The organism is Corynebacterium segmentosum (assembly GCF_900637825.1).
GTDB lineage: Bacteria > Actinomycetota > Actinomycetes > Mycobacteriales > Mycobacteriaceae > Corynebacterium > Corynebacterium accolens.
This window is the reverse complement of the sequence record NZ_LR134408.1, coordinates 114913-171343: the sequence shown is the minus strand read 5'-3', so window position 1 is coordinate 171343 and position 56431 is coordinate 114913. Positions and strand designations below refer to the sequence as shown.

The 56431-nt window shown below is 57.6% G+C and carries 53 protein-coding genes, 4 tRNA genes and 5 pseudogenes (2 of these 62 running past the window's edge); 21 read left to right on the top strand and 41 right to left on the bottom strand.

All coding sequences use genetic code 11. From position 1 onward, the window contains the following. Positions 1 to 360, top strand: the 3' portion of a protein-coding gene (locus tag EL217_RS00880) for a molybdopterin-dependent oxidoreductase (protein WP_126318039.1). The gene continues 1182 nt to the left of window position 1, outside the view; the window shows 360 of its 1542 coding nt (coding positions 1183–1542); its start codon lies beyond the left edge, outside the window; it ends in the stop codon at positions 358 to 360. A gap of 25 nt (positions 361 to 385) precedes the next feature. Continuing rightward, positions 386 to 634, top strand: a complete 249-nt coding sequence (locus EL217_RS00875; RefSeq protein ID WP_126318037.1) for a hypothetical protein — start codon at positions 386 to 388, stop codon at positions 632 to 634. Here EL217_RS00875 and EL217_RS00870 read toward each other — a convergent pair. From EL217_RS00870 to gluQRS, 3 genes are read right to left on the bottom strand one after another with little or no spacing between them, the layout of a single operon-like run. Further along, on the bottom strand, positions 631 to 966 hold the full coding sequence (locus EL217_RS00870) for a hypothetical protein (RefSeq protein ID WP_005276440.1): 336 nt from the start codon (positions 964 to 966) through the stop codon (positions 631 to 633). The two genes, EL217_RS00875 and EL217_RS00870, sit on opposite strands and share 4 nt — an antisense overlap. Positions 967 to 969: 3 nt before the next feature. After that, positions 970 to 2562 (bottom strand): cation:proton antiporter, encoded by a 1593-nt coding sequence (locus tag EL217_RS00865; protein WP_126318035.1) that lies wholly within the window; start codon positions 2560 to 2562, stop codon positions 970 to 972. Between the two features lie 13 nt (positions 2563 to 2575). Then, positions 2576 to 3469: a tRNA glutamyl-Q(34) synthetase GluQRS gene (gene gluQRS / locus EL217_RS00860; RefSeq protein WP_126318033.1), complete on the bottom strand. Its 894-nt coding sequence runs from the start codon at positions 3467 to 3469 to the stop codon at positions 2576 to 2578. A gap of 33 nt (positions 3470 to 3502) precedes the next feature. Here gluQRS and EL217_RS00855 point away from each other — a divergent pair, with 33 nt between their 5' ends. Further along, positions 3503 to 4186, top strand: a complete 684-nt coding sequence (locus EL217_RS00855) for a queuosine precursor transporter (protein ID WP_172596694.1) — start codon at positions 3503 to 3505, stop codon at positions 4184 to 4186. Here the strand turns inward: EL217_RS00855 and tgt are convergent. The 7 genes from tgt to EL217_RS00820 all read right to left on the bottom strand — a co-directional run bounded on the left by tgt (position 4162) and on the right by EL217_RS00820 (position 10596). Next, positions 4162 to 5418: a tRNA guanosine(34) transglycosylase Tgt gene (gene tgt, locus EL217_RS00850; RefSeq protein ID WP_126318029.1), complete on the bottom strand. Its 1257-nt coding sequence runs from the start codon at positions 5416 to 5418 to the stop codon at positions 4162 to 4164. The genes EL217_RS00855 and tgt overlap by 25 nt on opposite strands. Further along, complete coding sequence (locus EL217_RS00845) at positions 5415 to 8054, bottom strand: MMPL family transporter (RefSeq protein ID WP_126318027.1); 2640 nt, start codon at positions 8052 to 8054, stop codon at positions 5415 to 5417. The genes tgt and EL217_RS00845 overlap by 4 nt, the downstream gene beginning before the upstream one ends. A 302-nt stretch (positions 8055 to 8356) precedes the next feature. Beyond that, a complete protein-coding gene (locus tag EL217_RS00840) occupies positions 8357 to 8998 on the bottom strand; it encodes a heme oxygenase (biliverdin-producing) (RefSeq protein WP_126318025.1) in 642 nt (213 codons plus the stop codon). A 226-nt stretch (positions 8999 to 9224) separates the two neighbouring features. Continuing rightward, positions 9225 to 9312 (bottom strand) — tRNA-Ser (locus EL217_RS00835). A 93-nt stretch (positions 9313 to 9405) separates the two neighbouring features. Then, the gene (locus tag EL217_RS00830) at positions 9406 to 9606 is read right to left on the bottom strand and encodes a CsbD family protein (protein WP_005276418.1); all 201 of its coding nucleotides are present in this window, start codon (positions 9604 to 9606) and stop codon (positions 9406 to 9408) included. A 41-nt stretch (positions 9607 to 9647) separates the two neighbouring features. Continuing rightward, entirely contained in the window at positions 9648 to 10091 is a 444-nt protein-coding gene (locus EL217_RS00825; RefSeq protein ID WP_005276417.1) for a nucleoside deaminase, read from the bottom strand. A 25-nt stretch (positions 10092 to 10116) separates the two neighbouring features. Next, on the bottom strand, positions 10117 to 10596 hold the full coding sequence (locus tag EL217_RS00820) for a tRNA adenosine deaminase-associated protein (RefSeq protein ID WP_005276415.1): 480 nt from the start codon (positions 10594 to 10596) through the stop codon (positions 10117 to 10119). Between the two features lie 39 nt (positions 10597 to 10635). Here EL217_RS00820 and EL217_RS00815 point away from each other — a divergent pair, with 39 nt between their 5' ends. Next, on the top strand, positions 10636 to 11664 hold the full coding sequence (locus EL217_RS00815) for a prephenate dehydrogenase (protein WP_005276414.1): 1029 nt from the start codon (positions 10636 to 10638) through the stop codon (positions 11662 to 11664). On the opposite strand, the gene EL217_RS00810 is transcribed toward EL217_RS00815, so the two are convergent. From EL217_RS00810 to EL217_RS00795, 4 genes are all read right to left on the bottom strand, one after another. After that, complete coding sequence (locus EL217_RS00810; protein WP_005276411.1) at positions 11661 to 12866, bottom strand: trypsin-like serine protease; 1206 nt, start codon at positions 12864 to 12866, stop codon at positions 11661 to 11663. The genes EL217_RS00815 and EL217_RS00810 overlap by 4 nt on opposite strands. A 1-nt stretch (position 12867) precedes the next feature. Continuing rightward, positions 12868 to 13797, bottom strand: a complete 930-nt coding sequence (locus EL217_RS00805) for a DUF418 domain-containing protein (protein ID WP_005280746.1) — start codon at positions 13795 to 13797, stop codon at positions 12868 to 12870. A gap of 428 nt (positions 13798 to 14225) precedes the next feature. Beyond that, complete coding sequence (locus EL217_RS00800; protein WP_005276408.1) at positions 14226 to 15500, bottom strand: MFS transporter; 1275 nt, start codon at positions 15498 to 15500, stop codon at positions 14226 to 14228. Between the two features lie 543 nt (positions 15501 to 16043). Further along, positions 16044 to 17387, bottom strand: a complete 1344-nt coding sequence (locus tag EL217_RS00795; protein WP_126318023.1) for an IS256 family transposase — start codon at positions 17385 to 17387, stop codon at positions 16044 to 16046. 72 nt (positions 17388 to 17459) lie between these two features. On the opposite strand from EL217_RS00795, the pseudogene EL217_RS00790 reads away from it, so the two are divergent. After that, a pseudogene (locus EL217_RS00790) lies at positions 17460 to 18606 on the top strand (IS1249 family transposase). Positions 18607 to 18818: 212 nt separating this feature from the next. Beyond that, complete coding sequence (locus tag EL217_RS00785) at positions 18819 to 19709, top strand: cation diffusion facilitator family transporter (RefSeq protein WP_126318021.1); 891 nt, start codon at positions 18819 to 18821, stop codon at positions 19707 to 19709. Positions 19710 to 19716: 7 nt separating this feature from the next. On the opposite strand, the gene EL217_RS11200 is transcribed toward EL217_RS00785, so the two are convergent. Further along, the gene (locus tag EL217_RS11200; protein ID WP_172596693.1) at positions 19717 to 20409 is read right to left on the bottom strand and encodes a hypothetical protein; all 693 of its coding nucleotides are present in this window, start codon (positions 20407 to 20409) and stop codon (positions 19717 to 19719) included. 63 nt (positions 20410 to 20472) lie between these two features. On the opposite strand from EL217_RS11200, the gene EL217_RS00770 reads away from it, so the two are divergent. Then, positions 20473 to 21707 (top strand): IS3 family transposase gene (locus EL217_RS00770; RefSeq protein ID WP_172596692.1). Its coding sequence is split into 2 segments (ribosomal slippage): positions 20473 to 20782 and positions 20782 to 21707, totalling 1236 coding nucleotides; the frame shifts between segments, so codons are not numbered across the junction. 106 nt (positions 21708 to 21813) lie between these two features. Here the strand turns inward: EL217_RS00770 and EL217_RS00765 are convergent. The 3 genes and pseudogenes from EL217_RS00765 to EL217_RS00755 form a co-directional block, all read right to left on the bottom strand. Then, a pseudogene (locus tag EL217_RS00765) lies at positions 21814 to 22467 on the bottom strand (IS256 family transposase); the annotation flags it as partial. A 343-nt stretch (positions 22468 to 22810) separates the two neighbouring features. Beyond that, entirely contained in the window at positions 22811 to 23104 is a 294-nt protein-coding gene (locus EL217_RS00760) for an antibiotic biosynthesis monooxygenase family protein (RefSeq protein ID WP_005276388.1), read from the bottom strand. A 132-nt stretch (positions 23105 to 23236) separates the two neighbouring features. Beyond that, a pseudogene (locus EL217_RS00755) lies at positions 23237 to 24045 on the bottom strand (methyltransferase domain-containing protein). Positions 24046 to 24230: 185 nt separating this feature from the next. On the opposite strand from EL217_RS00755, the pseudogene EL217_RS11440 reads away from it, so the two are divergent. Next, positions 24231 to 24365 (top strand): annotated as a pseudogene (locus tag EL217_RS11440) (IS481 family transposase); the annotation flags it as partial. 229 nt (positions 24366 to 24594) lie between these two features. Further along, positions 24595 to 25788, top strand: coding sequence for an IS481 family transposase (locus EL217_RS00745; RefSeq protein ID WP_034653752.1), 1194 nt, complete (start codon positions 24595 to 24597; stop codon positions 25786 to 25788). 98 nt (positions 25789 to 25886) lie between these two features. Here the strand turns inward: EL217_RS00745 and EL217_RS00740 are convergent. The 6 genes from EL217_RS00740 to EL217_RS00715 form a co-directional block, all read right to left on the bottom strand. Continuing rightward, positions 25887 to 25959 (bottom strand) — tRNA-Arg (locus tag EL217_RS00740). 158 nt (positions 25960 to 26117) lie between these two features. Further along, complete coding sequence (locus EL217_RS00735) at positions 26118 to 27185, bottom strand: GTP-binding protein (RefSeq protein ID WP_005276381.1); 1068 nt, start codon at positions 27183 to 27185, stop codon at positions 26118 to 26120. A gap of 63 nt (positions 27186 to 27248) precedes the next feature. Further along, positions 27249 to 28823 carry an SLC13 family permease gene (locus EL217_RS00730; RefSeq protein ID WP_005280716.1) on the bottom strand — a complete coding sequence of 525 codons (1575 nt, stop codon included), beginning with the start codon at positions 28821 to 28823 and terminating at the stop codon, positions 27249 to 27251. A gap of 282 nt (positions 28824 to 29105) precedes the next feature. Further along, on the bottom strand, positions 29106 to 30470 hold the full coding sequence (gene mgtE, locus EL217_RS00725; RefSeq protein WP_039885362.1) for a magnesium transporter: 1365 nt from the start codon (positions 30468 to 30470) through the stop codon (positions 29106 to 29108). Positions 30471 to 30595: 125 nt separating this feature from the next. Further along, entirely contained in the window at positions 30596 to 30919 is a 324-nt protein-coding gene (locus EL217_RS00720) for a DUF202 domain-containing protein (protein WP_126318016.1), read from the bottom strand. After that, positions 30912 to 31274 (bottom strand): YidH family protein, encoded by a 363-nt coding sequence (locus tag EL217_RS00715; RefSeq protein WP_023029949.1) that lies wholly within the window; start codon positions 31272 to 31274, stop codon positions 30912 to 30914. The genes EL217_RS00720 and EL217_RS00715 overlap by 8 nt, the downstream gene beginning before the upstream one ends. Before the next feature lie 85 nt (positions 31275 to 31359). On the opposite strand from EL217_RS00715, the gene EL217_RS00710 reads away from it, so the two are divergent. Then, complete coding sequence (locus tag EL217_RS00710; RefSeq protein WP_172596691.1) at positions 31360 to 31737, top strand: NUDIX hydrolase; 378 nt, start codon at positions 31360 to 31362, stop codon at positions 31735 to 31737. 124 nt (positions 31738 to 31861) lie between these two features. Here the strand turns inward: EL217_RS00710 and EL217_RS00705 are convergent, their stop codons facing one another. After that, positions 31862 to 32050 carry a hypothetical protein gene (locus tag EL217_RS00705; protein WP_126318014.1) on the bottom strand — a complete coding sequence of 63 codons (189 nt, stop codon included), beginning with the start codon at positions 32048 to 32050 and terminating at the stop codon, positions 31862 to 31864. A gap of 269 nt (positions 32051 to 32319) precedes the next feature. Further along, a tRNA-Ser gene (locus tag EL217_RS00700) sits at positions 32320 to 32408 on the bottom strand. A 120-nt stretch (positions 32409 to 32528) separates the two neighbouring features. Between EL217_RS00700 and hisC the strand changes: the two genes are divergently transcribed. Together hisC and EL217_RS00690 are read left to right on the top strand one after the other, a co-directional pair. Beyond that, positions 32529 to 33581, top strand: coding sequence for a histidinol-phosphate transaminase (hisC, locus tag EL217_RS00695; RefSeq protein WP_126318012.1), 1053 nt, complete (start codon positions 32529 to 32531; stop codon positions 33579 to 33581). Beyond that, positions 33582 to 33974 (top strand): phage holin family protein, encoded by a 393-nt coding sequence (locus EL217_RS00690; RefSeq protein WP_023029945.1) that lies wholly within the window; start codon positions 33582 to 33584, stop codon positions 33972 to 33974. It begins immediately after the preceding gene. A gap of 9 nt (positions 33975 to 33983) precedes the next feature. Here EL217_RS00690 and EL217_RS00685 read toward each other — a convergent pair whose 3' ends face one another. Then, positions 33984 to 34244, bottom strand: coding sequence for a MoaD/ThiS family protein (locus tag EL217_RS00685; RefSeq protein ID WP_005276363.1), 261 nt, complete (start codon positions 34242 to 34244; stop codon positions 33984 to 33986). A 58-nt stretch (positions 34245 to 34302) separates the two neighbouring features. Here EL217_RS00685 and EL217_RS00680 point away from each other — a divergent pair, with 58 nt between their 5' ends. The 4 genes from EL217_RS00680 to EL217_RS00665 are packed head-to-tail and all read left to right on the top strand — an operon-like array spanning position 34303 to position 37370. Next, entirely contained in the window at positions 34303 to 35439 is a 1137-nt protein-coding gene (locus EL217_RS00680) for a molybdopterin molybdotransferase MoeA (protein ID WP_023029944.1), read from the top strand. Beyond that, positions 35436 to 35915 carry a MogA/MoaB family molybdenum cofactor biosynthesis protein gene (locus EL217_RS00675; RefSeq protein ID WP_126318011.1) on the top strand — a complete coding sequence of 160 codons (480 nt, stop codon included), beginning with the start codon at positions 35436 to 35438 and terminating at the stop codon, positions 35913 to 35915. Before EL217_RS00680 ends, EL217_RS00675 begins: the two co-directional genes overlap by 4 nt. After that, positions 35905 to 36366 carry a molybdenum cofactor biosynthesis protein MoaE gene (locus EL217_RS00670; RefSeq protein ID WP_023029942.1) on the top strand — a complete coding sequence of 154 codons (462 nt, stop codon included), beginning with the start codon at positions 35905 to 35907 and terminating at the stop codon, positions 36364 to 36366. Before EL217_RS00675 ends, EL217_RS00670 begins: the two co-directional genes overlap by 11 nt. Next, on the top strand, positions 36363 to 37370 hold the full coding sequence (locus tag EL217_RS00665) for a ThiF family adenylyltransferase (protein ID WP_126318009.1): 1008 nt from the start codon (positions 36363 to 36365) through the stop codon (positions 37368 to 37370). The genes EL217_RS00670 and EL217_RS00665 overlap by 4 nt, the downstream gene beginning before the upstream one ends. Positions 37371 to 37391: 21 nt before the next feature. Here EL217_RS00665 and EL217_RS00660 read toward each other — a convergent pair whose 3' ends face one another. The 9 genes and pseudogenes from EL217_RS00660 to EL217_RS00620 form a co-directional block, all read right to left on the bottom strand. After that, positions 37392 to 37643 carry a hypothetical protein gene (locus tag EL217_RS00660; protein ID WP_005276355.1) on the bottom strand — a complete coding sequence of 84 codons (252 nt, stop codon included), beginning with the start codon at positions 37641 to 37643 and terminating at the stop codon, positions 37392 to 37394. A gap of 238 nt (positions 37644 to 37881) precedes the next feature. Next, a pseudogene (locus EL217_RS00655) lies at positions 37882 to 39082 on the bottom strand (IS3 family transposase). A 449-nt stretch (positions 39083 to 39531) separates the two neighbouring features. After that, a complete protein-coding gene (locus EL217_RS00650) occupies positions 39532 to 39996 on the bottom strand; it encodes a hypothetical protein (RefSeq protein ID WP_126318007.1) in 465 nt (154 codons plus the stop codon). Between the two features lie 105 nt (positions 39997 to 40101). Beyond that, positions 40102 to 40503: a hypothetical protein gene (locus EL217_RS00645; protein WP_126318005.1), complete on the bottom strand. Its 402-nt coding sequence runs from the start codon at positions 40501 to 40503 to the stop codon at positions 40102 to 40104. 299 nt (positions 40504 to 40802) lie between these two features. Then, a complete protein-coding gene (locus tag EL217_RS11295; protein WP_232018335.1) occupies positions 40803 to 41774 on the bottom strand; it encodes a hypothetical protein in 972 nt (323 codons plus the stop codon). A 5-nt stretch (positions 41775 to 41779) separates the two neighbouring features. After that, positions 41780 to 42613: a hypothetical protein gene (locus EL217_RS00635; protein ID WP_126318003.1), complete on the bottom strand. Its 834-nt coding sequence runs from the start codon at positions 42611 to 42613 to the stop codon at positions 41780 to 41782. A gap of 2 nt (positions 42614 to 42615) precedes the next feature. Continuing rightward, positions 42616 to 46635, bottom strand: coding sequence for a hypothetical protein (locus EL217_RS00630; protein WP_084539215.1), 4020 nt, complete (start codon positions 46633 to 46635; stop codon positions 42616 to 42618). 117 nt (positions 46636 to 46752) lie between these two features. Continuing rightward, positions 46753 to 47646 (bottom strand): AbfB domain-containing protein, encoded by an 894-nt coding sequence (locus EL217_RS00625; RefSeq protein ID WP_126318002.1) that lies wholly within the window; start codon positions 47644 to 47646, stop codon positions 46753 to 46755. 41 nt (positions 47647 to 47687) lie between these two features. Then, positions 47688 to 48992 carry an LGFP repeat-containing protein gene (locus EL217_RS00620; protein WP_126318000.1) on the bottom strand — a complete coding sequence of 435 codons (1305 nt, stop codon included), beginning with the start codon at positions 48990 to 48992 and terminating at the stop codon, positions 47688 to 47690. Between the two features lie 366 nt (positions 48993 to 49358). Here EL217_RS00620 and EL217_RS00615 point away from each other — a divergent pair, with 366 nt between their 5' ends. Then, entirely contained in the window at positions 49359 to 49652 is a 294-nt protein-coding gene (locus tag EL217_RS00615) for a hypothetical protein (protein WP_023016521.1), read from the top strand. A 109-nt stretch (positions 49653 to 49761) separates the two neighbouring features. Here the strand turns inward: EL217_RS00615 and EL217_RS00610 are convergent. Beyond that, positions 49762 to 49846 (bottom strand) — tRNA-Ser (locus EL217_RS00610). Positions 49847 to 49975: 129 nt separating this feature from the next. Between EL217_RS00610 and EL217_RS00605 the strand changes: the two genes are divergently transcribed. After that, positions 49976 to 50932, top strand: coding sequence for an NAD(P)H-quinone oxidoreductase (locus EL217_RS00605; RefSeq protein WP_126320000.1), 957 nt, complete (start codon positions 49976 to 49978; stop codon positions 50930 to 50932). A gap of 28 nt (positions 50933 to 50960) precedes the next feature. Here the strand turns inward: EL217_RS00605 and EL217_RS00600 are convergent, their stop codons facing one another. Next, positions 50961 to 52214 carry an aminotransferase class V-fold PLP-dependent enzyme gene (locus EL217_RS00600; RefSeq protein ID WP_126317997.1) on the bottom strand — a complete coding sequence of 418 codons (1254 nt, stop codon included), beginning with the start codon at positions 52212 to 52214 and terminating at the stop codon, positions 50961 to 50963. Positions 52215 to 52428: 214 nt separating this feature from the next. Between EL217_RS00600 and EL217_RS00595 the strand changes: the two genes are divergently transcribed. Both EL217_RS00595 and EL217_RS00590 read left to right on the top strand, forming a co-directional pair. Then, complete coding sequence (locus EL217_RS00595; RefSeq protein WP_042404151.1) at positions 52429 to 53280, top strand: ABC transporter permease; 852 nt, start codon at positions 52429 to 52431, stop codon at positions 53278 to 53280. 56 nt (positions 53281 to 53336) lie between these two features. Next, the gene (locus EL217_RS00590) at positions 53337 to 54137 is read left to right on the top strand and encodes an ABC transporter ATP-binding protein (protein ID WP_005276318.1); all 801 of its coding nucleotides are present in this window, start codon (positions 53337 to 53339) and stop codon (positions 54135 to 54137) included. A 3-nt stretch (positions 54138 to 54140) separates the two neighbouring features. Here EL217_RS00590 and EL217_RS00585 read toward each other — a convergent pair whose 3' ends face one another. Beyond that, on the bottom strand, positions 54141 to 54806 hold the full coding sequence (locus EL217_RS00585) for a GNAT family N-acetyltransferase (RefSeq protein WP_126317995.1): 666 nt from the start codon (positions 54804 to 54806) through the stop codon (positions 54141 to 54143). Between the two features lie 62 nt (positions 54807 to 54868). Here EL217_RS00585 and EL217_RS00580 point away from each other — a divergent pair, with 62 nt between their 5' ends. After that, positions 54869 to 55795, top strand: coding sequence for a glycosyltransferase (locus tag EL217_RS00580; RefSeq protein ID WP_005276314.1), 927 nt, complete (start codon positions 54869 to 54871; stop codon positions 55793 to 55795). 12 nt (positions 55796 to 55807) lie between these two features. Here the strand turns inward: EL217_RS00580 and EL217_RS00575 are convergent, their stop codons facing one another. Together EL217_RS00575 and EL217_RS00570 are read right to left on the bottom strand one after the other, a co-directional pair. Then, positions 55808 to 56248, bottom strand: coding sequence for a GtrA family protein (locus EL217_RS00575; protein WP_005280656.1), 441 nt, complete (start codon positions 56246 to 56248; stop codon positions 55808 to 55810). An 11-nt stretch (positions 56249 to 56259) separates the two neighbouring features. Then, on the bottom strand, positions 56260 to 56431 hold the 3' portion of the coding sequence (locus EL217_RS00570) for a hypothetical protein (protein ID WP_126317993.1). 737 nt of this gene lie beyond the right edge of the window; 172 of the gene's 909 nt are visible here — the last part of the coding sequence; the start codon falls outside the window, past its right edge — the gene reads right to left on this strand; it ends in the stop codon at positions 56260 to 56262.

Sequence of the window (56431 nt, the reverse complement as noted above, 5' to 3'; positions counted from 1 at the left end):
CTTGCCGATGTCCTCGAGCTACTCTGCCCCCGCCCCGAAGGCGCCAACTACGTGCTCATCGAGTCCTATGGCTTGGCGCAAAAGATGTACGATAACCGCCCGCGCGAGCCTTTCTACGCGGCCTTCGATATCGAGACCGCCATGGAAGATCAGTCCATTTTGGCGATTTCGCGCAATGACCAGGACATCGATCTGCACTTGGGCGCCCCAGTGCGCGCCCGCGTGGAGTCGAACCACGGGTATAAGGCCGTGAAGTGGGTATCGCGGATTGCCTGGATTGGTGATTACGCCGACTACGGCGATGGCCGCGGCGGCACCCGCGAGGATTCCGCGCTCCAGGCCTTCAACGGCCGCATCTAGCATCGAAGGATTAGAATCTGTTTCTATGACTGATAAATCTTCCGTCACCGAAACCCGCATCGCCATCGAAGGCGTCCGCAACGACAACGACGTGCGCAAGTGCCTGCAAAAGCTCTACGGCATCTTTGCCGATACGGGAATGGGCCAAGCCACCTTCGAGATGACCGGGGAGGCCTCCGCGGATGTCGTCATCAAGCACTCCGAGTCCGTCACGGTGGACCCAGAGGTCATCGATGCGGCGGTGCGCAAGGCGGGGCCGTACCGCCTGGCCTAGTCGATGCGCGGTGGCTCGTAGCCGTCCTCTTTAAGCCACGCGATATGCGGTGGGGTATTCATGCCCCACTCGCTGCGCGCCCAGGCAAAGGTCTGGCGCACCTCGGCCTCGGAATAACCGCCATCGCGCAGGTACTGCCGGAAGCCATTCGGCCCGGAATCCTTGATCCAGAGCCAGACGTAGTCGTCGAGGGAGTCATCGGCAAGCAAGCTTTCTAGGCCCGCCGGAACGAACTCGCGCTCGGCGCGCACGCGGTCCGCCAAGTCCTCATCGAGGAAATCGTAGAGGTAGTCCATCGCGTCCTCGAGCTCGGCATAGTGTTGTGGATCCATGGGCTAAATCTCCCGGTGCTTAGTGCCGATGACCATGCGGTCGATCTCTTCCAGTATCTCATCCACGATGGCCGGATTGAAGGCCCGATCCTTGCGCAGAACTAGGAGCTCGCTCTGCGCGGCATTGAGCGCGGTGCGGCGGGCCTCCAGCGCGACACGGCGGGCCTCCTCGGCGCGCTGCTTGCGCTCGTCGTTATTCTCAGCGGGGTTTTCGCCATCGCCCAGGCGGTCCTCGAACCACTGGATGACGTTGGCGGAAATTTCCGGATCGACCGTTTCGGCCTCGCCGGTGGCATCGTCCTCGGGGCGGAATTGCGATAGCGCATCGATGCTGGCGGCGCGCGCCCGCGAAACCACCGCGGCGCGCATCTTATCGTTGGCGGCCTGCGAGGCCTCGGTGAGATCGAGCTGCCTCATCAACCACGGCAGCAGCAGGCCGGGCAGCACCATGGTGACCAGCAGGACGGTCAGGGCGATAACGGCCAGCTCGTGGTGGAAGGCGAAGACGCCGGTGGGAATGGACAAAACCAGCGCCAAGGTCACCAGGCCGCGCATGCCGGACCAGGTCATCAGCAGCACCTCCTGCATCCGCAGCGGGGCAACGTGCGGGCGCCCGCGCGAGACGTTGAGGCGGTAGTAGAAGAACATCCACACAAAACGCACCACGAAGGCCACCAGCGAAAGGATCACGCCGACCATGACGGAGTGCCACAAATCCGAGCCGACCTCCGCGATGGCGGTATTAACCGTCAGCCCGATAAGGCCAAAGGCGACGCCGGTAAACAGCAGCTCCATGGTCTCCCAGAAAGACTGGCCGGAAAGCCGGTCCTCGGCCTGGATATCAGCGCGCGAGTTGAGCTCGACGGCGGCGATGACCACGGCGATAACGCCAGAGGCCTCCAGCTCCTCGGCCACGAGGAAGGTGGCAAAAGGAACCACCCAGGTCAAAGCGTTGCGCGCGACCACATCGTGGACGTGGGTAATAAACAGCGCCGTCAGCCGCCCGATGAGCCAGCCAATGGCAAGCGCGACGACGGACGAATAAAGGAAGCTCAGCACGCCGCTGCCAAAGGAAATATCCCCGCCCTGGGTCACGGCGGCGAGCGCAAGGTGGAAGGCGACGATGGAGGCGGCATCGTTAAACAGCCCCTCCGTTTGCAGGGTGGTGATGATGCGGCGCGGGATGCCGGCGGGCTCGGCCACCGCATCCACGGCCACGGGGTCCGGCGGGGCGATGGCCGCGCCGATGAGGATGGCGGCGGCGATGCTAATTCCCGGCAGGAATGCGTAGGCGGTCGCGCCCACGGCGAGGGTGGTGGCGACGACAAGCAGCACGGACAGGCTCAGGATGGTCACCCACTGCCCGCGAATCACGCCCCAGGACGTGCGCCGCGCCAGCGCCCACAACAGCGGCGGCAAGAAGATGGGAAGGATGAGCTCGGTAGGGATGTCGAATTGCGGCAGCCCCGGTACGAAAACGGCGCAGGCGGTAATAATCGTCAGCAGCGCGGGCCAAGGCAAACCGACCCTATCGCCGATCGCAACGACGAAGACGGTCAGCAGCATGAGCCCGATAAGAACCAGTAAAACTTCCATGGGCTCGATAGTATTACGGGCGCCAAATATACGGCTCGCGGCTCAATTCCTCCGGCCGGAATTGCGCAAGGAGCTCGGCGGCGGTCTCCGCCGCATAGCCCAAAGAATGCGCCAGCTGCTTGACGATGTCCCCCGGCTCCCCCATTTCCCGCATCGTCACCGCGCCATCGCGCTTGGCTAGGCGCTTGCCCGCGGAATTAATAACCAGCGGCACGTGCACGTAGGTCGGCGGTTCAATCCCCAATAGCGAAGCCAGGTAGGCCTGGCGCGGGGCGGAGGATAAAAGATCATCACCGCGCACCACCTGGTCGATGCCCTGGTAAGCATCATCAACAACCACCGCCAAGTTATAGGCCCAGCCGCCGTCCTGCCCGCCGCGGCGGAGAATGAAATCATCGACGTCGCCGGTGTAATCGCCGTGCAGGGCGTCGTGGATGGTGAAGGTGGAGACATCGGCGCGCAGGCGCAGCGCCGGCTGGCGGTTTTGGGCGGCGAGCTGGGCGTGTTTGGTGGCACGTTGGGCATCGGAAAGCGCACGGCAGGTGCCCGGGTACTGGCCGGGGATGGCGTGCGGGGCGCGGGAGGCTTCGCGGATATCCTTGCGCGAGCAGTAGCACTCGTAGACCGGCAGCTTCTGGAGCGCCGCGGCATAGGCAGCCTCGCGATCCTGCTGGTAGATGACCTCGCCATCCCACTCCAGCCCTAGGGCCGCAAGGTCCGCGAGCTGGCGCTCGGCCGCCGCGCGGGAGGAGCGCTGCTTGTCGATGTCCTCCACCCGCACCACAAACCTGCGCCCCGTCGAGCGCGCGTAGAGCCACGCGAGAAGCGCCGTGCGGAGGTTGCCAAAGTGCAGATCGCCAGAAGGGCTCGGGGCATAGCGGCCCGCCCCGGTGGTCGCGGAATTCATATTCCCAGCATACGGTTTGGCACAATAGTGGGCATGGAAAAATCCCCCTCCTCTCAAGTGCGCTTTATCCCCGTTCATTCCACTCTGTATCCGTGGCTCGTCACGATCTTCGTCGTGACGTTTTTGATTTCTAATATCAACGCCACCAAGGGCGTCCAGCTTGGGCCGCTCGTGACCGACGGCGCCTTCTTCCTCTTCCCGCTGGCCTATATCGTCGGCGATGTTTTGTCCGAGTGCTACGGTTTCAAGTCCACCCGGCGCGCCATCTACATCGGCTTTGCGATGGCCCTGCTCGCCGTCGTGTGTTTCTACATCGCCATCTGGCTGCCCGCGGCGGATTTCTATGAGGGCCAGGAGGCCTTCGCCGCCACGCTGGGCCTGGTGCCGCGCATCGTTTTGGCCTCCCTAGCCGGCTACCTGGTGGGCCAGCTGCTCAACGCGTGGACGCTAACCGCGATGAAAAAGCGCACCGGCGAAAAGGGCCTTTTCTCCCGGCTAATTGCCTCCACCGTGGTGGGTGAGTTTGGTGATACCTTGCTGTTTTGCGCCATTGCCGCGCCCGTCATCGGCATCGATACCGCGGGCGGGTTCATCAACTACGTGGTGGTGGGCTTTGTGTGGAAGACCCTGATTGAGGTCGTCCTTTTGCCCATTACTTCCACGGTTATCAAGCTGGTGAAAAAGCGCGAGGATTACCGCGCCTTCGACGCCGCGTAGTAGCGGCCCAAGAATTCATCCCGGTAGTCCTCGTAGTAGCCGCCGTTAATGGCGGCACGGATATTATCTACCAACCGCACCATGAATTCTACGTTGTGGATGGTACACAGCGTGCCGGCCAAAAATTCCTTCGCCTTGAGCAGGTGGTGCAGGTAAGCACGCGAGTAGTTTTCCGTGACGTAGCCGCCAAACTCCTCGTCGATGCCCTTAAAGTCCCGCTTGAACCGCGCATTGGTGAGGTTAAGGCGGCCATCAAGCGTGTAGACGCCACCGCGGCGAGCCAGGCGGGTCGGCGCGACGCAATCGAAGGTATCGGCGCCGGCTTCGACCGCGGTAAAGATGTCATCCGGTTCGGAGATGCCGAGCAGGTGGCGCGGTTTATCGTCCGGTAGTTCATCGCACACCCAGCCCACGATGGTGCCGAGGTTCTGCTTTTCCAGCGCACCGCCGATGCCAAAGCCACCGAATCCGCGCCGGCCCTTCTCTCGCGCGGCGCGATCCAAATCCAAGAGCCCGCGGGTGGCCTGGCGGCGCAGGTCCTCGTATTGCGCTCCCTGCACCACGCCCCACAGCGATTGCTTCGGGCGGTGGTAGCGCTCGCGGGTAAGGCGGTCGTGTTCTTCCAGGCAGCGCTGTGCCCACCGGTGCGTGCGGGCGACGGATTCCTCCTGGTAGGTGCGCGAATCAATGAGCGTGGTCAGCTCGTCGAAGGCGAACATGATATCCGCGCCCAGCCCGTGCTGAATCTGCATGGACTTTTCGGGCGTAAAGCGGTGCTTGGAGCCATCGATAATCGAGCGGAAATCCACGCCTTCCTCATCCACCTTGGCCATGCGCTCCCTTTTCGCGGCGCGAATATCCTTTTCGGTGAGATCCGCCAAGTCCATGGCGATGACCTTTTTAAAGCCCACGCCCAAAGACATCACCTGGAATCCGCCGGAATCGGTGTAGGTCGGCCCGTGCCAGTTCTCGAATTTCGCCACACCGCCAGCCTCGTCCACAATGTCGTGGCCCGGCTGCAGGTAGAGGTGATAGGCATTGGACAAAATGGCCTGCGCTCCGGTGGCGCGAATCTGCTCCGGTGTCAGCGTCTTCACGGTGGCCTTGGTCGCCACTGGGATAAACGCCGGGGTGGCGATATCGCCGTGCGGGGTGTGGATAATACCGCTGCGGCCATGCTTGCCAGGGCCTTCGGGCAGGCGCTTAGCGATGTCGAAACTTAAGTCCTTCATTCCTTTTCTTCCTCTTCTTCCCTGGCCTTCTGGCCGTGTTGTGCTTCCCATTCTTCCTCAAGCGCGGTGCCCTCGATGTCTACGGTGGGCAGGATCTTATCCAGCCACTTGGGCATCCACCACGTAGCGCGGCCCATGAGGAACATGGAGGCGGGGACGAGGGTCATGCGGACAAAGAAGGCATCGAAAAGCACGCCCGCCGCCAAGGCAAAGCCGAAGATCTGGATGAACGGCAGCGGCTGATTGATAAAGGCCACGAAGACCGAAATCATGATGATGGCCGCGGCCGTCACCACGCGCGCGCCCTGGGTAAAGCCGGTGATGGTGGCCTCGTCGACGGCATTGTAGGGCCCCGACGTGCCCTTCGGATGCCGCGCGATGTGCTCGCGCATGCGGGTGACCAGGAAGACCTGGTAATCCATGGCCAGGCCGAAGGTCACGCCGATGAGGAAGATCGGCATGAACGATAGCAGCGGGCCAGGGCCCTGGACGAGGCCCCACAGGCCGTCTTGCCATACCAGCACCGTCAGGCCGAACGCGCCGCCAACCGAAAGCAGGAAGCCCAAGCCCGCCACCAGCGGCACCAGGAGGGAGCGGAAGACGACGAGCAGCAGCACGATCGCCAGCCCCACGACGATGCTGAGGTACGGCGCCATCGCATCGCGCAGGCGCTCGGTGATGTCCAGCTGCACGGCGGTCAGGCCCGTCAGGCCGACTTCGGTGCCGGTGGTGCCTTCGATTTGCTTCGTGGCAGAGCGCAGGGCGTGCGCGACATCGATGGTTGCCGCCTCCGTCGGCGAGGTCTCCGGGGTCACCATGATTTGTGCCGCGCGCTGGTCATCGCTGAGCGAAACGATTTGCGCGTGCTTTACCCCGCCGAGCGTCTTCAACTGATCCGCGGTGTAGAGGAAGGACGCGAGCGCCGCCTTATCTTCGGCGCTCTTTGGTGCAGCAGCGTTTTCTTTGTCCTCGACATCGGCTACGGGGGCGATATCCGGCTCCGCGGGCTGCTCGCCTGGCTGTTCTGCCGGGTGTTCTGCTGGCTGATCCGCGGGGTGTTCTGCCGGGTGCTCGGCTGGCTGGTCGGGCGCTTCGTTGGGCGCGGGCTCAGGTGCAGGGCCGGCTGCATCGCCGGGCGAGTCAGCGGGCGCCTCGCCGGTGCCTTCTTCGGCGTCGTCATTTCCGCTCTGGGCCGCCACCAATGGGGCGAGTGCGGCGGAATCGGCGTTGATGGTGTGGGCATCGACAACCGCGAGGAACGGCCCGTTGATGCCAGGGCCGAAGCCCTCGGCCAGCAGGTCGGCGGCCTTGCGCTGGGTGGTATCGGGATTTGAGGTGGTATCGGCAGGCAGCGCCAAATCCATGTGGAGCACGGGGGCGGTCATGGCGCCGAGGGAGAGGACGACGAGGGCCATCGCCAAGCCGGGCACCTTTTGTACCAGCCGTACCCAGCGATTGCCCATGGTCTGGCCGCGGCGCACCTTGCCCTTGCGAGAGGGGTTGCCGGCCACGCCGGGGATGCGGCCGGCAAACGCCTTGTCCCCCAAAAGCCCCAGCATCGCGGGGATGAGCGTGAGGGAGACGAGGACGGCGATGGCCACGGTTGCCGCGGCGGAAAGCCCCATGGCGGTGAGGAATTCGATGCGCGCGATGAGCAGGGCAAAAAGCGCGGTAAAGACGGTGGTGCCGGCAAAGACCACGGACGAGCCCGCCGTTCCTGCCGCCATACCGGCGGCCTCTGGGGCGGACATGCGGGCCCGCTCGGCGCGGTAGCGGGACAGGATAAACAGCGCATAGTCGATGCCCACCGCCAGACCAATCATGATGGCCAGCACCGGCGTCATGTTGTTGAGCTCGATCCAGTGCGTGGTAATCATCATGCCGCATGCGCCCAGGCCAACCCCGATGACGGCCGAAATCAGCGGCATTCCGGAGGCAACCAGGGAGCCGAAGGTAAAGATGAGCACGAGGAAGGCCACGCCAAGGCCGATGACCTCGGAGGTGGAATTGACCCGAATCTCATCGCCAAACCCGGCGCCGCCCGCCTCGACGATAAGCCCCTGCTGCCTGCCGATGTCCATCGCTTCCGTCACGATGTCCTTATCGGCCTGGTCCACACTATAGGGCGATTCGGCATCGAAGTTGAAGGTGGTATAGGCAATGGTCTTGTCCTCGTTGATCATGGCGAGGTTATCGGCATCGGCACGCGCGGATGATTCCGGCAGCCCCATCTCCGTGAACTGGTGGATGACCTCGTCCTGCAGCCGCGGCGAGACCTCAAGGGGGTTGCCAAAGCGCATGGTATCGCCCATCTCCAGGTTGTCCTCGAGGTGGGAAATGACCGCGTCGATGGCCTTTTCATTGGCGGGATCCGAAAGCTTTTGGCCCTCCGGGGCCTTGAATACCAAGTTCACCGACGGCGAGTTGGCGGGATTGCCGCCCTCCGGGAAGAGGTCCATCGTCTTGTAAGTGGCATCGATGGACGGGGTGCCTTTGATAGCGAACTCGCTCGTCATCGGTTTCATCAACAAGGCGGTAGCGCCGCCGGCGGCAGCAAGCAGGACCACCCAGGTGACGATGACCTTCCATTTATTAAGGAATGACCAGCGCCCGAGCCGGTAGAGGAGTTTAGCCACGGGAAATGTACCTTCGCATTCGCGTAGTCGGACGGATTTAACTTCGCCCTAGTGTAGTTGCCGTGCCCCTTATTCCCTATTACTTAGCCACCGTGCAGCCCGTATCCACAGACGATGCCAAGGCGGCGGACCAAAAAGAACCGTGGCTACCCGGTGCAGTCAAGGACTAGATCGGGTGGCCACGGTGTGGTTCGCGTTGGCATCGTCAAGCGGCTAGCCTGCCGGAGCGCCCATTTGGCGAGCGAGGCGTGGGCTGTATCAACGGGGAAGGCGTACCTTCTGTGAAAAAGTAGACCGAGTAATTAGTGGCGCTTGTTAAGCTCCGCAAAGATCGCAGAGTTGAAAGCGAATGCGCGCTGCGCCTCCAAGAGCAAAGCCTCGCGCTCATCCGCAGTTAGAATGAGGCTGTCTAAGCGTTCGCGATAGCCCTTGCGGTACGGCGGGATTTTGCCGATGGCACTGAAGTCGTAAAAGTTCAACGCATCCGGTTCGATGTCATAGAGGGCGCCGAGGCGCGCGGCTATGACCTGACCGCCGGAGACATCTCCGAGATAGCGGACATAATGATGGGCCACCACTTCTACCGCGCTGCCGGATATCTCTTCCAAGCGGGCAACGTAAGACGCCGTGGCCGGCAGGATCCGAATCTTTTCGCGCCAATCGCCGCCGACGAGCGCCGCCAAATCCGCTTCCAAGGCAAAGCGGCGTTCAAGGCGGGGATCGGCCACCGCGCTGGCGATTGGAGTATCTGCCACGCTGCGGACGGCACGCTCCAAAGATTCATAAACAAACCACAGTTGGCCACCCAAATCGGCGGCGGCCTCAGCGGTTAGCTCGCCTGAAATGAGGCGCTGCATAAACGCCGAGCGCTCGGCGTTCTCGTGGGCGTGGGCGGTTTCCTCGCGCAGGGCGACGGATAATGGTTTCTTGAGCGTGATAGTCACTGGCTTCCTCCAAAGTAATGCTTACCTAAGTTCTAACTACAAATTTAGAGTTAGGTAACGCTTAGTCACAAGACTTGCACGGAGAAATCAACCAAAAGAACTAGGCTCGCCACTGGGGTCTGCGCAGGCTGCTCGCCCGGCTATCGACACTCCAAAAACACCTACTCTCCCCACCGGAGAAAACAAAAATAGGCCCCGACCTGCATTAACAGGTCGGGGCCTTGCGCGGTGGCGGCGGGATTTGAACCCGCGGTTGGGGGTTACCCAACAATCGCTTTCGAGGCGATCACCTTCGGCCGCTCGGACACGCCACCGCGTTCCAGATTACGGGAGGACCCCCGATGCAACAAAATCGCCGCGCCGGCACTAAGCCAGCTCAGCGATTTCGCTAGGAAGGGACTATAAAATTAGTCCTTCTTCAGGCCACCGATGATGTCGTTGGCCTTGTCCTTGATGCTGTCAGCAGCATCGGACAGCTTGTCCTTAGCCTCGGAAGCGACCTGATCGGCCTTGCCCTCGTTGGCTACGTCTTCGTTACCGGTTGCCTCGCCGAAAGCTTCCTTTGCCTTGCCTGCGAGGTCGTCCTTCTTGTTTTCCAAATCGCCCATTTTCTCTCTCCTTAAATGAGTCGCTTACAGTGTGACAGCCACTATACCCACTTTTCGCGCAAAGTGGTGAAGAATTTTTCTAGCAACGCCACGCAGTCCTCTTCAAGCACGCCGCCGCGAACCTGTGGGGTAAAGGGGGCGGTGGGGGCACGCAGGACATCGACAAGCGAGCCGCACGCACCCGTCTTCGGCTCAAAGGCGCCAAACACCAGTGAGCTTATCCGCGCGGCTTGCAGGGCGCCGGCACACATGGCACAGGGCTCCAAGGTGACCACGAGCTCGCAGCCGATCAGGCGCCAACCATCGCCGTGGATGCGCACCGCCTGGCGGATGGCCTCGATCTCGGCGTGGGCGGTGGGATCGCGCAATTGCTCGCGGCGGTTGACGCCGGTGGCGAGCTCGCGGCCGGTGGCATCATAAAGCACCGCCCCAACCGGCACGTCGCCGGCGGGGGTTTGGCGCGCCACCGCGAGGGCGCGCTGCATGCGTTCCTGCGCGCGCTGCAGGGGCTTAGGCGTTATCAATGACGTCTTCTAGCTCATCCCCAAAGCCCAGGTCGCCGGCAATGCGCAGGAGCATATCGGAGGGCCAATCGTCCTCATCGTCGATGATATAGCCCACCTGATCCTCGGATAGGCCCAGGTCAGCGAAGATATCGAAGTCGCCCTCGCCGTAGGGTTCGGCCTCTTCCGGGTCCACGTCTGGAATCTCATAGTCATTGAGCTCCATGAAGTCCGCGGCAAAGTCATCGTCAACGCCGTAGGTGGCGTCCGAAATTAGCATTTTCACCCCGCCGGGCACGGGCCGCACGGCAATGAAGTAGGCGTCCTCGACGCAGAGAAGGGCGAAAGCCGCGCCTTCGGAGCGCAGGGAGCGCACCGCGGTGATGGAGGTTTGCGGGTCCTCAAAGTCATCATCGAAGCTGCGCACGGCCCATTGTCCCTCGTTGCGGGCGACGGTAACCGCGAAAGAGTAATTTTCGTTGCTCATACCTCGTGAGATTAGTCGTGTTGTGCCACAATTGTCACCGTGAGTTCTCAAGATGTTCAACGCCCCATCTGCATTATCGGCCTCGGCCTCATCGGTGGTTCCTTGCTGCGCGATCTCGCGGGCTATAACCACGACGTATTTGGATACAACCACTCGACTTCCGCCGCCCGCACCGCAGTAAAGCAGGGTTTTGACGTCAATGATGACTTGCCGGCGGTGCTTAACCGCGCCGAGGTTGAAGAGGCGCTCATTGTGATCGCCGTTCCCATGACCGCGGTGGGCAGCGTCTTGGATGCCATTCAGGAACACGCCCCTAGCTGCGGCATCACGGATGTAGTCTCCGTGAAAACCCCCGTGCGCCAGCAGGTTTGTGACCGCGGCATGGAGGATCGCTACGTGGGAGGGCACCCCATGGCGGGTACCTCGAAATCTGGGTGGGATCACTCCCAGACGGGGCTTTTCCGCCGCGCCGCGTGGGGCATTACCTACGATTACGCCGCCGAGTGTGAGGCGAGCGGGGGAAAAATCCCCAAGAAATGGATTGAGACTTTCACCGATGTCGTGCGCATGACCCAGATGGTGCATGCGGAGGCGGTCCCCATTCGCGTGGCCAACCACGATGCGGCGGTCGCCCGCATTTCGCACCTGCCGCACGTTTTTGCGGAAACGCTCGCCATGGTCGGCGATAATGGCGGCATTTTGGCGCAGTCCTTGGCCGCTGGGTCCTTTAAGGATGCGACCCGGGTGGCGGGCACCCGCCCTGACCTCGTGCAGCAAATGTGCGAGACCAATGCCCCCGCCCTCGTAGAGGCTTTGGACGAGGCGCTGGAGCTGCTTCACGATGCCCGGGAGAAACTCGCCGCCCCCGAGCCTTCCATCGCCGAGCTTACCGATGCCGGCTACCGCGCCCACACCCGCATCGATGCCAGGTCGGGCGCCCGCAAGGAATCGGTCTCCCCGGTCAAGATCTCTTCCCGCCCCGTGCTGCGCCTGCACCCCGGCGGGCCGAAGTGGGTGGCGCAGCTGCGCCAGACCGAATCCTTGGGCGGGCGCATCGAGATCTTTTAGCGGCGCTTGTTGCGGGCGGCACCGCTGCCTGCGCCGGCGGCGAAGGTGCGCGCGGCTGCCGCGGCACCGATAAGGCCGATTACGGCTACGGTGAAGTAGATCCACGGGTGGTCCCCGCTGGTTTGCGGAACTTGGGCTGGCTCGGGCGTGTTCTCGGCGGTCAAGATGGCGTCTTTATCCTTGCCGCTCATTACGCCCTCTGCCCACTCCTTGGTGCCGGCGAGGGTGGTGATTGCCGCGCTTGGAGAGGGAAGTTCCGGGTCCGCATTCGAGGTACCCGCGGTAGCTAGGCCCGCGAGTTTTCCGTCCACGAAGAACGGTCCGCCAGAGTCGCCGCCCTGCATACCAGCATTACCGGTGGAGTGGACGTCGAGGATCGGGCTGCTGATCATCGGGGCCATGCCGCCTTGGCCAGGCTGCATTACTTCCCCACCGTTGCCGTCAGGCTTGACAATCTGCGGCTGCTCGGCGCCCGGCTTGGTGGCACCCGGCGAGACCACCTTGGGCTTATCCGATCCCGAACCAGATCCCGGCATCTTGAGGCCGGGCATGGCCTCTTCGGCCGGCACGGATTCGTAGCCTTCAGGGACCTTCACGTCTGCATCCGGCTTGGAGCCGCCCGGCATCTTGAGGCCCGGCATGGCTTCTTCAGCGGGCACGGACTCGTAGCCTTCCGGGGCTTCCTTGTCGGCGCCCGGCTTCTGTGCGGCGTCATCGCTTGGCCCGCCGCCCAGGATTTCGGAGACCTTCATCTCTGCCATCGGCAGCTGGCCTTTGCGCGCCATGGAGGAGCTGCTACTCCAACCATATAGGGTGCCAAGGTCGCCGGTCTCTGGAATATCGGTAGAGATCTTGGCCGGTTTGATATCGGTGACGGGCTCGGTGAGGTGGAGCAGTCCGGCATCGGAAAGCGGGGATAGCGCCCACGAATCCGCGTCATAGACCTTGCCTCCCAAGCGGGCCTGGGTGCCTTCGTTATTGACGGACTGCAGGCAGTGGCGGGCGGTAAGCACCCACTGCCTATCCACGAGCGTGCCGGTGCAGTCGCCGAAGTTGCCTATGCGGCCCATCTTGAGCGCGGCGACGGTCTGGGACTCGGCGTTATCGGGGGCGGGTTCGCCGTGCTCAAGGGCGCTGGCGGGGGCCGCCAACATCCCGATGATACCAGCGGTGGTCAAAGCGGTAGCAATTTTACGCGACATGTTAGTCCTTCTTTCCAGCAGGAACGGCGAGTTTAACGGCGGAGGAGACGGCCTTTTCAAGGGGGCCTTGGCCCAGGAATTTCCGCCAGATGGTGGCGAGTACGAGGAATAGGCCAATAAATGCCCACGCCCACGCGGTGTTGTGCAGTGAGATGTGGCTTTGCCAGTAATAAGCGGAGAGCACGTGCAAGACATAAACGGTCAGGGACATCGTGCCCATTGCGGCCAAGGGGTAGACGAGCTTGGGTACCGCGCTGCCAATGAGCAGGCACAGGTGCAGCACTACGGCGGCCACTGCAACGGAGAGCAGGATTTCGCCCGCGACGCCGGTGTGGCCGGTAAAGCGCAGCCAGCTGGGAATATCCGGCTCGAAGCGGAAGTAGGTACCGACGGCGGCAATCACGGCACTGGAGGCGGTGACGATCCACTGCAGCGCCGTGCGGTAGCTACCTGGGCGGATGTAGACCTCGAACAGCAGCATGCCGGCAAGGAAGTACGCGATCCATGCCAGCAGTGGGTAGACCTGCGGCAAGGTAAAAGGCGCGTAGTGCACGGTCGAGGCAATGGCCGCGACGAAGAACAGTGCCAGCTTCCACCACACATTCAGCGGTGGCACCCAGGACACCACCATCATGGTGATACCCATGGCAATAAGCACGACCTGAATTTGCCCACCGACTGGCAATAGCGCCAATCCGATAAGCGTAATGATGGCGCCGCGAGCGATTAGCCGCAACAGCGTCTGCATGGAATAGTTCTTGCCAATGAGCATCATCGTCACTCCGGCGATAATGGCAAATAGGGCGGCCGGAAGACCCGACAAAATGACCTTGGTACTCCATACCAACGAGGCCATGTGCAAAATAATCATGCCAATAATGGCAAGTGAACGGGCCATATCCAGCCCGACGATGCGCGATGATGAGCTCACCTAGCACTCTCCTTCACAATGTGATGAGACGCAGTGTTTTCCACCACGACCCATATTTATAACGACTCTCTTTTTCTACAATAGAAGTCTGGGAGGTTGCTGTATCAACAGTTTGCATGCCCTGTGTCTTATAAATGCCGTTATTACCCCCGGCCAATATTGCCGCCCCACTCTCCCGCCGACCACAGAAGAGTGCACCCACTTTCCCGGCCTCACCGTGCGACGGAAGGAGATGCAACCGTTCCTAGGTGATCAATCAGTTTTGCGATTTCAGGGTGAGCAAGCAGCTTCTTTTCAATCGCATCGATCTTGGTCTTATGAGCTTAATTCTCGTCCTGCCACAGTAGTCATCTTGGTCCATCCCCTCAGGCAGGTTGGGAACCCACACACAAACCATCAGAGACCCTCTTGGTAGATGACCTTGAGACTTACTCGCATACGGGGAGCAAATTGAACTCGGATGCCTTAGGTAGTGTGCGCAGGACTGAAATTGCCGCTATCAAACAGGAGATAACCGAGCACAGAGCACATAGCGCCATGCTTGCCTGAAAACCCATTGCGGCGAGAATTGCACCCGCGCTGGCGGACGCGATGATTGGTAGCAACCCCATCATCAGACGCGCTCCTGCCGAGCATTTTCCTATTTTTTCGGGAGGTGCTGATAACGCAAGCACTCCCCCGGAGTATGAGTTGCAGGCAATGGAGGGAACTACGATGAAAAATGCTGCAACTGCAATAAGTGGCCAATACTGAGAAAATATAAGAAGGAACAGATACCACAGTAGCTCCCAAAACATCGTTACTCGGATGATGTTTCTTCCTGGAAATTGCTTGATGAGGCGGTCTTGAAGAAGTCCTCCAACAATCATTCCAAGGGCGAACATGGCTGAGGTGAGGCCGATTATCCAACCATCAACTTTGAGGTATGCCAGCCATAGGTCAACGGACGCGATGAGGAAAAAATTGGCGAAGTTGGAGAAAATATCGATGCTGAAGATTGTTCGGAGCATCGGATATTTCCAAATCCAAGTCAAAGAATATTTGCTATCGGACCAGAACTCTCGAAACGAATACTGTTGTTCACTACTTGACCTCCCCAGGTCCATACTGATGGTTCTTGAAGCATAAAGCGGACCCAACCCACACAAAGTTTGTACGATAAAGGGAATAACTGGGGCTAGACCGTAGAGAAAGCCGCCTAAAGGTAGTCCGACCATCCAGATAATGTTGTCTCGAGTTTGGTTACGGCCTTGCGCTTGAACAAGCAAATTCTCAGGAATGATGAATCTCAAAATGGCGTTGGTTAGGCCTCCGAAGGTGCCTGTAATCATTCCTGCAAACAGGCTAAAGAAGAACAAAAGCATGAAAGTGAATTTGCCCAAGTAAAGCAGTAACGAGAAGGTTGACCAGATGCCAATTTGGCTCAGCCCATAGAAGAAAAGTAACTTCTTCTTGTTAAAACGATCGATGATCATGCCGGCTGGGATCGTCATGATCATCGATCCCGCCGAGCTTGCGGCGCCAATCACTCCCGCTTGACTTAAGCTCCCAGTGAGGTAGTAGCTCGCAAGTGAAATAGGGATAGCTACGAGGGATGCCCCCAAGGCGCTTGCTGTATCAGCGAAGAACCACCGTAGATAGTCAGGATGGTTCTTGCGTACGATGGTCCAAAATTTTTGATCAGAAGTATTATAATCCTGCATCGTGTCTCTCAATGTTTGGCACCCGCGACTGAAAGCTCATGCGCGCAGCATGAACCCAGCGCCGGATTTCCGGAATGGGTAATTCTCACGGGTCAACCTCTTGACCCGCCGCAACTCGCGGAGTGTCAAACAGGATTTATTGATGCAGTAATGTGAACATGATGTGCTCCAGGTACTATGCCATTAATCTCGGCTCAGTGACTATATGGTCCGGGCCGGTTTTAGGACCGGGCGGTTTGAGTGCCTTCCTGGGTTTGGTACGCATTGGTTAGCGTACTCAGTCGACGGGATAAACCCTAGGCTCGAATGAGGATAATAGGTATTATAGCGCTGTGACCACAGTCGCAGGCAACGCGACGCATGGGCGGGGGTAGTCGAATATCTCGTCCTCTCACAGCTCGTCACGTAGCCGGTTGTGGAAGAACTCCACAAACCCGTTATGCCAGGGCATTCCCGGTGGGATGAACGCCTCGACAGTATCGTGCTTAGCTGCCCAGTAAGTCAGCTCAGAGCGTGTCAAGTTGTTTGTGTGTGGGGCTGGGTTTATAGGTATTTGTCGAAGCTGTCGGGGTAGGCCACGGCCATTTGGTTAATGGCTTGTTTCCAGCCGGAAACTCGGGCTCCTTCCATGAGTCTGCCGGCTGTCGCTGAGACTCGTTTGCCTTGCTTTGCCCTCTTTGCGGCTCGTTTGTCTTCGATGTTGCAGATCATCAACCACAGCGTCTTTATCGCTGATTCATCGTTGGTGAACTGCACCCTGTTGCGGGTAGCTTTACGCAGCTGGTTGTTAAACGACTCAATGGAATTCGTCGTATAGATGACCTTCCTTGCTGCTGGCGGGAACTGCAAAAATGGCACGAATCTATCCCATGCATCCTGCCAGACCTTGACTGAGCGGGGATATTTCTCACCCAGCTCGGAGGCTTCAAATTCGTCTAAAGCAACCTGTGCTGTGGGCTCGTCCGTGGCAGTGTAAATCTTTTTCAACGCGGCTGATACGCCCCGGCGATCCCCGTAGGCTACCCACCGGTTAGCGGCGCGAATCAGGTGCACGATACAGGTTTGCACCATAGAGTTCGGCCAGGTTGCCTCAACTGCCTCTGGCAGGCCTTTCAGCCCGTCACAGCAGACGATAAAGACGTCCTTGACCCCACGGTTAGAAAAGTTGGCGCATACCTGCGCCCAGAATGAAGCGCCTTCTTCCTTGGCAATCCACAATCCTAAAATGTGCTTAATACCGTCGAGATCCACGCCGATTGCCATGTACGCAGATTTGTTGACTACTCGGCCGTCGTCGCGGACTTTAATGCGCAACGCGTCCAGGAAAACCACGGGGTAGAACTCGTCTAGCTGGCGGTTTTGCCAGACCATAACCTCATCGAGCACGGCGTCAGTAACCGCAGAAATCGTCTCATGGGAAATATCGACACGCATCGCCGTTGCCATATGATGCTGGATATCCCTAATTGTCATCCCACCGGCATACAAGCTGACGATCATGTCATCAACATCAGTCAAGCGCCTAGAACCTTTAGGGACCATAGTCGGAAAGAATGTTCCAGCCCGATCCCGAGGGACATCAACGGTGACTGGCCCGTAGTTAGAATCCACGGTCTTTGGATACGACCCGTTGCGGTAATTGTCTGTTCTAGCTGCAGCTTTAGCGCTCCTGTCGCCAGACTCGTAGCCCAGGTGGGCATCCATTTCAGCGTTGAGTCCCCTGGTAATCGAGGCTTGTAACATGCCGCGAACTAGGTCGTTGGCATCCGTTGTGGACGTGCCTAGGTCATCAATCAGTTTCGCGATGTCAGGATTAGCAAGCAGCTTCTTTTCAATCGCATCAATCTTGGCCTTATCAGCCGGATCTCGTCTCGCCACAGTAGTCATTCTGGTCCATCTCCTCATGCAGGTTAGGTACCCACACACAAACCATCAGACACTCTCTGGTGTGCTTTCCGGGTGAGTAAAAACAGACCACGATGCCCGGTATGTGCTGGGCAAATGAAGAAAAACGGAACCACATCCAAAGGCACAACCAGGTGGCGGTGCAAAGACCCGAACTGCGGCAGCTCCACGACACGAACCCGCACCGATCTCACTCAGGCCTGCGACTTTAAAGCCTTCATCTCCTATGTCACCTCCACAGTGACGTTGTCTGAACTCGCCGGGCAACAAAGGGTGAGTCGTTGGACACTTGATCGCCGATTGAACCGTTTTGGCTCATCGACGTCCCCAACGACGGTGCCCCGCAGCGCGTCTACGAGCAGATCTTCATCGACGCCACCACGTCATTGCTTGGCACTGGACCAAACACGAAACTGTCCACGCATACACGCAGCTTCTTCGCAAAATCGCCGAGCCGCTCTGCGTCGTCATCGACGTCGGACAAGGCGCACTCACCGCGATTAAAGCCTGCTGGCCAAACGCGATGATTCAGCGTTGTCTCGTCCATGCGCAACGCGTCATCCGCCGCTACACCACCTCACGGCCGCGCACCGACGCCGGCAAAACCATCTACGCACTGGCGCTGAAACTAACCCGTGTCACCACACTCGAACAGGCACGGGAGTGGACGCTACGTCTGCACGACTTCGGTCAGGTATTCAAAACATTCCTCAACGAGAAAACACCCGTGCCAAAGGAACGCCGAACACTCAATAACCAGTGGGAATGGACTCATCTGCGAATACGCAAAGCCTACAACTCACTGCTGCACCTATCGCGCAACAATTGGTTGTTTACTTACCTTAAGCCACCACCGAATGTGCCTGATCCTAAGCGCTGGGCTTCAACGACAAACAGTCTTGAAGGCGGCATAAACGCCCAGCTCAAACGCATCGCCGATGCGCACCGAGGCAGGTCAGGGGAACGCCAACGAAAAATGCTCGAGTGGTACCTCCACACCAAAAAGCAACTGCCTGACGATCCGCTAAATATCGCCAGGCAGTGCAATTATGGCCAAGATCAACTCGCCAAAGTCAACGATCTTGCCGAAGAAAACCACAACAAAGCCGACCAAGAAACAGGCCGACCAGCCTTCTACGACAACGCTATCCCAACCGAGTACGAACACTCGATAGGAATCAGAAAAGACCCCATGAAGTAACTAACCGTGTACCCGCCCCGCAACACGCCGAACGGACACACATTCTGCTACTTAACCCTACTTTTTGGTTGTTCATGTTTCAGCTTCTCTACACATTCAAAGGACAACTGCACAATGACCTAAAGCAGGCCGACTTGGCCTCAGTGGCTGCGCTTACCGCCATCCATTTGCATTTAATTGTCAATAAGCGTCGACGGGGATAGGCTGAGTGCATGGCACACGAGCACCACGACCACGATCACTCCAGCACGCCGCTGCGCGCACTCTTGATTGCGCTAGGCATTACCGGCACCGTCTTCTTCGCGGAGCTGATCGGCGGCTGGTTGGCGGGTTCGATGGCGCTGATGGCGGATGCGATGCACATGCTTTCCGACGCTGCGGGGTTGATCATCGCGGTGTTAGCGGTGTTGGTTGGGCGCCGACAAGCATCGGCTCAGGCCACGTACGGCTACCGACGAGTGGAGGTGCTTGCTGCACTGGCGAACGCAGTGATGGTGCTGGCGATCTCGGTGTGGATTGTCTTCGAGGCGGTGCGCCGCCTGCAGAGCCCGGCCGAAGTGCAGGGAAAAACGATGCTGATCATCGCGGTGATCGGCCTGGTGGCGAATGCGCTATCGGCGTGGGTTCTGCACCGGCACCGCAAATCCTCGATCAACGTGGAGGGCGCGTTCTTGCACGTGTTAGTGGATATGCTCGGCTCTGTCGCAGTAATCGTGGCCGGCATCGTGGTACTGACCACGGGGTTTGTGGCGGCGGACGTGATCGCCTCCCTAGCGATCGCGGCGATGGTGCTGCCGCGCGCCTGGCAGCTCATGCGGCTTTCGACGAGCGTGCTGCTCGAGCAAGTCCCGGCGGACTTCGACGCCAGTGCGATCGAGCCCGCGCTGCGGCAGGTCGAGGGCGTTGCTGACATCCACGACCTGCACCTGTGGAGCCTGGACGGCGTGAACGTGCTCACGACCGTGCATATCGTGCGCGACGGCACCGTCGGCACCGGCCCGCTGTTGGATGCCGCCCAGCAGGCCCTGCGCGAACACGGTATCGAGCACTCCACCATCCAGATTGAGCACCCAGAGCACGAATCCCACGAGACGGTGTGCTGATTCCCTTCTAACCTGACTTAGGCCAATTTTGTGCGGAAGTTCGCGGCCGGTGATTACTTGGATGGTGGCCGTGAGGTCGGGCGGGAATGGTACGGCGGCGTGAATGGTTTCGCCGCCAACGACGAGTTGAAAGCTGCGGTATTTCTTGAGTGTTCTCACGAGGCGTTTGATGAAGTGACCACTGCGGGTCTCCATCAGGTGGGTCACGGCTAGTGCTGCCATCACAATATTGAGATGTGCTGTGATCGAGTTTTGTTTCCTCGCATAGATTAGGCGTGCTTTCAGGTCTGATTTCGACATCCGATACGACATTTTCAATGTGGAATAGCCTGCGGTAATGCCCGATAACCTCCTGGGCGGGAAGAGCGGTCAGGTCGGTTTCATAGCCTTTAATTCCGGCTAGGGCTCGGTGTTTGGCAGCGAGAGCGTAGTTGACCTTCTTGTTCGGGGTGGAAAGATCGAAATAGCGGTTGCGCTTAATGGCGATTTCGCCGTCAACAGCGCGTTTGGCTTTTGCGACTTGCTCTTTGATTCCGCGCAGGCCGCGTCTGGCCCGATCATAGGAGTACTGGAAGTGGGTCACCGTATTCGGGGTTGTGTGTTTGCGCGCATCGCTTGCCGAGGCTTGTGTCCAGATCTGGCCGTGGGCGTAGGCTTCACCAGGGATTTCCCGCCGCCAGGTTTCAATCACCTCAGGCACGGTGGGGTTTCACTGAAGTGTCCCAGGTTTTGTTCCGTTTGAGTAGATGGGAAAATCTGGAACATGCCGAGAAAATTTGACCAGGATGCAAAGGACCGTGTGGTCCGTCTCGTGGAAGATCGCATCTTGGCGGAAAATATGTCGATGCAGGCTGCGTGCCAGGCAGTAGCTCCGAAGCTGGGGGTTTCATGGCACACGGCTCGTCAATGGACCCAGCAGGCCCGGCGTGCGGGGAGCATCCCAGAACCTGTACCTGAAGATTTGGCTGCCGAAAACGCGAGGCTGCGCCGTGAAAATCAAGAGCTCCGCGACACTAATGAGTTGTTGAAGGCCGCGTCAGCTTTTTCGCGTCGGAACCAGGCCCCAAACGTTAAGAAATGATCCGGTTCATCGATAAATACCGGAATTATTTCTCTGTCGAGTTCATTTGCAAGACGTTGAAAAATAACCGGGCTGGTGGGTTTATCACCTCGCGTGGTTATCGCCAGTCCAAAGCCCGTGGGTTAAGTGCTCGTCGACTTCGTGACGGCGTGCTGGTTGAACGCATTAGTGCTGTTCATCGGGATAATTATGGTGTCTTAGGTGTGCGGAAAATGTGGCATGCTCTTCGCCGTGAAGGAATCGATATCGGGCGTGAACAAACCGCCCGACTGATGCGCCTGGCTGGCGTTTCTGGCAAAGGCAAAGGCGGATCACCAATTACAACCCGAAAAGCTAACGTGCCTGATTTGCGCCCGGACTTGGTCGAGCGTGAATTCAAAGCCCGGGGCCCGAACAAGCTGTGGGTGGCCGACATTACCTATGTACGGACACGAAAAGGATTCGTCTACACCGCGTTTGTCACCGACGTCTACTCCCGGCGGATCGTCGGGTGGGCGCTGTCAGATTCGATGCGGACCGAAGCTTTGCCGCTGCAAGCACTCAACCAAGCGATTGTGAGCGCGAGGGAAACAACAGGTCTCATTCACCATTCGGATCACGGCTCGCAGTACGTCAGCGTTGTCTACAACGAGCGACTTACCCAGCACGGCATTACAGCTTCCACCGGCACTGTTGGTGACTCCTATGATAATGCTCTGGCTGAAAACGTTAACGGCTCCTACAAGAACGAGCTAGTCCATACCCGCAGGTGGAATGATGTTGTCGAGGTAGAAATCGCGACGTTCGAGTGGGTGTCATGGTGGAACGAGACAAGGATCCACCAAAGCCTGGGATACCGAACCCCAGCCGAGGTGGAATCCGAATTTTGGAAGAAGACCCCGCAACAGGCAATAATGGAAAACAAGGCAAATGCCTAGGAACAAAACCCGGAGCACTTCACACCGACAAAATGTAGTGCAGACCTGCATCTATCAATGCTTGCTTGTTCGGAGGGTGTCAAGTTGTTTGTGTGTGGGGGTAGGTTTATAGGTATTTGTCGAAGCTGTCGGGGTAGGCCACGGCCATTTGGTTAATGGCTTGTTTCCAGCCGGAAACTCGGGCTCCTTCCATGAGTCTGCCGGCTGTCGCTGAGACTCGTTTGCCTTGCTTTGCCCTCTTTGCGGCTCGTTTGTCTTCGATGTTGCAGATCATCAACCACAGCGTCTTTATCGCTGATTCATCGTTGGTGAACTGCACCCTGTTGCGGGTAGCTTTACGCAGCTCATTGTTGAACGACTCAATGGAGTTCGTCGTATAGATTACCTTTCTGGCTGCTGGTGGGAACTGCAGAAACGGTACGAAACGCGCCCACGCATCACGCCAGACCTTGACTGAGCGGGGATATTTCTCACCCAGCTCGGAGGCTTCAAATTCGTCTAAAGCAACCTGTGCTGTGGGCTCGTCCGTGGCAGTGTAAATCTTTTTCAACGCGGCTGATACGCCCCGGCGATCCCCGTAGGCTACCCACCGGTTAGCGGCGCGAATCAGGTGCACGATACAGGTTTGCACCATAGAGTTCGGCCAGGTTGCCTCAACTGCCTCTGGCAGGCCTTTCAGCCCGTCACAGCAGACGATAAAGACGTCTTTGACCCCACGATTGGCCAGGTTGGCGCATACCTGCGCCCAGAATGTGGGCCCGACCCCCGGAACGTGGACACGTCGGGGTCGGGCCCCTCCTCATGCGGGTTAGGTTCCCACACCCACTCTCATTCGAAAGGTACTACGGTGGTCGCCTCATGCATCCATCAGACCCTCACCGTCAGTTACAGATACACCACACTAAAGGACGCAACCGACATCGCGGGTAAGCGCCCGCGCGTGTTGCCACACCGTACCCCAATTAGCGAGCTTTAAAACTAGTACAGGCCGCGCTGGCTGGTTCGCCAGTTAGCGCGTGCAACTGGGGGATAATGAAAACCGCGGGTTCCGGATTTCCGGGCCCGCGGTTTCGCTTGTCGTGCCTGTGAAGATTTTTGATGAGTTAGCTTTCGAGCTGAATGGATTCAAAGCCCAGCACGTCGACGGACATGCCACGCTTTTCGTCTTCGACATGGTTGCCTGCTGGCCGTGCATCAGCCCACTTTTGGTAGTTTTCCTGGCTGTCCCACCGGGTGACGACGAAGTAGCGATCCTCACCGGCGACGGGGCGCAGCAACTCAAAGCTTTCAAAGCCTTCAGCCTTGTCGACACCTTTTGCGCGTTGTGCAAAGCGCTGCTCGATTTCCGGGCCAGCACCTTCAGGGAAGGAAAGGGCAGTGATGTTAACGTAGCTCATAAATCATCCTTTCTGTGATTGAATTCATCCTCCATTTTAGCGATAGTTAATCTGGTGGGGATGTGAAGTTCAGCAGAATTACCGTGGTATTTTCTGCGAGTTGCGCGCCTTAACCTCGTCGTTCGGTTGGTTCTAGCTCGGTTTCCGGGCCACCAAAGCCACACCGCGCAAGACATCGCTGTGTTCGTTGAAAAGCTTGCGCATTGCCAACATGCGGCGCCTGGCATCCTTATCGCGTAAGGCATTTTGATGATGCGCAACGTACCCAGCAGTCCTTCGTCGGCAAGATTGCGGCGCATCTTTAGCAGCGCCATTGGCGCGGTATCCGTCCATTCGACGACTAAGCCCGCGTTTTCGAGAAGCTCGGTCCACTCATCCACGGTGAGCGGGCGGGCATTAACCTTAATCACGCGCGCGAGGTTTTTGCGCAGCTCTGTCTTGAATTCATCATCAAGATCGTCGGGTTGCAAGCCGAGCTCATGAATCGCATAGCGTCCACCCGGTCGCAACACCCGCACGGCCTCGTCGACGATCTTTTGTTTTCCGTTCGGCGATTGCATCGTCAGCATTGCCTCACCCAGCACGACGTCAGCGTGAGCATCGGGCAAACCGGTATCCGCGGCATCAGCATGCACCATGCGTCCGGTATCTTTGACAATCTCACCGGTAATGCGTGCGGCATCTTCGTCTTTTTCCACACCGACATAGCTGGCAGGTTGGAAACTTAATAGTTCGGTGGCGGTGCGTCCCAAGCCCGGTGCCAACTCAACGACATCAGCATCACTAAGACCGGCATGCTTGAGCAACTTGCGGGTGAGTTCCAAACCGCCTGGCCGCAGCACTCGTTTACCCAGCCGCGCGAGCAACCAGTGTCCGGGTACATCTTCTGCACGACGCTGCGCATAGGGAAGTGGATTGTCCTGGTGGGAGGCGTGAGTCATGGTGGATTCCTTTCTCGAAGGCCCACCTACACGGACTAAGGCAGATGCTTGCAGGTACTTTAAGGCAGGCCTAATGTACATCCATTTCTGAGTCTAATTCCTGGCCACTACAAAGGATAGGCTTGCCAAAATAGTGTGACTTTTCTTGGACTTAGGGCCTGACCCCCAGAAAGTAGACGCATCGGGGGTCAGGCCCCCTCCGCTGGGCCGGCAACATGCGCAAACTCTACGTCGGAAGAAAACACCGCACCAAAGAAATCATGCTCATCTGCATCAACAACGACATCGCCGCCATTAACCCCCACACAGGCGAAATCTAAAAACGAACCCCCAACACGAAGAGAGCCCCGAGACATCGAAATAGAAACAATGTCTCGAGACTTCACATTTGTGCGCCCGGAGGTGTCTGAGTTCACGACATATTTGACACCCTGTTCCTGCGAAGGCAGTCCTGATGCTTGACAGGTGAGTCGGGACAAACTTGACACTTAGCCCACCCTTACCGTGTCAGGTGATGTTTTACAGGTGAGTCGGGACATGTTTGACACTATGAACAGTCCCAACCGTAACCTCGCCATCGTCAAAGCAGTCCGCGGGCAAAAGCGCAGCCCATCACAAGTAGCCAAGCAATTCGGTATCTCTCGCCAACGCGTTTACCAAATCCTTCATGCCTTCGATGCCGGTGGCACAGACGCCATCGCGCCGAAATCCCGCGCCCCACGCACTCACCCCCAAGCCGTGCCAGACACCGTGTGCAAAGACATCATCACAATCCGTAAACAGCTCACCCGTCACGGACTCGACGCAGGTCCAGAAACCATTGCCTACCACCTACAACAAGACGGCAAACGCGTCCCTTCAACCTCGACAATCCGCCGCATCCTAAGAAAAGAAGGACTCATCACCCCAGCACCAAAAAAGAAGCCCAAAAGCTCCTTCATCCGCTTCGAAGCAGCCATGCCCAACGAATGCTGGCAGGCTGACATCACCCACCTGTACCTAGCGGACACCACCCGCATCGAAGTCCTTGACTTCCTCGACGATCACTCCCGCTACCTGCTATCAATCACCGCAGCCGCAGCCTTTAGCGGCACACAAGTCGCCGAGGAACTATCACGCCTGATAGCAGAATACGGACCACCAGCATCCACACTCACCGACAACGGCCTCGTCTTCACCGCCCGCCTAGCAGGACGCAAAGGTGGACGAAACGCCTTTGAAAAAGTCCTCAACGCCAACAAAATCCAACAGAAAAACGGCCGACCAGGCCATCCCCAAACCCAAGGAAAAATCGAGCGATTCCACCAAACCCTCAAAAAATGGATCAACGCCCGACCACCCGCTAAAACCGTAGCTGACCTGCAGACACTCCTCAATGAATTCCGCGACTACTACAACACCACACGCCCCCACAAAGCACTAGGCCGACGCACCCCACACCAGGCCTACACCACCGGCACCAAAGCCAACCCAGCCCACAACCCGACACAAGAATGGCGCACAAGAAACGACGTCGTCTGGGACAACGGCAAAACCACCGTGCGCTACGCCGGCAAAATCTTCCACCTAGGCATAGGCCGCAAATGGAAAAGACAGAAAATCCTCATGGTCATCGCCGACAACCACGTCATCACATCACTAGCCGAAACCGGAGAAGTCATCACCGAGCACTACATCGACACCAGCCGCAACTACCAAAAGCCCTACTGGAAACAAGGAGACCCACCCCTAGGCCCAGAATAAGAAGAAACCGGCATCCCAGAACAAAAAGAAACTGAGATGCCGGTTTGTCAACGATGTCGCGACTCACCTGTCAAGCATGTCGCGACTCATGACATTTGTGCGCCCGGAGGGATTCGAACCCCCAACCTTCTGATCCGTAGTCAGATGCTCTATCCGTTGAGCTACGGGCGCAGTCCGTTGTGTAGCAGCGCGGATGCTCTGCTGTGCAACGAGAATTTACTATACCCACGGACATGCAAAGTAACAAATCACCAGTACACAACCATGATCGGCGGGATAGTCAAAGGCGTGTAGTTCACCCGCCGTTCATGCTGCGACTCGGCGCGGGGTTATACGAGGACGGAGGCTTCGGCATCGGAAAGCAGGGCGTCCTGGAAAGCCTGCAGGGTGGATTCGTGGTCGAAATCGATACCAATGAGCACGAGCTCCGTGCCAGGAGTTACGCCGTTGGCGGCCCACAGTGACGCTGGCATGATTTGCAGGTTAGGGCCGGCTTGCTGCCAGGCGTGGGCTACGCGCAGGTCGGTGTCGATCCAGCAATAACCCTTAGAACGCACGAGGCCCGTACTGGCCCGCAAGGCGGCGATGAGACGCTCACGATTAAAGGGGCGATCGGCACGGAATACGACGGAAGAAATGCCATATTCCTCGGTTTCTGGCGTGTGTGGGTTAGCCAGCTCTTCGGCATAGCCGTGGTAGGACGCGGCGGTGGCAGCATTGAACAAATGTGCATCCAGGACAAGCCCAGGCTCGATGACACCGTGGGTTACCGGCACTACGCGAGCCCGCGGGTTCATGGCGCGAACGGTGGCGACCACGCGCTCGGTCTCAGCGGCATCGACCAGGTCGGTCTTGGTAATGAGGATAAGGTCGGCGAACTCGACCTGATCCACTAAGAGATCGGAAATGGTGCGATCGTCTTGGGGCGTGGCTTCGATGCTTTCGGAGACGAGGCTGCGACCACGACGCAATTGGGTTAGGAAGGTTGAGGCATCGACGAGGGAGACCATGGTGTCGATGGGGGCGGCATCGGCAAGCGTGGTGCCATCGGAAAATTCCCACTCGAAGGTGGCTGCCACCGGCATGGGCTCGGAAATGCCGGTGGATTCGATGACGATCTGATCGAAGCGGCCGGAGCGAGCTAGCTTGCCCACAGATTCAATGAGGTCTTCGCGCAGGGTGCAGCAAATGCAGCCATTCGATAGTTCCACGAAGCGATCCTCACCGCGCTCGAGGTGCCCCTCGCCAGCGACGAGGGCGGCGTCAATGTTGACCTCGGAAAAGTCATTGACGATGACCGCGAGTTTGCGGCCCTCACGGTTTGCGAGCAGGTGGTTGAGGAGCGTGGTCTTTCCGCTGCCTAGAAATCCGGACAGCACGGTAACAGGTGTAGCCATCCTTTAATGGTAACGTTTTTCATTAAAGGATGGCTACAAGGGTCTGGCCGACCGGTGGGTGGGCTAGACCGTCAGTCCGAAGATAGGAACCGCCAGCAGGAAGACGGTGAGGGTGATGAGGAAGATACCAATGATGTTGAGGCCAACACCGCCCTTGATCATCTCGCCAATCTTGACATAGCCCGAACCGTAAGCAATGGCATTCGGCGGGGTAGCCACTGGGAGCATAAAGGCAGACGTTGCGGCCAAGGCAACCGGGATGGTGAGCAGCAAGACGTTGATATCACCTTCGCCGGTAAGACCCACACCCACGGCGACACCACCCATGATGGGGATGAAGGTCGCCGCAGTAGCGGTATTGGAGGTAATCTCCGTCAAGAAGAGCACCAAGGTGGCCACAGCTGCCACGATCAGGACGATCGGCAAGACGCTAAGCCCCTTAGCCATCTCACCAATCCACAGGGACAGACCGGAAGAGTTAAAGGCCGAGGACAGGGACAGGCCACCACCAAAGAGGAGAAGGACGTCCCACGGCATTTCATTGGCCGTCTTCCAGTCCAGCAAGCGAATACGGCGCTCCGAGTCAGCCGGCAAGATAAACAAGAGGATGCCTGCGGCAATACCGACGATGGCGTCATCGTAGTTATCAAAGTCACCAAGGATAATGGGCAGCGATACCCAAGCCAGCGCGGCCAGCACGAAGATGATGCCAGTCATGATCTGTGGGCGGGTCCACGGGCCGAGCGCTTTGATCTCTTCATTGATCAGCTCACGGCCGCCGGGAATTTCGGTCATTTCCGGCTTGAAGACGGTAATCAACAGCGCCCACGCGATGAGCAGGAAGGTCAGTGCTAGGGGCACACCGACGGCCATCCAGCGGCCAAAGCCAAGGGTAACCTCCCATGTATCGGCCATATACGCATTCAAGAATGCATTCGGCGGGGTACCGATCAAGGTACCTAGCGAACCGATGGAGGCCGAGTACGCGATACCCAGCATGAGCGCAGTAGCGAACTTCTTCTGCTTATCCCAACCACCAACGGTCTCTGCGGTAAGGGCCAGCACGGAGGTACCGATCGGCAGCATGACGACGGCCGTCGCGGTATTCGATACCCACATGGACAAGAATCCGGTGGCCAGCATAAAGCCCAAAATAAGGCGGCGCGGCGAGGTGCCGATGAGCTTGACCACGTAAAGAGCAAGGCGGCGGTGTAGGTTCCAGCGCTGCAGCGACAGCGCGATCAGGAAGCCACCCATGAACAAGAAAATGGTGGCAGAGGCATATGGCGCACCGACTTCCTTAATGGTTCCCACCCCGGACAAGGGGAAGATCACCAGGGGAATCAACGCGGTGGCCGCTAGCGGGATGGCCTCAGTCATCCACCACACACCCATGAGGATGGTCACCGCGGCCACGGTGCGAATGGCGCCGAGGGTGTAGTCAGCTTCCGCATCCACGCCGCTGGACTCTTGGACGGTGTCGATCGCATTCGAGGGGAAGATGAAAAATACGAGGATAGCCAGGGCTAGGCCAATGAAAAGACCGATGAACTGGCGGCGCCATTCATTGCGTGGGGCACCGGGATCCTCAGCGCCCTCTGATTGGGCGGTAGATTCGTGAGTATGCGGGGTGGTCATGCCGCGAACTCCTTTGCTAGAGAGACATTTAGCAGGGCGGGGGTAATAGCTCTGTCAATTACCAGCAATCGAGCCGGATCCTTGGTGCATACCGAACATCATTCAGTCCATGCAGAGCATGCTAAGACCCTACAAAACATTTGCACCAGAAACCACAAACTTTGCCAAATTTACCCCCACCAATTTTAAAATTCACACAACGCAGCTACGCAAAATGTGAAATCTCCCCCACCGGTTCGCCACCCCCGCACGAAGCGCCCAGGCCCGTGGGCCCGGGGATCTTTATAAGCCGAGCACCGCCTTGGCAATGAGGAAATAAATGATCAGGCCCGTGGCATCGCAGAAGGTAGAAATAAATGGGTTGGAAAATACGGCGGGGTCGGCTCCGATGGTCTTGGCCACCAAGGGCATAAGCCCACCCACGGTGGCAGACATCGAACAAATCAAAAACAGCGTCGAGCCAATGACTATGCCAATATCCACGCCGTAGACCACCGTTGCCAGACCAAGTCCTGCCAAGCCCAATACAGTGCCAAGCAGCATACCCACGCGGAGCTCACGCCAGAGGACAGCGAGGAGGTCGCGCCCGCGGACATCGCCAAGCGCAAGCGCACGGGTGACCGTCGTTGCCGCCTGATTTCCCGTATTGCCACCGGTACCGGTCAACAGCGGGATAAACAGGGATAGCACCACGGCCTGCGCCAAGGTGTCTTCAAAGGCATCCAAGACCCGCACGGTCAACAGCGCGGAAACCGCCAGGACCAGCAACCACACGATGCGAGACTTCACCAGTTTTAGTAGCGGTGTAGAAAGGTATGGCTGCTGCAGGGCCTCGGTACCACCGGCGCGCGCGGAGTCCTCGCTGTCCTCTGCCTCGACGATGTCAATGGCATCGTCCCAGGTCAAAAGGCCCACCAGGCGGTCCGAATCATCCACGATGGGCAATGCCAAAATATCGAGCGGCAGGAACCACCTGGCGGTTTCTTCCGCATCATCATTGGCATTGGCATAGATGGGGCTTTGCATGATGTCCCCAATCGTGGTGCCCTCCTCCGCGGTAAAAATCTCCCGCAGCGTCACCACGCCCACTAGGCGGCGGTCCGCGCGGGTGATGGGCACCGCATAGATGGTTTCCAGCTCATCGGCCTTCGCGCGCAGGGTCCGCAGCGCTTCCTCCACGCTCATCTCGGGATGAATGCCGGGGACCTCGGGCGACATGCGGCGGCCCACCGAGCCCTTGGTATAGCCCAGGACAACCCCGGTGACATCCCGCTTCGATTTGGTAAGCGAGCGCAGCAGCCGGTCCGCTATTTCCGCCGGCAGCTCATCCAAAAGGGCCACGCGGTCTTCCGGCTCAAGTTCATCGAAGAACTCATAGACATCAGCATTGCCCAGCTCATCGATAATATCGGCCTGGTGCTTGGCATCCAGGGCATCAAATACCACGATGGATTTACGCCGCGGCAACAAGCGCAGGGCCAGCGCGGCGCGGATGGCATTTTGCCGCTCGACGATGGCGATGAGCTCCTGCAGCGGCACCTCATCAAGCAGCGCCTGCAAGCGGGGTGCCTTTTGTGGGTCAATGGCAGAATCCTGCTTCAACCATGCCTCGACCGTATCGCTGGCCTGCTCAGTAATATCCGCCATTGCCATCACCTTGCCCTTCTCGCCCCTCATACCGCGGCACCGGTGGCCACCGTAATTGATATAGCCTCACATAGATTACGCGTATCCCCCACCAGTACACAGCGCTGCGGTAGAAAACTTTGCCTTTAGGCAAAAACACCCCACAAGGCAAAGGCCGCAAGCAGGGAGACCAGCCCCGCGCTACTGGCCAAGACGGCGGCGCCGGGGAGGTGGCGGTGGGTTCGCAGGGAGGCATCGACAAGCGATGCCCGCTTCCTCACCGCCACTATCAGCACCAGCACGCCAGCCGCGAGCGCCAGCAACGGGAGAAACACGCTGACGCTGACCACCCGCATAACGCCTAGGAGTATCACCGCCAGCGCGAGGATAGTGCGCTGCCACGATAGGCGGGTGCGCTCGGGCTGCAAGCCGGGGTCAAAGAGCTCCCCATGTTGCTGCGGGCTAGGCAAGTAGCTCGCCTACCAGCAGGACAGCCGCGATAACGACGATGGTGCCCACAAGCACCGGGATGGCGATGCTGAAGGGCAACGGGCGCTGTTGCCGCAAGGCGCGCTCAGCCCGCTTCCATTGCACCCACGCGACTACCGGCAGCACAATCGCCACCACCAGCATGAATGTGGAGACCACCGCGCGCAGCGTCGCCGGCAGCGGCACGTCGAAAGCTTCCAAGGCCACTCCCCCGGCAATCAGCGCGAGCGAGGTGCGGATCCATGCGAGGAAGGTGCGCTCATTCGCCAGCGTAAAACGCGGATCAGGGTCGCTTCCTACCCCAAATACCGAGCGGGGAAACCTCGAATCGCTCATGCCTTCCTACCTTATATTCAATGTCCACCCTTGGCGCGATAAGGCTGCGAGCCTGTTCGCCGGCCACCTCGTTATGATCGGGGCCATGATTGAAGTCGCAGCAATCGTTTTCCGCAATTCCTTTGGCCACGTGCTTGGCGTACGCAAGGCCTCATCCACGAAGTTCCAGCTGCCGGGCGGCAAGCTAGAAGAAGGCGAAAGCCCTGTCCAGGCCGCTGCGCGCGAGGCGGAAGAAGAAATCGGCGTCCGGGTTCGCCTACCTGAACTTACCGAGCTCGGCACCTTCACTGCCCCCGCCGCCAATGAACCGGGCCAGACCGTCCGCGGGCATATCTTTACCTACCCGCGCCCGGTCATCGCCCACGCCGCAGCCGAAATCGCCGAAACCGCCTGGATCGATCCCGCCGACCCGCAGTGCGAGCTTGCTGATCTCCTGCGCAGCGAGGTTTTTCCGGCGCTGTAAAGTGGTCAAGCCCGCGCATCAGCAAAGGAAACTACGCCTACACCGCACCACCTGCGCCAGGGAAAATCATGAACCAACGGTCACGTAACAGTCACCCTGGGATAAACGGGGTGCGGTGTACTACTTATTTAGACTGACGCCCTGCATTCTCCGCCCACACGCGCACTCCCACAGAAGCAGCAGTCAGAACAACAATGAAGATGGTTACTAAGCCGATGCCTATTACATCGGTCAGCCACAAAACAAATACCACCAAAGAGGCGACTGCTAAAGCGAGCAAAATTCCGTTCTTTATCTTCTGCGCTTTATCCATAGCGCCATTATTCACGATAAAAATTCACCACGTGACGAGTTCATCCTTTTGAAAAATCTCCTTGCGCTCCAAAAGCGCCCTCGGAGAACTGCATTTCCACTTCATGCCCGTAGCGAGGGAATAGTCGTGTCCCTGCTTGCAGAATAGGGGCCTGGCCCCTGCTTGGTGGCCACCATTCTTTGTCGTTTACCCCGTTTAACCCGCCGTTTAGGACTGCCGTTTAAGCTGGCAAACGACAAAATCCCGAGCGCAATTGCCCGGGATTTGTGTGGCGGAGATGAGAGGATTCGAACCTCCGGACCCCAGAAGGGTCAACTCCTTAGCAGGGAGCCCCATTCGGCCGCTCTGGCACATCTCCAAGTTCAGAAAGAACCGTAAAAGACAATACCTGCCGCATGCGCCACGGCCAAACTAACCCCCTGGTTTTGTCCCCGGTTTTCTTCTACGCGCGCAGGAGAGACGACCTAGAGTGGTAGCCATGATTCGCTCCGACTTACGCGCCATCCCTGGCTACGTGCCCGGCGCGCGCCACGATGATGCCCTCAAGCTCTCTTCTAATGAAGCCACGCAGCCACCGCTGCCTGAGGCCGCCGAGGCTATGGCCCGCGCCGCTGCCGAGGCCAATCGCTACCCGGATATCGCGGCCACCGAGTTGCGTGAGGATCTGGCCGAGCACTTAGGCGTGAGCTTTGACCAGGTTGCGGTGGGCACGGGTTCTTCCGCGCTGTGCCAGCAATTGGTACAAATCACCACCACGCCCGGTGAGGAAGTGATTTTCCCGTGGCGTTCCTTCGAGGCTTATCCCATCTTTGCCCAGGTGGTGGGTGCGCACCCCATCCCGGTTCCGCTCGATGCGGACCAGCGCGTGGATTTGCCCGCAATGGCGGAGAAAATTACCTCAGATACGCGCCTGATTTTCGTCTGCAATCCGAATAATCCTTCCGGCACTACCGTGACTAAGGCGGAGTTTTCCGAATTTATGGACGCGGTGCCAGGCGATGTCCTCGTGGCCCTCGATGAGGCCTATATCGAATATAATCGGAATGCCGATACCCCGCTGGGAACCGAGCTCTTTGGCGCTTACCCCAACGTGGTCTTCCTGCGGACCTTCTCCAAGGCCTATGGTTTGGCCGGCGTGCGCGTGGGCTATGCCTATGGCCCAGAAGACGTCATCGCGGCACTGAATAAGGTAGCGATTCCGTTTTCCATCAACGCCGTGGCCCAGGCCGGTGCCCGCGCCGCGCTAGCAGCGCAGGATTCGCTGCGCGAGCGTACCGAAGAGACCTGCGGCCAGCGCCAGCGCGTGGAAAAGGAGCTGGCAGAGTGGGGCGTTCCCCGCTCGGAGGCCAACCACGTATGGCTGCCGGCGGCGAATATTGAAAAGCTAGGAACGCCGCAGGAATTAGCCGCGCGCCTGGCCACACGCGGCGTGCTCGTCCGCGCCTTTAGCGAAGGCATACGCATTACCATTACAACCGAGGAAGAAACTAACGCCCTGCTTCGGGCGTGGAACGATACCGTAGGAGGCTAAATGCGTTCGTTGACCAATTTTGCCCTCAACGTGGTCGCCATCGCGATTGCGCTCTGGGTTGTAGTGGGCATCATCCCTGGGATTTATATCACCCCGGATAAGCTGGGTAATTTCATTGCCGTGGCCATTGTTTTCATCATTATTAACGCGGTGGTCATGCCCGTGCTGCGTTTTATCGGTGCCCCGCTAACCTGCCTTACTCTCGGACTATTTGCGCTCGTCATCAATGGCGCCGCCCTACTGATCGTGGAGTGGACGCTTAATACCTTTGACCTAGGGATTGGACACCTCGTGGTCAATTCCTGGGGCTCTGCAATCTTCGGCGCCATCATCTTGTCCTTGGTCAGCAGCCTGGTTAATTTCTTTACCAGCCCACTGCGCAAGCCGGTCTAAAAGAACGGGTTATCCCCCGGCGAAGGGTGGCAACACGTCAACGCGGGAAACGCCCATGAGCGGCGAGTCCGCTTGGGTGTTCCCGGCGCCATCGATAAGAAAATTACAGCGCCCCAGCACCTCTTTCATGCTCATACCGGCCTCTGTGGTGCCGGTGTGGTCCTTGCCCAGCTGCTCTATGAGCTGGCCTAAGGTGGTGGGCGCTTTTACCTGCTCCGAAGCAACGCCGGCCGCGGCACGAGCGGCGGCGAAATAGTGAACGGTCAACATGCTTTCTACTATGCCCGCAGGCTTCGAACGTGTCGAACTCGCGGGTAAACTTGGCTCTATGCGCACTCCCGAAACCCACGCACACGAGGTCGCGGCAGCCCTCGGCCCGCGCCAAGTCATCTCCCGGCCCTTAAGGCAGGCACAGGAGATGGTCCTTGCCGCCGATGTCTATGCCGCCTTCCCCTCGCCGCGCTTTAGCAATTCCCAGATGGATGGCTACGCGCTGCCCGCCACCGCAGCCGGATCGTACGAGGTCGGCCCCACCATCGCCGCCGGCGCGAATCCCACCGAGCTGCTGGATGGTCCCTTGCACACCGCCTGCCCCATCATGACCGGAGCCAAGGTTCCAGAGGGCACGGCATCCATCGTGCCGATTGAAAAATGCCAGCCGCAGGAATTCCTCCAGCCGGGCGAGACCATTACGGTTCCGGCCACTGAGGAGGGCCAATTCATCCGCGGGATAGGCACGGACCTCGAGCAGGGCGTTCTCCTGGCCGCCAAGGGCCAAAAGCTCACCCCGGTGCGCCTGGCCGCGCTGGCCTCCCAGGGCATCGAGGAGGTCAGCGTTTATCGCCCAGCCCGCATCCTTGTGTGCACCGGCGGCGCGGAAATTGGTACGGGTGTTACTGCTATTCCCGATGCCAATGCGCCGCTCATCTCCGCTATGGCCCACCGCGCCGGCATCGAGGTCGCCGGATACGTCACCACCGATGATGATCCAGAGGTGCTCACCCGCGCGCTGGAGGAGGCCACGCAGGACTACCTCCCCGATGCTATCGTCACCTCCGGCGGGATTTCCGCAGGTAAATACGAGGTCATCCGGCAGGTGCTCACCGGCTGGTTTGGCCACGTGGATCAGCAGCCCGGCGGGCCGCAGGGCATCGCCAGTTTCCATGGCACCCCGGTCATCTGCTTGCCCGGCAATCCGATTTCCACCATGGTGAGCTTCCGCCTCTTTGTGGCCCCCACCCTGGGCTGGGCGCCCGCAGCATATCGCGTACCAATCGCGCACGCCATCGAGGGCCTACCCCACAAGGATCAATTCCGCCGCGGGTACGCCGAGGCGCAAGCCCGGGTTACCGGCGGCGCTAGCTCCCACCTGCTGGCCCAAGCCGTCGATGCCACCCACCTCATCCGCATTCCTGCTGGTAAGAGCCTCAGCGCAGGAGAAGAAGTAAAGGTCTATCCCCTATGAGTTCTGCTCGCACCGCCATTGTTTTGGTCGCCTCCACCCGCGCCGCCGCCGGGGTCTACGAAGATCGCTCGGGCCCCATCGCGGTAGATTTCTTGCGCCGCAAGGGCTTCGACTGCCCCGCTGCCCGCGTGGTGCCCGATGCCGATATCGCCGCAGCGGTGGACCAGGCCTTCGCCGAAAAGCCCGCGGTCATCCTCACCTCCGGCGGAACCGGCCTGACCCCGGACGATCTCATCGTCGATGCCGTCCAACCCCACCTCACGCGCGAGCTTCCCGGCATCGCCATGGCCTTTTGGAATAAGGGCCTAGAGACTATCCCCACTGCGGTGGCCTCGCGCACGGTCGCAGGTGTCAATGACACCACCTTTGCCATGACCCTGCCCGGTTCTACCGGCGGGGTCAAAGATGGGTGCGCCGTGCTAGATGAATTAATCGTCCACATCGTCGATATGTTAGAAGGAAAACATGAGCACTGATCCCTCTTATGTCGCCGCGCAGACCGGGCTCACTGTCGGCACGATGCTGACCGAGCAGCCCCTCGAGCCCCTCCTTGCCGCGGTCAAAGCTGAGGTCATCACCCCAGCCATGGGCGCGGTGGTCACGTTCGAGGGCATCGTGCGCGACCACGATGGCGGCCGGCCCGATGTCACCCAGCTAACCTATACCGCACACCCCAGCGCCCCGGAAAAGTTGCGCGAGATTGTCGATGAAGTAGCAGGCCAGCACCCCGTGCGCTTGTGGTCGGCCCACCGCACCGGCGATCTACAGGTGGGCGATCTGGCCTTTACCGTCGTCGCCGCCTCTGCCCACCGCGGCGATGCCTTCCGCGCCGCGGAGGCCTGCGCCGATCGCGTCAAGGCCGAGGTTCCCATCTGGAAGGAACAAAGCCACGGCGATGGCTCCGTCAACTGGGTGGGCCTCGAATGAGCATCCGCTATGCCCGCCAGGAAGCCCTGTGGGGTGATAAGGGCCAACAGAAATTGGCCGACTCCCACGTCGCGGTCATCGGCGCGGGCGGGCTTGGCTCACCAGCGCTGCTCTACCTAGCAGGGGCCGGGGTGGGCCGCATCTCGCTTTTCGATGACGACCTCGTCTCCCCCTCCAACCTCCACCGGCAGGTCATTCACACCACCGCCTCCATTGGCACCGCAAAGACCGAATCGGCCGCGGCGGCGGTGCGCGCCCTCAACCCTGAGGTGGAGCTCATCTGCCACGGCCGCCTGGAATCCGCCACCGCCCTCGAGCAGCTGCGCGGCTGCGACGTGGTCCTCGATGGGACGGATAATTTCGACGCCCGCTACCTGTGCTCGTGGGCCGCCCACAGCCTGGGCATTCCCCACATTTGGGCTTCTATCCTGGGCTTTGATGCGCAGATGAGCGTCTTTTGGTCCGGCAAGGGCCCTGTGTACGAGGATGTCTTCCCCACCGCCCCGGCTCCGGGCGAGGTTCCGTCGTGCTCCCAAGCCGGCGTCTTGGGCCCCATCGTCGGCACGGTGGGATCCGCGATGGCCTTGGAGGCTTTGAAGATCATTACCGGCGTCGGCACCCCGCTTATTGGCACGCTCGGCTACTTTGAGGCCCTATCTGGGACCTGGGAGTATATCCCCATCCGCCCCACAGGAGCGCAGCCTACCCAGCCAGCCGATGCCCCCGAGGTCCGCGAGATCCCCGCGCACGCCCCGCTTATCGATGTCCGCACCGACACCGAGCGCGCCCGCGCCGCCATTCCTCATTCAACGCACCTGCCCCTCGACCGCATCCTCGCCGGGGAGAACCCGGACATCGGCCAGGGCGATGCCGCCGTTATCTACTGCGCCAGCGGCATCCGCTCCGCGCAAGCCGTCCACGCATTGCGCGGCCGCGGCTACGAGCGCGTCGTTTCCCTGCGCGGCGGCATTAACGCGTGGTTGGAACAGCACGGGATGCCCTAGCCCAGCCGGGCGATGGCCCTTCTAGCGCCTTTGTTTGTCTTCCCTGCCGCGAACAAAGATGAACCAGATGAGCGGTCCCAAGAAGGGAAGGGCAAAGGTAGCGGCGATAAAGAGCACCTTGGCCGCAATCGTGTACCCAGAAGCGATAATAGAAATAACCGCCGCAATCCAGAACGCGACGAGCAAAATAATGGGCAGGAACCCAAGGAACCACCACGTGTCATTAGGGTTAGTAGATTCCGCTGCTGCTACATAAAGTTCCGAGGTATTCATGGAGTCCTTTCATCGAGCATTTTTATCTCCGGGACAAAGCCAGCACCACAACCACACCTGACTTGCCCTGTACATTTCCAAGATTAAGTCTGCGCCGCACTAGGCGCGTCATCCCCCGGTATGAAATGCCGCAGCAACAAGCGTGAAGCTCGTTAGCTTAGGCAGCTTTCCGGTGTCCTGTTAGCTCCACATTTGCTGTAGGGCCTGACCCCCGGAAAGTGGACACATCGGGGGCTAGCTATGCTGCTGTGGTCAGTATAGCCGAAGTCTCGGTTTCAAAGACATCAGGCGCTACAAGATTGCACCAGGAGTGCCGCCGGCGCGTGTTGTAGCGCATGCACCACCGGAAGACTTCCCGGCGGCAGGCGATCGGATTGTCAAAGACTTTCCGATCACGCAGCACTTCCCGCTTTAAAGTGGCGTTAAACGATTCTGCCAAGGCATTATCAGCACTCGTTCCTACCGCTCCCATAGACTGGCGCACACCCAACGACGAGCAATAGTTCCTAAAGGCCTGTGAGGTGTACACGCTGCCGTGATCGGAATGGAAAATAGCCCCGTCAAGACTGCCACGCACACCATGCGCGTGAGCTAGAGCATCGATGACCAGTGAGACACGCATGTGGTCTGCAAGTGCATAACCTGCAAGTTTGCGTGAATACGTGTCAATGACTGTGGCCAAATACATGTTTTTCCCTCCCTTGTCAGAAGCAGATAGGTAATATCGCCGACATAGACGCGGTTCGGCTCGTTGGCTGTGAATTTGCGGCCTAGCAAATCCGGCATGACGCGGTGGCCAGGCTTACGCCTGGTAGTGATGCATCGGCGGCGTTTGGTAAAGCCTCTAAGCCCCATGGCTTTCATGATTCGTGCAACTTTCTTGTGATTTATCGGGGCATACGCCGTGTCCTCGTTCAGGCTTGCGGCGATGCGTTTAGCGCCGTAAAGACCATGCTCATCATCAAAGATGGTTGCGATCCTCGCACCGATAACGGCATCAGAATACATCTCTTATCCTGCGATTTTTACGGGTTTGGACCCACTTGTAAAACGAGGAACGATTCAGCTTTAACACATTACACATCCGCATAAGCCGAGTACTTGGTTCGGTGGTCATAGCCACACTGGAAGCAGAACTCCCGTGAGTTTCTTTAAGCAAAATATTTAGCGGCCTTGCGCAGGATGTCACGTTCTTCGCGCAGCTTAGAGACCTCTTTTTCTAGCTGGCGGATCCGTCTCACGATTCATTTGCCGTTTGGGCTTTATCCTGCACTGCTTTTATGCGGGCACGTTTGCCGGTGCCGTACTTCTTTACCCATGAATGCAGCGAGGCACGGTTGATACCGAGCTGGGCTGATGCTGAGTTCAGCGAGAGGTCCTCATTGTTCCTTATAGAGGGCCACGGCATCGCGTTTGAACTGTTCGGAATACCTGGACATGATGGTAGATTACCTTTCTTTCCAGCCCGACTGGGCTGGATATCAGGTGTCCACCAAACAGGGGTCAGGTCCATGACTTTCAATATGGAAACCGTCAGACGATAACACCACACTCACCACTTTCTGTAAACATAAGGCCTGAACCCTGATAGACACGTGTAAAACAATATTAGGAACGGCCCTATTTTACAGGAAACATTCTGCCGCACACCGGCGTAACAATAGGGTGTAGCTTATATTTCCTTCCAGCCCTACAGGGCTAGATGTTCGGGGGCTACCTAACAAGGTTCAGATCCTTGCTCGCAATACGAGCGCAACGACCTTAGCCATATACCGCAGTACAAAGCGGGAAACTAGAACTTTCGCCAAAGTTGGGGATTATCCTAATTGTTTTCCGTTAAAGCATGCTGTCGCCGGCGAGTTCGCTAACGTCTAAGAATTACTTTTCACTAGGCAAGGAACGACGTTTCAAGAAAGTCCTCAAGACTCCAATATTCAGGATCAAACCACGCAACGCCTTCGTCGACTTCGACTGCGACGAATTGGTCAGGCAATAAGATGAGGAAATCATTTATCTCAGCACGGATTCCTTGGCGCTGTAGCTCTTGTGCGACTCGCTTGGTGCTCTCCTGTGCGGTCTCGGCGGGGCGACGATTAAGGTCAACGCCATAGAAAGTATCCGTGATTGGTACCTCCAGGTACTTCATTTCAACGGTGACGCACTTACCGTCTTCCACGCAGCACATAATCTTGCGGCCAGGATCACCGGGCTCGAGTGTTTCGATATCAACCCAGCCTTCAAACTGCTCTTCATACGTATCCGCACCTAATTCCGAGTCATAGCATGCTTTAGTGGCCTGGTTCACCGTCATTCCGGGTTGTACGGGCAAGGGACAGGTACCTTCAATTTTCATTTTCTCGATGCACTTCCTTTTTCGTCGGTTGTTTAGTACGCCAAGGTCTTCGGTTAGGCTGTCGCGTAAGTCAGACTGCGCACTCGTGTGATTGAAATTGGCTGGCTATTCCCAGCAAATAGCCACGACTTTGCCGAATTGGTATGACAAAGCAATGGTTCCATTGTCGTGGGGAATGGTTATGCCGTCACGGTTATGTTCAAATTCGATCCCCACATCTTTTAGGGCTTTGACAAACTTTCGGCTTGACAATGACAGTGGGATATCAAGGAAGCTATCTGTCTCCCGCGCGTTTAAGATTTCTATTGAGGTAATCAATCCGTCGTTTTCAAAGCCATCAATGTCATAGTCGATTCCCCCGATCTCACATTTGCCAAAAATTTGGCCCGTGCTGCCTATCCCGAGATAAGAAATATCTAGGTATCGGTAATCAGACAGAATATTTTCGTAGTATGAAACAGGTACAGACCGCTGCAACGGTTCAGGTACCTCAAAATTGAACTTCATTTCTACAACTCCTTGACGCAAGATGTTTATCTTCTAGACCCTGCCTTTTTGGAAGATTCAACTTAGACGAGGGCTCTATTCTTTGCAGTCTAGGCCACAAGTGTGGCGTAGTTTGGCTTCATTGTTAGATTGTCTGCTGCTCGTCCGTTTCCGATACGGAGGTCAAGTCCCGTGTAGTGGTGTAGCCATTTGTGCTTTCGGCTCGGTATGAAGTTCGGGGCTTGTTACAGCGATGCTTCCGCGTGTTTGGAGTCTGGAGCGCCGTTTTGAGATGCCTCAGGTTGTGTTTCGTCTGACTTCTATTCTGCAATAGGTGTTGACGACCAGGAACGGAGGGGGCCGTCGTGGAGCCCTTGGAAAAACTGGTACTTTTCTAGAGGGATACGTGCCGGGGGATCGAAGTCGGGAGCCGTGACCAACTCCTTAGTGTGTGGGTCGACAACGCGTGCTGGTGTTAGACGGGCCAAGTAACCATCTGTCCCATAGAATGCGTCATCATACGGGGATACACCTAGCGGGGCGAGGATGGATTCTATCTGCTTCTCCCCAAACTGAGACCACATAATCTGCGCGTGTTCTTTTGTAAACGTTTCTTGTGGAAACTCAGTGACCTTTGGCAGGGAGTCAAAATCAAAACCGTAATCCTTAAAAGGCTCACTTTGATCCTCGAGGTACGACATGGAACGGTGCAGCGTACCATCAGCTTTTAACTGTTTGTGGCTGCTAAAAGATCTGTAGAAGCAACAATCAAATCGGCCTAAACGATCATCGGGCAATTCGGAGGGAAGCGCGCACATCATAAACTCTATTTCTCCATAGCTTGCGCGATGGAAAAAGGCTACATCGTCGGTATCTACCCACGGCGTGTGCTTGATTTCGATGTAGTAAGGAACTTGTGACTCAATTTCTTTCTTGCGCGCCAAAAGGCAGGCAAATTCACCAATCCGTGGCATCTTTGGCGCTTTGGTAAAGCAGCAGGGGCTAAAAACTGCAGTCCATTCTGACTCGGTGGGGACGAATACAAACTGCGTAATGTGATTTTGCGGTTTAAGTAACTCTGCAAGCTGGTTCCTACTGGCCGATACCTTGTCCGCATGAACTACACATTCAACCTTTTGCTTCTTCCTGTGGGAATACTCCCTTGTATAAATGCTTTCTATTCCTGATGCCCACTGTTGAAATTCTTCAACAACGGTAGATAGTGGAAACCGAAGAAGCGCCACAGCATGGGATACCGGTGCGATGGAATTGGTGTAGAAATACTTCGTCATTGTCTTTAGTTCCCTTCGTGTTCGCGGTCCCAGGTGTGTTCACGACGTTCAAATAAAGCGCATGGTCCGTACTTTTTAGGCAAAGGGTATCCACTATTGATGAGTGTTGCACGCCCGGTGAGGAATTGCCTGTTGAAGGGATCGAGTCCGAAAAGTTGTGCGCATTCGAAGAGATCTTCGGTAGTAAACCGCTTGCGTAGTGGACCTTTTTTGGTTTTGAGTCGTTCTAGTCCGGGGAAGGCAAATTCTTCGCCGTCAGGCCAGTCGGTAAAAGCCTGGAACCGGGATTCTCCTTCCCCGATCCCTACAATAAAGGTATTGTTTCCTCGGATTTCAGCGACAGGGGCGCGTTTGCCGATAGCAGCATCCATATCGTAGGTGTCGATGATGAGGCACTTGTTGCCTGAGCGGTAGTTCCATCCTGTGACGATTTTGCGTTCATCTGGCTCATCCACGATACGTAGCTGTGTCATACTGGGAACAAAAGGAATAGAACCGTTATACCTAACGGTTGCGAAAAAGTCGTGATTGTTGCTCGTATCATCGCTGATAAACCACACCCAATCGGGATTCGTGGTTTCTAAGACTGCTGCCCAACGACGAGGAAACTGCGGATCGTGGACCCCAAGGCGTAGCGCATGGGGAAGATCATCGACGGTGGTATCAATGTTCACGTATTGCTGTGACCAGTAACTATTAGCTGTGTCTAAAGGCGTGTGGAAAACATTTGACCGTGCGGCAGCCTCAACCGCATAATCAAAAGGCAGCTTCAAAAATAACTGATCATAAGAATACGGGGCTAGCAGATAATCAATATCTCGCCGCAGGTACACACCCATCTTTAAATCCCTTCCCTGAGCGAAGCGACATAGTTGTCTACTCCATCTCGATTGGCTTTGATGACTTTCCAAAGTTCAGAGGACTCATCAAGCTTGTCTAGTGTAAGCAGCCAAATAACCGCATCCGGATTCGCATCCAACTGCTGCTGTGCATGGTACGGCGCCCTGGATGCAGGTGGGCGGTCGAACTCAGTTTTAATTGACACACCATCCTCGTGGACGATATTAAGGTCGGGGCGTCCACGGCTTGTTGTCTTTAGCGCCTTTTGCCCCGTTTCTGAATCAAGGAAGTAGTCGGCATCACGTTGGTTAATACGTGCTATTAAGCCGTCTCTTCCCTTTGCCAAGATCGCTTGAGTTTGGGCAAACTGATTTTGTGCTGGCGTTAGGCCAACTGTGCGCTTTTTAACATCCAAAGGATTGGGTGCCTTGCGCAATCCAATGCTGTTGAGGATATGCGGCTGAGATACTGGTACCTCGATAGCTGAGTGCTCAATTTTCCTCTGAAGACTACTTATTGTCGCATCGATCTTAGAAGGAGCTGTCTTGTAGCCGAAGGCCATAAAGTACTGTGGGTCCATCTCTTTTAAGGATTTGGTCCTGTTCCATTTCATGAACACATTTAGTTCATCGGGGGTGAGCGTGTGGATATCAAGTTGGTATGCCTTGAATGTCTTGGGATATCCGCCGCACCGCGAGATAGCAGGCTGAATATGTGCTCTAGTCTTGTTGTGTGTTGGCCTGTGTATGGCGAAGGAATACGTCGGTTGCTGGCGAGATGTTGCTAGTGTGATCCCGCATTTTCCTGGTTTACTCAGCCCAGCGATAAGGCGGTCTGCTTTTTGTTGCTTGCGTACGCTTAGGAGTTTTTTGACATCTGGGAGCTTGGCTAAGAGTTTCCGGATAGCCGATGCAGCCTTTAATCCTTTGCCGAACTTAACAATGGCCCCGCCTGGAATGAAGCTTAATGCGGTCCAGAGGCAGCCTGAGATTTCTCCCTTGAAGCAATTGATTACGTCGGTAACGCCTATAAAGTCAAGCAGGATGTTTAGTGCTTCTTTGCCGATGGTTTCTTTAATGGCATCGAGAACGCTTGTCGGTGCGTTGTCACCTGCTCCAGCCATGGAGGCTTCTTGTAGTTCTGCTTCTTCTGCGAGCTGCTTTTGGATTGCTGCGTCGTAGGCTTCTTGAGCTGCTTGGCCTGCACGCTGAGCGTCGTAGCCGGCTTGATTGGCTGATTGGCGTGCGGTCGCAGCAGAACTTGCGGCATCACTTGCTGATTGGTGTGCTTGTAAAGCATAGCTGGTAGCTGCATCGGCATTGGCGCCAGCTTGTCGTGCATCGGCTTCCGCTTGGTTGGCGGCAGCATGAGCTCGCTCTTTCTGGGCTAGAGCAAAGCGTAGGGAGTTTTCTGCGTTGCGCACATGGTCTTGTGCGATTCGGGCAGATTGAGCTGCCTTTCCTGCCCACTGCGAAGCTTGATTGGCGTAGTCTCTTGCTTTTACAGAATCGCCATAGGCGGCATAGTAGGACTGTTGGGCTTTAGCTGCGCTTTCGGATGCTTTTTGTGCTGCGGAAAAACCCTGTTGAAGTAGAGCGTTGATACTATCGTTGTAAACTGTGCGCTCGGCATCATCGCCAGACTTTCGAAAAGCTTCAACAGAGACAAATTCGTTGAGCATGGCTCGGTCGCCGAGCACAGCTGCTTCTGCAGAAGCTTTAAGTTCGGGTCCACCGGTTCTTGCGAGTTCGTAGGCTTGACGTTGTTGGTCTTCATATCGAGCTTTTTCAAAGCCGCCTTCAACGACAAAATCGACAAGGTCATCGTAGGTTCCAGAAGAAATGGCTGCGTCAGCTTTTTCCTTAACGGTATTGCCGCCGGCATCACGAAGCTGCCAAGCTTGTCTAGTTAGTTCCGGGACTTTCATAGTGTGAACAGTCTCGTTAAGGAACGTGTCTAACTCTGCTGGAGGATCTTCGATATGCTCGTCGGCAGCTTTGCGGATTTCTGGGTTGGGATCTGCCTGCCACAAGAATTGGGCCTTGGTGACATTGTCTTGGTACTTAAGGGAGTCGAAAGACTTCACGAAGGCCAAAAGGTCTTCTTGAGATCCGGTTTGGAGTGCGACTTGAGCGCCGCCTTGGACCATGGAATCGCCTACTTGTAAAGCAGAGACTGTAAGTTGCTGGACTTTTGCAGTATCGATGCTCTCCTCAGGAACTTGCGCTAGAGAGGCAAGTTCTGTCAGATCTGCTTGCAGGCGTTGTTTTTCTTCCTTGTTATCGTGGACTACCTTATCTTGTGCATCTTCGAGTTCACGTGCATATACTGCTTGGTCTTTGAGGTATTGGGCTTCTTGTTCTTGGCGCTGGGTGGCAGCTTCTTGAGAAAGCTTGGCGATGTCATTAGCGAGGTTGATGGCCTCGATGGATTTTATGGCTGCTTCTTGGGCTGATTGAGCATTAGCGCCGGCTCGTTGTGCGGCGGCAGAGGCATTGCCGGCTTCTCGTGCTGCGTCTTCTGCGGCTTGGGCGCTTTTATTTGCGTGGTCGGCGGCTTGTCGAGCTGCTGTACGGGCTTTTTGTACTAGCTCGGTAATCTGATTGACGATTCCATCGACTTCGTTAGAGGCTGCGCGTGCTCGAGAGGCTGCTGCACGTGCTCGTGCGGCACCTGCTCGTGCTTCTGCAGCGGCTTGGTCACCGGCTCCTGCGGCGGCTGCTGCTTCGGATGCAGCGGCTGCTGCCGCATCAGCATTGTTTGCAGCGCTGGCTGCGGCGCCGCTGGCGGTGCGGGCAAAACCGGCAGCGGCGTCTGCGTGGACAAAAGATTGCGCGGCTTTGTCAGCAGCCCGTGCAGCATCACGAGCTTGTTCGGCTGCTTGGCGCGCTTGAGATGCCATGGAGGCGTCATAGCCTGCTGCAGAAGCACGGGATGCTGCTTCTTGGGCTGCAATACGCGCCCGAGAAGCAGCAGAGGCTGCACGAGCTAGAGCATCGGCAGTTTGCGCTAAGGCTTGTCGTGCTTCTGCTGCTGCAGCCACTGCGTTATCGGCTACTTGGGCAGACTGGTTAGCAAGCTTTCCTGCCGACGCTGCGGCATTGTCTGCCCTTACTTGTGCTGCATCGGCGGCTAGTGCCTCATCTTTTGCTTTTTGAGTAGCCTGTCGAGATGCCTCTGTTGCCCGTCTGGCTTGGTCAGCGTTTGTTGCAGCGAAGCTTGCGGCACGCTGGGCTTTATCGGACTCTTCGATAGCGGTATCGACCAGTTCGGTAATACTCATCTTCTCTGAGTCTTGGGCTGCATCAACAAACTGCCCATAGCGAAGATACGACTCAATTGCTGTATCTGTATCTGTCATCAGTGCTTCAGAAGCGCCTGCAGCAACTGATGGAAGTGGGGATCGGGAAAGTTCGTAGACTTCGCGTCGTTTATCATCCCAGCGAGCTTTATCTGCACCTGTAGCTGCAAACTCGCTTAGGGCTTCTTCAGTGTCTGTAGATAGTGCCTGTTCGGCTGCTGCTTTAAGGACACTTCCTTCTGATGCTTGGGTAGCTTTCCACGCTGTGGCACGATCATCTTCGGTTTGGGCTGTTTGCCACCCAGTATCGATAAAGTTGCTAAGACTGTCGATATCACCTGCATCGAGTGCCTGTTTGGCTGCGTTTTGAACGTTTTCTTCAGATAGTGAAGAGATTGTCACTACTATGTGGCGAAGGTCCAGGGTGCGGGCCTCATCCATGCCTGATTTCGTATAAGCAGATAATTCTTCTTGCCCACCGCGAAGTACTTCTTCAGCAGCTGCCTGCGAGGCAGGGAAGTTGGTGCTCACCATTTCAATGGCATAGTTTCTCGCTTGCTGTTCATCAGCAATCTCAGCGCCTAGATCACGTTGATCTGCTTGGGCAAGCGCATGCGCTGACGAAAGACTTAGTCCTACTGCAGCAGCGGTGATGGCGGACATGATTTTTCGAGCGCAATGTGTCATTGTCTTCGCAGGGTGATGATGCTTGTAGCGCATGTGCGGACTTTCTTATCTAAAGGTATGGGGTTAACTGGACGCTATGCGCTACAGCGACAGCAGCCTGAAGAAAGGCAGGCATACACAGTGGCGGCCCTTTTATTACATGTTTTGCGTTTACTTCCCGGGTAGGGCAAGGCCCTGGTCAATAAACCACACCGATTCACTCGTGCGAGAAGTGGTGGTCGCAATCTTTTGCGTCCCACTTGCTGTGAGAACACGATTTTGATTTAATGCCGAGGCAAGGCGAGTTCCTGTGGGGATTTCTGCCACACTCGCAGGACACCACGTTGCGCCTTTGGCGTTCGGGTTGCTTTGAACAGATACTGATCCGTTAGATTGCATGGTCAAGTAGACGCCCGAGTATGCAGCTGCTTCCAAGGACAGGCACTGAGAGCCATCGCGGGCTGGGACTACTTTAAAAGACGCATCGAGGCGATCATTAAAGCCTGAGTTTCTATCTATGCTTGATAGTTCTACTCCAGACCACGACAACCGCAGTATTTTTCCACCTGCATACCGTCCAGCAGCACGCATACTGATCACGTGTGGGTTGACTGTATCCACGCTAAGGTCGCCAGTGCCAGCACCATTTGAGGTCGCCACCGGGGTAACCTGCATTTCAACAACAGTAGAACGATTATGTCCGACGTCGATGCTTTGGATTTTTCCTGGTTCCACTACTCTCTGCCAGTACACTTCACCATCGGGCAATTTAAAGGCCACTGAAACCGGCACTTTTAAGCGATTGACAACTCCATACGATCCCGTAATGTTCACGGCCACCCAGCCTGTGGGCTTTGTAAGGAAAAAGCACGCTTTAGAGTTTTCCAGCTCGGAAGAATCAATACGCACATACTCCGCGCCAGTAGCACAGTCTTTTTGAACGAGGCCACCGTCACCTGCTGTGATGGTCACAGGTATTCCCGCTAGTGCAGGAGAGGTAGCAAGACCAGCAGAAACTATGCAGGTAAGCACTCCAATAGATAAGCGTTGAACAAAAGAGTTCACAATAGGCTCCTTGAATCTAGATACATGGATAAACACTATGGCTACTGTGCCAACGGGATATACGTCGTCGAGGAAGAGTCAATTGTTGAACGCACAGTTCCGGCAAACTTGCTCCATACCTGTGAACCAATGTGATCGGAGCTAAAAGGACCTTGAACCTTTGAGGTCTGTGTCGGACCAAAGGATTCAACTACGAGACGAACCCATGTTTTGTCAGAGCCGGTGTAGGAAGTTTCTACGCTGTCGTTGTCAAAGACAACATTGTCATCACCGGCATTGGGGGAAGTTACTTCATCGAATCGGATGTTTAGTGTTCTGCCGCCGCCTTCAGGATGATCGCTAGCAGTAACCAGTGAGAATCCCTCATCAGAGATACGTTCTACGGTTACTTTGCTTTTAGCTCCGCCCACACCGGTAAAAGTGCATACAGAGCCCTCGGTAATTTCGTCAGGACACCCTGAGAGGGGAAAGTATTTATCCATGTTTTGGATAACCTCTCGATAGACCCCGGCTGCATGCCACCGCTTGAAGTCGGTGGTGTTAAACAGTGGATAAATCTGACGGTAGCTTGAAATATTTTGATTGTCATAAGCCTCTAGGGCCTTGCCAGTAGGCTTAAAATACTGAATAGATCCGCCCTGGAAATCCTGCTTTATGCCTCCGCCTGCAGCGTATTTTTCCGATGTGGGAAACTTCAAAGAGCTACGTTCCCATCCCTGACTTCCCCAGAAATCCCGAATGGGGCCAGAAATACTGTGGCCTCCGCTAGCTTGTGACCAGTAAATAGATCCGCCTTGAAAATGGTTGTAGCGCCCAGTCTTTTCCGGGGTAAGCAACTCATCGGTGGTTGGGTACCCTAGCTCACCGGTCTCCCAGCCTTGCTGAGCCCATTTATCGCGAATGCCTCCCCACACTTGATGAGCATCAGTCTCTGGCGACCAGTAGATAGACCCGCCCTGAAAATGATTGAACCGCCCCTTACCATCAGGGGTCTTCAACTCATCCGTAATGGGATATCCCAAGGCCGCGCCTTCCCAGCCAAGATCCCCCCACTTATTGCGAATACGCCCACCCACTTGGTGAGCAATTCCATTATCAACACCAGCATGCCAATAAATGGAGGCATCCTTAGCAAACACCTGGAACCGACCATTATTTTTAGCTACACGCTCATCAGTTGTAGCGTCGCCAAAAGTCTGCCACCCACCAAGCCGGTGATACGCCTCTTCAATACGGCCACCAATCCAATGGCCGTGAAAAACCTTGGCGCTTGAAACACCAGCACCAGCAAAAGTAACACTGGCACATACCGCAATAGTTGCAGTCAACTTCTTAGCGAATTTCATCCGTAGCCCTTTCCCGCCACCGCATTTAAAAACAGCTAAACACCAGATAATTGACAGATAAGGTTAGGGTAGCCTTATGCATACGGGTAGTCCATAGTTAAATATTTAGGAACTTTCTTAAAACCTAAATAATTCACCAAAACGCCAGGTAACACATGCACAGCCTTGATTTTCAAATCCTGGAACGACACTCGAACCAACCTATATGGGGGTATATTAGACCCTAATCTAAACATTCATGCTGCACATACAGTCTCGACAGTGTAAGAAACTGAGAGCTTCCGCCCCATTTGGGCAAGGTGGGGGTCCCGGTGTTACGCCTTGTAGTTGTCTCTGTAATCTGGTAAGAGGCAGCGAAGGTCATGTATGGGGGTATTAATTTCGTGGGGTGGGCCTAGGCAAAAGCCAGCCTCAACAATCTCACACAAGAATGGCGCACCAGAAAAGACATCGTCTGGGACAGAAGGCAAAGTCACCGTCCGCTACGACGGCAAGCTCTTCCACCTAGGCATCGGGCGCGCATTCAAGAAACAAAAATCCTCATGGCCATCGCCGACAACCACATCACTAGCTGCGACCGGAGAAATCATCACCGAGCACTACATCGACACAGCCCGCGACTACCAAAAGCCCTACTGGAAAAAGGAGACCTACCCCTAAACCCTAAATAACAGAAAAACCGGCACCCCAGAACAAAAACAACTGAGGTGCCGGTTTGTCAACGATGTCGCGACTGACCTGTCAAGCATGTCGCGACTCATGACACCTGCGGAGACGGCGGGATTTGAACCCGCGGAGGAATAAACCTCGCCGGTTTTCAAGACCGGTGCATTCGGCCGCTCTGCCACGTCTCCATCGTGCCGAAAAGGCAACTTGGTTAGCTTACTAAACCGGCCCGCGCGAATCACATTGCCCCACGAGGAAATGGGACGTGGCGCACACCACACCTTCTCCATTAGATTGGCGGTATGAGTGCTACACAGATGAAGGCAATCGTCCAGACCGATCCTGATACCCCACGGTCGCTAGAGCTACAGGACGTAGACGTTCCCGAGCTGCGTTCCGGCGAGGTACTGGTGAAGGTGAAGGTCGCAGGCGTCAACCGCGGCGATATTCTGCAGACGATGGGCGCGTACCCGCCGCCGCCAGGGGCATCGGACATCATCGGCTTGGAGGCCGCCGGCGTGATTGAGGATGCCGGCGATACGGACTGGAAAGCCGGCACCGAGGTGGGCTGCTTGCTTGCAGGCGGCGGCTATGCCGAATACGTCGCGGTACCGCAGGGCCAGCTACTTCCGCTGCCCAAGGGATTTAGCCTGGAAGAAACCGCGGCCGTGGTTGAGGTCGGCTGCACCGTGTGGTCCAACCTGGGCATCGAGGCGGGCCTGCACGAGGGCCAGCGCGTGCTCATCCACGGCGGTGGCGGTGGCATCGGCACCTTTGCCATCCAGGTAGCAAAGGCGCTGGGCGCTGAGGTGGCTGTTACCGCCGGCTCGCAGGAAAAGCTGGATCGCTGCCGCGAGCTTGGCGCGGATATTCTCATCAACTACAAGGAGCAGGATTTCGTCGACGAGCTCAAGGGCAGCTGCGATGTCATCCTGGATATCATCGGTGCGAAGTATCTGGAAAAGAACATGAAGTGCCTGGCCAAGGACGGCAAGCTCATCATCATTGGCATGCAGGGCGGCACCAAGGCGGATATCAACTTAGCCCCCATGCTGCCGAAGCGCCTAACCATTCAGGGCACGACGCTGCGCGCGCGTGACTTGGACGATAAGGCGGAGATCGTCGCCGGCACCATCAAGAATGTGTGGCCCATGCTGGAGGATGGCCGCGTTAAGCACGCGCTGCATGGCACGTACCCGCTTGCCGATGCCGCCCAAGCCCACGCCACCCTCGACAGCGGCGAGGTCACCGGCACGCTGGTGCTTACGGTGTAGCTTCCCGGCACGCCTTACTCAAGCGAACCTAGGCGAGCGAGGCAACGACGCGAACGAGATGCTCGATATCGTAGTGGGTATTAAACGGGCCTAATGCCACGGTGACGGCACCGCCGATCTCTTCCACGCCCATTTCCGTAAGCAGCGGCGTTTGCGGGGCCAGGGTGGTGACGAGCCCATTATCAAAGAGGCGCTTGTACACCGTCTCCGCGGGCACGCCCTGGACCGCAAAGGTAAGGCGCGGCAAGCGATTATCGGACGCACCCGCTGCTGCCTCGCCGGTAATACCCAGGATGTGCACGGCGGGAAGCGTGCTCAAAAATGAGTACAGATCCGCGCGCAAGTCCTCGAGGTAGGCATTCAAGGCGGTCATGGACTTATTAAGCCGCACCCGGCGCGATCCCTTATCCCCACCGGCCAGGGCCGCGAGGTGGTCTACCAGTGGCCCCACGCCGCCGGCCAAGCCGGAGGAGACGGGGGTTTCTAGCTTGCGGCCGTCTTCCTTGGAATAAATGGGATTTAGGGCATCCAGGCGGCGGAGCATGCGCGTATCGCGGAAGACCAAGGCGGCCATCTGCGGCCCGCCCAGCAGCCCGATATCGATACCCACAATATCCGCGCCCAGCTCATCGAAGCGGATGGGGCGATAGGGCGCGATTGCGGAGACATCGAGAAGCGTCCAAGCACGCGAGCGCCCCCGCACCGTGTCAATGATCTCCTCGGCCGGGGATATCGTGCCCAGAAGCTCATGCGCGGCGGAAAAGGAGACGAGCCTGGTAGAGCCATCGACAAGCTCCGCGAACTGGAACCCCGGCAATTCGCCGGTGCCCAGATCCGGCTGCGCCCAGCGGATATCGGCGCGCACCTCAGAAAAAGCCGAATACAGCGTGGGCGGATCCAGCTTGGACAGCACCACCGAGGAATTGCTGCCCAATAGCGGGCGTGCCGCGCGCGCTAAGGATTGATACAGCACGGGCAAGGATGGGCCAAGGACTACGCGGTCCGCCTTGGAACCGGTGAGATCCGCAATGGCCATGCGCGCTGCCGCGTAGTTGCCATCGCCTGCCAACCGACCCGGCTCTGGCGCGGCCGAGTGGGCGCCGCCTGGGCCCTCTTGCGTCGCTACCGCCGTCGCCATCCGGAAGGACCGGGCAACGCCGGAGGTCACGCGCTCCGAAATTTGGGGCACCGCGTGCGCGTTGAGGTACGTCCAGCCATCAGATAGCCCGGTGTACAAACCTCGCGCACTAAAGACGTCATAGTGTGCCGAAGCTGCTGGCATTAGGTCCCCTTCTTCATCGCACTGAACAACTGCCACCACGTGGCGGTCGATTCCCTACTGTATACGCATTTGGCTTCAGTTTCCCAAATCTGAATTTTCCCTGGGCATCGCTGTTTTCGCAGGCTAGCGGCGTGTAGTTCCCCGTTTGCCCAGCACGCGCGCTAGGGTGTTGGGCGTGCAAGATAACAATCAACTGCGCGCTGATATCGCCCGCATGACCTCCCAGCCAGAAGGCGAGGCCGTCCCAGCGTCCCAGTCCATGACCCTCAAGGCTGCTTTCGCGGACCTTACGCGGGGTGCACAGCAGCGTGAGCTGTGGTTCAAGCTGGGCCTGCAAGATATCAAGCAGCGCTACCGCCGCTCTGTCCTTGGCCCGTTCTGGATCACCATCGCCACCGGTGTGATGGCGCTTGCCTTGGGCCTGCTGTATTCCATGCTTTTCCAGATTCCCGTCGCGGAATTCCTTCCCCACGTCACCGTGGGCCTTATTATGTGGACCTTCATCTCGGGCTGCATCAAGGAAGGCGCCACGGTCTTTATTGAAAATGAGGGACTGATTAAGCAGCTTCCCGCCCCGCTTTCGGTGCACGTGTACCGCCTGGTGTGGCGCCAAACGCTGTTTTTGGGCCATAACCTCATCATCTGGCTCTTGCTCATTATGATCTTCCCGCGCAACCTGGGCTGGGAATTCTTCCTCTTCATCCCCGGGCTGCTCCTCCTGCTCATCAACGGTGTGTGGGTCACCATGTTCTTTGGCATCATCGCCACGCGCTTTCGCGATGTTGCCCCGCTGCTAGAGGCCCTGACGCAGCTATTGTTCTACGTCACCCCGATTGTCTGGATGACCAATACGCTCAAGGACCAAGGCGGTGCGGTGGCAGACCGCGCCCGCATCGCGGAAATCAACCCGCTGTATCACTACCTGGAAATCGTGCGCGCCCCAATGATTGGTGAGCCCGTTGCCGCCTACCACTGGTGGATCGTCATCGGCTGCACAGCCATCGGCCTGTTCATCGCCGGGCTAGTCATGCGCAAGTGGCGCTTCCGCGTGAGCTACTGGGTATAGCCTCCCTTCCTTTACTCCCATCCCCACCATGAGGCTCGTTGAAAGGATAAAAACTAATGGTCTCAATCGATACGTATAACGCGTGCGTGGACTTTCCCATCTTTGATGCCAAATCCCGCTCCCTAAAAAAGGCCATGCTTTCTACCGCGGGCGGTGCCATTGGGAAAAATGCCCACAACACCGTGGTGGTTGAGGCGCTGCGGGATATTAACCTGCACCTGCGCGAAGGCGATCGCGTCGGGCTCGTTGGCCACAATGGCGCCGGCAAGTCCACGCTGCTGCGCCTGCTCTCCGGCATCTACGAGCCCACGCGCGGTACTGCCGATGTCCGCGGGCGCGTCGCCCCCGTCTTTGACTTGGGCGTGGGCATGGACCCAGAGGTATCCGGCTACGACAACATCATCATCCGCGGGCTGTTTTTGGGCCAATCCATCAAGCAGATGAAGAAAAAGATGGATGAGATCGCGGAGTTCTCCGAGCTGGGCGATTACTTATCGATGCCCCTGCGCACCTACTCCACCGGTATGCGCGTGCGCCTGGCACTCGGCGTGGTGACCTCCATCGAGCCGGAAATCCTGCTGCTGGATGAGGGCATCGGCGCCGTCGACGCCGCCTTCATGGCCAAGGCCCGCGTGCGCCTGCAAGAGCTGGTTAAGCGCTCCGGCATCTTGGTCTTTGCCTCTCACTCCAATGACTTTTTGGCGCAGCTGTGCAATACCGCGCTGTGGATCGATCACGGCGAAATCCGCTCCGTGGGCGAGGTCTCCGAGGTCGTGGGCCAGTACGAGGGCCCAGAAGTAGGCGAATACGTGCGCGATCTGCGCCAGCGCTTTGAGGGCGAAGAGGCAGCCGGGTAGAAGCTAGCGCAGCATCCCCAGCAGCTGCTGGCTCAGCCCGGAGACCTCCACGTGCAGGTCATCCGGGCGTTTATAGGTGTCGGCCTCCACGCGCGCAGTCACGTGCCGCTGCGAACTATTCTCTGGCCCCGCCTTTTCTTCTCCTTCAGAAACCACCTGGTAACCCAGCTTCTGGCTCACCCGCGCCGAGGCCTCATTCTGTGCCGCCCAGCTCGTGGTCATCGCCTGCGCACCCAGGTAATCGAGCCCAAAGGCCACCACCGCGTGCCGGATGAGCGTGCCCACACCCTGGCCCTGGAAGCGGTGAAAGACCCACGACCCGGTCGCGATTTCTCGCGCCGTAGCAAAATCCTCCGCCCGCGCATCGATGGTGCCCAGGATTTCCCCCGAATGCACCTCGCGCACGATGAAATCCAAGGACCATTTCTCTGGGCACAGCTGCGCGCGGTTGGTCCACCGGAACTGGGCCGCCGCTGCAGGCGTATTCATCCCGGGCTTAAAGAGCCACGGAAAGGCATAATCCGGAATGTCTGCGCCGTAGATATCCTCTGCCGCCACACCGGCGATTGCCGCAATATCCTCATCGCGCATCACGCGGAGTTCGATGCCGGGGTGGGTAGTATCGCTCGCGTATATCCTTAGCCCGAACGGTGGCCACATGCTTTCCATAGAAAGTCAGCTTAGCCCACGCGGAGTGTTTATCCGCGGCAGATCCATTCCCCGGTGGCAAGATGGAACGCATGACTGCCACCCTTGATTCCACCGGTACCACCGCTGCCGTCATTGTCACTCACCAGCGCGCGGACTTGCTGCGCGCCTCGCTCGAAAAGGTAGTCAACCAAACCCACCCCGTCGAGTGGGTCATCGTGGTGGATAATGGCGCCGAAGATGCGGTCCGTGACGCGGTGGAATCCCTGGCAGGTGATCGAGCGGTCTATGTGCCGTCCAAGACCAACCTGGGCGGTGCGGGCGGTTTCGCCCTCGGTTTTCTTACCGCGCTATCGCTCGGTGCCGATGCCGTATGGTGCGCCGATGATGATGGCCGCCCCGCTGATTACGGCGTATTAGAAGAGCTATACCGCGTGGCAGGAAATAATAACCTGCACGAGGTCTCGCCCGCCGTGTGCAATATCGATGACCCCGGCCGCTTGGCCTTTCCGCTGCGCCAAGGGCTGGTCTGGCGCCGCCGCATGGAAGAGCTGGAAGGAGACTTCCTGCCTGGGATCGCTTCCCTATTTAATGGTGCCTTGATTTCCGCCGCGGCGATGCAGACCATTGGCGTGCCGGATTATCGCCTCTTCATCCGCGGCGATGAGGTGGAATACCACCGCCGCCTGGTCAATTCCGGGCTGTCCTTCGGCACCGCCTTAACCACGAGCTACCTGCACCCGGATGGCTCGGATGAGTTCAAACCCATCTTGGGCGGCAAGATGCATACCCAGTACCCGGAAGGCGAGTTCAAGCGCTTTTTCACCTACCGCAACCGCGGCTACCTGCTGTGGCAGCGCGGCATGCGTAAGCTTTTGCCCCAGGAATTCGCCCGCTTTGGCTGGTTCTTCTTGGTCCAACGCCACGATCCGGCAGGCTTCCTGGAGTGGCTCAAGCTGCACAACCGCGGGCGCCGCGAGGATTTCCGCCGCCCCGGCACTCGCTCCTAAGGCGCAGCAGACCTACTTTTCTTTAAAGATAAAGACCCGCTGGATGGCAAAGTTGGTCACCGTCGCCACGCCCTGGGCAATGACGAAGGCGATGGTGTCTTTCACCGCGCCTTCAAAGCCTAGGGAAATCAGCGGCTCATTGAGCACCCAGTACAAGAAATTCTGCACGGCAAAGGTGGATACGTATAACACGCCCACCGTCGCGGCCGTGCGGCCAGAAACCTTCGTGCCAAAGGTCCAGCGCGCATTGGCCAGGTAGGCAGCGATGGTGCCAAAGACCCAACCAATCGCCTTCGCCCCAGAGCGGTGCAGACCTAGATGGGTCAATAACAGCGTCAACCCATAGTCAATGACGGCGGCAAAGACGCCTACCGCAATAAATCGCACCAGCTGCTGCTTCAAAGAGCTGGAGGGGCGCTTTACTTCTGCAGCATCTTCAAGTGGATTAGTCACAGGCAGTTAGCTTACCCGCGCAGCAGCGCGCGGTACATGTCTAGGCGGTACACCGGCGCGGCGGCGTCCTTGCCGTAGGCACCAATCTGGGATAGCTGGTGCAAGGAGGCATCGCACAGCGCGCGAATCTCCGCGCCTTTCAAGGTGTTGCCATCATCGTTGACCCAGCCCAAGGCATCCATG

What these genes read in the sequence shown, in the direction of transcription:
- EL217_RS00710 (WP_172596691.1), top strand. Translation starts at nt 31,360, where the DNA reads ATGATTGAAGTCGCAGCAATCGTTTTCCGCAATTCCTTTGGCCACGTG.
- EL217_RS00680 (WP_023029944.1), top strand. Translation starts at nt 34,303, where the DNA reads ATGCGCACTCCCGAAACCCACGCACACGAGGTCGCGGCAGCCCTCGGC.
- EL217_RS00635 (WP_126318003.1), bottom strand. Translation starts at nt 42,613, where the DNA reads ATGGGTGTGTACCTGCGGCGAGATATTGATTATCTGCTAGCCCCGTAT.
- EL217_RS00645 (WP_126318005.1), bottom strand. Translation starts at nt 40,503, where the DNA reads ATGAAGTTCAATTTTGAGGTACCTGAACCGTTGCAGCGGTCTGTACCT.
- EL217_RS00795 (WP_126318023.1), bottom strand. Translation starts at nt 17,387, where the DNA reads ATGACTACTGTGGCGAGACGAGATCCGGCTGATAAGGCCAAGATTGAT.
- EL217_RS00600 (WP_126317997.1), bottom strand. Translation starts at nt 52,214, where the DNA reads ATGCCAGCAGCTTCGGCACACTATGACGTCTTTAGTGCGCGAGGTTTG.
- EL217_RS00590 (WP_005276318.1), top strand. Translation starts at nt 53,337, where the DNA reads ATGGTCTCAATCGATACGTATAACGCGTGCGTGGACTTTCCCATCTTT.
- EL217_RS00690 (WP_023029945.1), top strand. Translation starts at nt 33,582, where the DNA reads ATGCGTTCGTTGACCAATTTTGCCCTCAACGTGGTCGCCATCGCGATT.
- tgt (WP_126318029.1), bottom strand. Translation starts at nt 5,418, where the DNA reads ATGAAGGACTTAAGTTTCGACATCGCTAAGCGCCTGCCCGAAGGCCCT.
- EL217_RS00810 (WP_005276411.1), bottom strand. Translation starts at nt 12,866, where the DNA reads ATGTCGCGTAAAATTGCTACCGCTTTGACCACCGCTGGTATCATCGGG.
- EL217_RS00830 (WP_005276418.1), bottom strand. Translation starts at nt 9,606, where the DNA reads ATGGGCGATTTGGAAAACAAGAAGGACGACCTCGCAGGCAAGGCAAAG.
- EL217_RS00620 (WP_126318000.1), bottom strand. Translation starts at nt 48,992, where the DNA reads ATGAAATTCGCTAAGAAGTTGACTGCAACTATTGCGGTATGTGCCAGT.
- EL217_RS00595 (WP_042404151.1), top strand. Translation starts at nt 52,429, where the DNA reads ATGACCTCCCAGCCAGAAGGCGAGGCCGTCCCAGCGTCCCAGTCCATG.
- EL217_RS00785 (WP_126318021.1), top strand. Translation starts at nt 18,819, where the DNA reads ATGGCACACGAGCACCACGACCACGATCACTCCAGCACGCCGCTGCGC.
- hisC (WP_126318012.1), top strand. Translation starts at nt 32,529, where the DNA reads ATGATTCGCTCCGACTTACGCGCCATCCCTGGCTACGTGCCCGGCGCG.
- EL217_RS00605 (WP_126320000.1), top strand. Translation starts at nt 49,976, where the DNA reads ATGAAGGCAATCGTCCAGACCGATCCTGATACCCCACGGTCGCTAGAG.
- EL217_RS00735 (WP_005276381.1), bottom strand. Translation starts at nt 27,185, where the DNA reads ATGGCTACACCTGTTACCGTGCTGTCCGGATTTCTAGGCAGCGGAAAG.
- EL217_RS00615 (WP_023016521.1), top strand. Translation starts at nt 49,359, where the DNA reads ATGGGGGTATTAATTTCGTGGGGTGGGCCTAGGCAAAAGCCAGCCTCA.
- EL217_RS00675 (WP_126318011.1), top strand. Translation starts at nt 35,436, where the DNA reads ATGAGTTCTGCTCGCACCGCCATTGTTTTGGTCGCCTCCACCCGCGCC.
- EL217_RS00800 (WP_005276408.1), bottom strand. Translation starts at nt 15,500, where the DNA reads ATGCAGGATTATAATACTTCTGATCAAAAATTTTGGACCATCGTACGC.
- EL217_RS00705 (WP_126318014.1), bottom strand. Translation starts at nt 32,050, where the DNA reads ATGGATAAAGCGCAGAAGATAAAGAACGGAATTTTGCTCGCTTTAGCA.
- EL217_RS00630 (WP_084539215.1), bottom strand. Translation starts at nt 46,635, where the DNA reads ATGCGCTACAAGCATCATCACCCTGCGAAGACAATGACACATTGCGCT.
- EL217_RS00825 (WP_005276417.1), bottom strand. Translation starts at nt 10,091, where the DNA reads ATGCAGCGCGCCCTCGCGGTGGCGCGCCAAACCCCCGCCGGCGACGTG.
- EL217_RS00760 (WP_005276388.1), bottom strand. Translation starts at nt 23,104, where the DNA reads ATGAGCTACGTTAACATCACTGCCCTTTCCTTCCCTGAAGGTGCTGGC.
- EL217_RS00715 (WP_023029949.1), bottom strand. Translation starts at nt 31,274, where the DNA reads ATGAGCGATTCGAGGTTTCCCCGCTCGGTATTTGGGGTAGGAAGCGAC.
- EL217_RS00820 (WP_005276415.1), bottom strand. Translation starts at nt 10,596, where the DNA reads ATGAGCAACGAAAATTACTCTTTCGCGGTTACCGTCGCCCGCAACGAG.
- EL217_RS00745 (WP_034653752.1), top strand. Translation starts at nt 24,595, where the DNA reads ATGAACAGTCCCAACCGTAACCTCGCCATCGTCAAAGCAGTCCGCGGG.
- EL217_RS00665 (WP_126318009.1), top strand. Translation starts at nt 36,363, where the DNA reads ATGAGCATCCGCTATGCCCGCCAGGAAGCCCTGTGGGGTGATAAGGGC.
- EL217_RS00855 (WP_172596694.1), top strand. Translation starts at nt 3,503, where the DNA reads ATGGAAAAATCCCCCTCCTCTCAAGTGCGCTTTATCCCCGTTCATTCC.
- EL217_RS00685 (WP_005276363.1), bottom strand. Translation starts at nt 34,244, where the DNA reads ATGTTGACCGTTCACTATTTCGCCGCCGCTCGTGCCGCGGCCGGCGTT.
- EL217_RS00865 (WP_126318035.1), bottom strand. Translation starts at nt 2,562, where the DNA reads ATGGAAGTTTTACTGGTTCTTATCGGGCTCATGCTGCTGACCGTCTTC.
- EL217_RS00730 (WP_005280716.1), bottom strand. Translation starts at nt 28,823, where the DNA reads ATGACCACCCCGCATACTCACGAATCTACCGCCCAATCAGAGGGCGCT.
- EL217_RS00875 (WP_126318037.1), top strand. Translation starts at nt 386, where the DNA reads ATGACTGATAAATCTTCCGTCACCGAAACCCGCATCGCCATCGAAGGC.
- gluQRS (WP_126318033.1), bottom strand. Translation starts at nt 3,469, where the DNA reads ATGAATTCCGCGACCACCGGGGCGGGCCGCTATGCCCCGAGCCCTTCT.
- EL217_RS00660 (WP_005276355.1), bottom strand. Translation starts at nt 37,643, where the DNA reads ATGAATACCTCGGAACTTTATGTAGCAGCAGCGGAATCTACTAACCCT.
- EL217_RS11295 (WP_232018335.1), bottom strand. Translation starts at nt 41,774, where the DNA reads ATGACGAAGTATTTCTACACCAATTCCATCGCACCGGTATCCCATGCT.
- mgtE (WP_039885362.1), bottom strand. Translation starts at nt 30,470, where the DNA reads ATGGCGGATATTACTGAGCAGGCCAGCGATACGGTCGAGGCATGGTTG.
- EL217_RS00650 (WP_126318007.1), bottom strand. Translation starts at nt 39,996, where the DNA reads ATGAAAATTGAAGGTACCTGTCCCTTGCCCGTACAACCCGGAATGACG.
- EL217_RS00870 (WP_005276440.1), bottom strand. Translation starts at nt 966, where the DNA reads ATGGATCCACAACACTATGCCGAGCTCGAGGACGCGATGGACTACCTC.
- EL217_RS00585 (WP_126317995.1), bottom strand. Translation starts at nt 54,806, where the DNA reads ATGGAAAGCATGTGGCCACCGTTCGGGCTAAGGATATACGCGAGCGAT.
- EL217_RS00670 (WP_023029942.1), top strand. Translation starts at nt 35,905, where the DNA reads ATGAGCACTGATCCCTCTTATGTCGCCGCGCAGACCGGGCTCACTGTC.
- EL217_RS00580 (WP_005276314.1), top strand. Translation starts at nt 54,869, where the DNA reads ATGGAACGCATGACTGCCACCCTTGATTCCACCGGTACCACCGCTGCC.